General features: G+C 75.1%; 53 protein-coding genes, 3 tRNA genes and 1 pseudogene (1 of these 57 running past the window's edge). 18 read left to right on the forward strand and 39 right to left on the reverse strand.

What is annotated here, in order from left to right; all coding sequences use genetic code 11:
• Positions 1–1,798, reverse strand: a 1,798-nt coding sequence (locus GD880_RS16435) for a DUF222 domain-containing protein (protein WP_193314571.1), incomplete at its 3' end; no start/stop codon positions are given.
• A gap of 334 nt (positions 1,799–2,132) precedes the next feature.
• On the opposite strand from GD880_RS16435, the gene GD880_RS16440 reads away from it, so the two are divergent.
• Complete coding sequence (locus GD880_RS16440) at positions 2,133–3,221, forward strand: alpha/beta hydrolase (RefSeq protein ID WP_152232704.1); 1,089 nt, start codon at positions 2,133–2,135, stop codon at positions 3,219–3,221.
• Between the two features lie 178 nt (positions 3,222–3,399).
• Here GD880_RS16440 and GD880_RS16445 read toward each other — a convergent pair whose 3' ends face one another.
• The 3 genes from GD880_RS16445 to GD880_RS16455 all read right to left on the reverse strand — a co-directional run bounded on the left by GD880_RS16445 (position 3,400) and on the right by GD880_RS16455 (position 6,378).
• Positions 3,400–5,133 (reverse strand): MDR family MFS transporter, encoded by a 1,734-nt coding sequence (locus GD880_RS16445; protein ID WP_226909751.1) that lies wholly within the window; start codon positions 5,131–5,133, stop codon positions 3,400–3,402.
• A complete protein-coding gene (locus GD880_RS16450) occupies positions 5,130–5,705 on the reverse strand; it encodes a MarR family winged helix-turn-helix transcriptional regulator (protein ID WP_226909752.1) in 576 nt (191 codons plus the stop codon). Before GD880_RS16450 ends, GD880_RS16445 begins: the two co-directional genes overlap by 4 nt.
• A 154-nt stretch (positions 5,706–5,859) precedes the next feature.
• Positions 5,860–6,378: a DinB family protein gene (locus GD880_RS16455; protein ID WP_152232706.1), complete on the reverse strand. Its 519-nt coding sequence runs from the start codon at positions 6,376–6,378 to the stop codon at positions 5,860–5,862.
• Between the two features lie 201 nt (positions 6,379–6,579).
• Between GD880_RS16455 and GD880_RS16460 the strand changes: the two genes are divergently transcribed.
• From GD880_RS16460 to GD880_RS16485, 6 genes are all read left to right on the forward strand, one after another.
• Entirely contained in the window at positions 6,580–7,014 is a 435-nt protein-coding gene (locus tag GD880_RS16460; protein WP_152232707.1) for a nitroreductase family deazaflavin-dependent oxidoreductase, read from the forward strand.
• 111 nt (positions 7,015–7,125) lie between these two features.
• Positions 7,126–8,397: a molybdopterin-synthase adenylyltransferase MoeB gene (gene moeB / locus GD880_RS16465; RefSeq protein WP_152232708.1), complete on the forward strand. Its 1,272-nt coding sequence runs from the start codon at positions 7,126–7,128 to the stop codon at positions 8,395–8,397.
• A 44-nt stretch (positions 8,398–8,441) separates the two neighbouring features.
• Complete coding sequence (locus tag GD880_RS16470; protein ID WP_152232709.1) at positions 8,442–9,725, forward strand: molybdopterin molybdotransferase MoeA; 1,284 nt, start codon at positions 8,442–8,444, stop codon at positions 9,723–9,725.
• 20 nt (positions 9,726–9,745) lie between these two features.
• On the forward strand, positions 9,746–10,216 hold the full coding sequence (gene moaC / locus GD880_RS16475) for a cyclic pyranopterin monophosphate synthase MoaC (protein WP_152232767.1): 471 nt from the start codon (positions 9,746–9,748) through the stop codon (positions 10,214–10,216).
• Between the two features lie 13 nt (positions 10,217–10,229).
• On the forward strand, positions 10,230–10,814 hold the full coding sequence (mobA, locus tag GD880_RS16480) for a molybdenum cofactor guanylyltransferase (RefSeq protein WP_152232710.1): 585 nt from the start codon (positions 10,230–10,232) through the stop codon (positions 10,812–10,814).
• A 103-nt stretch (positions 10,815–10,917) separates the two neighbouring features.
• On the forward strand, positions 10,918–11,514 hold the full coding sequence (locus GD880_RS16485) for a class I SAM-dependent methyltransferase (protein WP_152232711.1): 597 nt from the start codon (positions 10,918–10,920) through the stop codon (positions 11,512–11,514).
• 20 nt (positions 11,515–11,534) lie between these two features.
• Here the strand turns inward: GD880_RS16485 and GD880_RS16490 are convergent, their stop codons facing one another.
• Together GD880_RS16490 and GD880_RS21185 are read right to left on the reverse strand one after the other, a co-directional pair.
• The gene (locus GD880_RS16490; protein ID WP_193314577.1) at positions 11,535–12,071 is read right to left on the reverse strand and encodes a MogA/MoaB family molybdenum cofactor biosynthesis protein; all 537 of its coding nucleotides are present in this window, start codon (positions 12,069–12,071) and stop codon (positions 11,535–11,537) included.
• Positions 12,072–12,332: 261 nt separating this feature from the next.
• Positions 12,333–12,461 (reverse strand): annotated as a pseudogene (locus GD880_RS21185) (DNA-binding response regulator); the annotation flags it as partial.
• A 135-nt stretch (positions 12,462–12,596) separates the two neighbouring features.
• Between GD880_RS21185 and GD880_RS20445 the strand changes: the two are divergent.
• The gene (locus tag GD880_RS20445) at positions 12,597–12,749 is read left to right on the forward strand and encodes a hypothetical protein (protein WP_193314572.1); all 153 of its coding nucleotides are present in this window, start codon (positions 12,597–12,599) and stop codon (positions 12,747–12,749) included.
• A 16-nt stretch (positions 12,750–12,765) separates the two neighbouring features.
• On the opposite strand, the gene GD880_RS16500 is transcribed toward GD880_RS20445, so the two are convergent.
• Together GD880_RS16500 and GD880_RS16505 are read right to left on the reverse strand one after the other, a co-directional pair.
• The gene (locus tag GD880_RS16500) at positions 12,766–14,088 is read right to left on the reverse strand and encodes an FtsX-like permease family protein (RefSeq protein ID WP_152232712.1); all 1,323 of its coding nucleotides are present in this window, start codon (positions 14,086–14,088) and stop codon (positions 12,766–12,768) included.
• Positions 14,085–14,927, reverse strand: coding sequence for an ABC transporter ATP-binding protein (locus tag GD880_RS16505; protein ID WP_152232713.1), 843 nt, complete (start codon positions 14,925–14,927; stop codon positions 14,085–14,087). The genes GD880_RS16500 and GD880_RS16505 overlap by 4 nt, the downstream gene beginning before the upstream one ends.
• A 191-nt stretch (positions 14,928–15,118) precedes the next feature.
• Between GD880_RS16505 and GD880_RS16510 the strand changes: the two genes are divergently transcribed.
• The 3 genes from GD880_RS16510 (at position 15,119) to GD880_RS21190 (ending at position 18,572) form a co-directional block, all read left to right on the forward strand.
• Positions 15,119–15,526, forward strand: coding sequence for a TOBE domain-containing protein (locus GD880_RS16510; RefSeq protein WP_152232714.1), 408 nt, complete (start codon positions 15,119–15,121; stop codon positions 15,524–15,526).
• Positions 15,526–16,314, forward strand: a complete 789-nt coding sequence (modA, locus tag GD880_RS16515; RefSeq protein ID WP_152232715.1) for a molybdate ABC transporter substrate-binding protein — start codon at positions 15,526–15,528, stop codon at positions 16,312–16,314. The genes GD880_RS16510 and modA overlap by 1 nt, the downstream gene beginning before the upstream one ends.
• Before the next feature lie 128 nt (positions 16,315–16,442).
• Positions 16,443–18,572 carry an ABC transporter permease gene (locus GD880_RS21190; RefSeq protein WP_152232716.1) on the forward strand — a complete coding sequence of 710 codons (2,130 nt, stop codon included), beginning with the start codon at positions 16,443–16,445 and terminating at the stop codon, positions 18,570–18,572.
• Between the two features lie 104 nt (positions 18,573–18,676).
• Here GD880_RS21190 and GD880_RS16525 read toward each other — a convergent pair whose 3' ends face one another.
• Complete coding sequence (locus GD880_RS16525) at positions 18,677–19,024, reverse strand: DUF488 domain-containing protein (RefSeq protein ID WP_152232717.1); 348 nt, start codon at positions 19,022–19,024, stop codon at positions 18,677–18,679.
• A 143-nt stretch (positions 19,025–19,167) separates the two neighbouring features.
• Positions 19,168–20,250: a helix-turn-helix transcriptional regulator gene (locus tag GD880_RS16530; RefSeq protein WP_152232718.1), complete on the reverse strand. Its 1,083-nt coding sequence runs from the start codon at positions 20,248–20,250 to the stop codon at positions 19,168–19,170.
• 117 nt (positions 20,251–20,367) lie between these two features.
• Between GD880_RS16530 and GD880_RS16535 the strand changes: the two genes are divergently transcribed.
• Entirely contained in the window at positions 20,368–21,270 is a 903-nt protein-coding gene (locus GD880_RS16535) for a ribonuclease Z (RefSeq protein ID WP_152232719.1), read from the forward strand.
• 139 nt (positions 21,271–21,409) lie between these two features.
• On the forward strand, positions 21,410–22,525 hold the full coding sequence (locus tag GD880_RS16540) for a maleylacetate reductase (protein ID WP_152232720.1): 1,116 nt from the start codon (positions 21,410–21,412) through the stop codon (positions 22,523–22,525).
• Positions 22,526–22,544: 19 nt separating this feature from the next.
• On the opposite strand, the gene GD880_RS16545 is transcribed toward GD880_RS16540, so the two are convergent.
• From GD880_RS16545 to GD880_RS16575, 7 genes are all read right to left on the reverse strand, one after another.
• Entirely contained in the window at positions 22,545–23,462 is a 918-nt protein-coding gene (locus GD880_RS16545) for a hypothetical protein (protein WP_152232721.1), read from the reverse strand.
• 82 nt (positions 23,463–23,544) lie between these two features.
• Complete coding sequence (locus tag GD880_RS16550) at positions 23,545–23,793, reverse strand: hypothetical protein (RefSeq protein ID WP_152232722.1); 249 nt, start codon at positions 23,791–23,793, stop codon at positions 23,545–23,547.
• A 65-nt stretch (positions 23,794–23,858) separates the two neighbouring features.
• Complete coding sequence (locus GD880_RS16555) at positions 23,859–24,416, reverse strand: DUF2231 domain-containing protein (protein WP_152232723.1); 558 nt, start codon at positions 24,414–24,416, stop codon at positions 23,859–23,861.
• A 239-nt stretch (positions 24,417–24,655) separates the two neighbouring features.
• Complete coding sequence (locus tag GD880_RS16560; protein ID WP_152232724.1) at positions 24,656–25,663, reverse strand: NAD(P)-dependent alcohol dehydrogenase; 1,008 nt, start codon at positions 25,661–25,663, stop codon at positions 24,656–24,658.
• The gene (locus GD880_RS16565) at positions 25,660–26,385 is read right to left on the reverse strand and encodes a DUF4386 domain-containing protein (RefSeq protein WP_226909753.1); all 726 of its coding nucleotides are present in this window, start codon (positions 26,383–26,385) and stop codon (positions 25,660–25,662) included. The genes GD880_RS16560 and GD880_RS16565 overlap by 4 nt, the downstream gene beginning before the upstream one ends.
• Positions 26,386–26,409: 24 nt before the next feature.
• Positions 26,410–26,676, reverse strand: a complete 267-nt coding sequence (locus GD880_RS16570) for a hypothetical protein (protein WP_152232725.1) — start codon at positions 26,674–26,676, stop codon at positions 26,410–26,412.
• A gap of 229 nt (positions 26,677–26,905) precedes the next feature.
• Positions 26,906–29,629: a LuxR C-terminal-related transcriptional regulator gene (locus GD880_RS16575; RefSeq protein WP_152232726.1), complete on the reverse strand. Its 2,724-nt coding sequence runs from the start codon at positions 29,627–29,629 to the stop codon at positions 26,906–26,908.
• A 222-nt stretch (positions 29,630–29,851) separates the two neighbouring features.
• Here GD880_RS16575 and uvrA point away from each other — a divergent pair, with 222 nt between their 5' ends.
• Positions 29,852–32,320, forward strand: coding sequence for an excinuclease ABC subunit UvrA (uvrA, locus tag GD880_RS16580; RefSeq protein ID WP_152232727.1), 2,469 nt, complete (start codon positions 29,852–29,854; stop codon positions 32,318–32,320).
• Positions 32,321–32,443: 123 nt separating this feature from the next.
• Here uvrA and GD880_RS16585 read toward each other — a convergent pair.
• The 11 genes from GD880_RS16585 to GD880_RS20450 all read right to left on the reverse strand — a co-directional run bounded on the left by GD880_RS16585 (position 32,444) and on the right by GD880_RS20450 (position 39,282).
• A tRNA-Arg gene (locus GD880_RS16585) sits at positions 32,444–32,516 on the reverse strand.
• 107 nt (positions 32,517–32,623) lie between these two features.
• Positions 32,624–33,412, reverse strand: coding sequence for a GvpL/GvpF family gas vesicle protein (locus GD880_RS16590; RefSeq protein WP_193314573.1), 789 nt, complete (start codon positions 33,410–33,412; stop codon positions 32,624–32,626).
• Complete coding sequence (gene gvpK, locus GD880_RS16595; RefSeq protein WP_152232729.1) at positions 33,409–33,732, reverse strand: gas vesicle protein GvpK; 324 nt, start codon at positions 33,730–33,732, stop codon at positions 33,409–33,411. The genes GD880_RS16590 and gvpK overlap by 4 nt, the downstream gene beginning before the upstream one ends.
• Positions 33,729–34,664 (reverse strand): gas vesicle protein, encoded by a 936-nt coding sequence (locus GD880_RS16600; protein WP_226909754.1) that lies wholly within the window; start codon positions 34,662–34,664, stop codon positions 33,729–33,731. The genes gvpK and GD880_RS16600 overlap by 4 nt, the downstream gene beginning before the upstream one ends.
• Entirely contained in the window at positions 34,657–35,265 is a 609-nt protein-coding gene (locus GD880_RS21140; protein WP_319593271.1) for a gas vesicle protein, read from the reverse strand. Before GD880_RS21140 ends, GD880_RS16600 begins: the two co-directional genes overlap by 8 nt.
• A 49-nt stretch (positions 35,266–35,314) precedes the next feature.
• Complete coding sequence (gene gvpO / locus GD880_RS16610; RefSeq protein ID WP_152232730.1) at positions 35,315–35,911, reverse strand: gas vesicle protein GvpO; 597 nt, start codon at positions 35,909–35,911, stop codon at positions 35,315–35,317.
• Complete coding sequence (locus tag GD880_RS16615) at positions 35,908–36,159, reverse strand: gas vesicle protein GvpG (RefSeq protein WP_152232731.1); 252 nt, start codon at positions 36,157–36,159, stop codon at positions 35,908–35,910. Before GD880_RS16615 ends, gvpO begins: the two co-directional genes overlap by 4 nt.
• Before the next feature lie 5 nt (positions 36,160–36,164).
• Positions 36,165–36,917 (reverse strand): GvpL/GvpF family gas vesicle protein, encoded by a 753-nt coding sequence (locus GD880_RS16620; protein WP_152232732.1) that lies wholly within the window; start codon positions 36,915–36,917, stop codon positions 36,165–36,167.
• On the reverse strand, positions 36,914–37,327 hold the full coding sequence (gene gvpJ, locus GD880_RS16625) for a gas vesicle protein GvpJ (protein WP_152232733.1): 414 nt from the start codon (positions 37,325–37,327) through the stop codon (positions 36,914–36,916). The genes GD880_RS16620 and gvpJ overlap by 4 nt, the downstream gene beginning before the upstream one ends.
• Positions 37,324–38,400: an SRPBCC family protein gene (locus GD880_RS16630; protein ID WP_152232734.1), complete on the reverse strand. Its 1,077-nt coding sequence runs from the start codon at positions 38,398–38,400 to the stop codon at positions 37,324–37,326. The genes gvpJ and GD880_RS16630 overlap by 4 nt, the downstream gene beginning before the upstream one ends.
• A 30-nt stretch (positions 38,401–38,430) precedes the next feature.
• A complete protein-coding gene (locus GD880_RS20450) occupies positions 38,431–39,282 on the reverse strand; it encodes a hypothetical protein (RefSeq protein ID WP_193314574.1) in 852 nt (283 codons plus the stop codon).
• 301 nt (positions 39,283–39,583) lie between these two features.
• Here GD880_RS20450 and GD880_RS16640 point away from each other — a divergent pair.
• Positions 39,584–39,672: transfer RNA gene (locus GD880_RS16640), tRNA-Ser, on the forward strand.
• 222 nt (positions 39,673–39,894) lie between these two features.
• Here GD880_RS16640 and GD880_RS16645 read toward each other — a convergent pair.
• Both GD880_RS16645 and GD880_RS16650 read right to left on the reverse strand, forming a co-directional pair.
• Positions 39,895–40,320, reverse strand: coding sequence for a DUF2784 domain-containing protein (locus tag GD880_RS16645; protein WP_152232735.1), 426 nt, complete (start codon positions 40,318–40,320; stop codon positions 39,895–39,897).
• Between the two features lie 95 nt (positions 40,321–40,415).
• A tRNA-Ser gene (locus GD880_RS16650) sits at positions 40,416–40,500 on the reverse strand.
• 172 nt (positions 40,501–40,672) lie between these two features.
• On the opposite strand from GD880_RS16650, the gene GD880_RS16655 reads away from it, so the two are divergent.
• Entirely contained in the window at positions 40,673–41,641 is a 969-nt protein-coding gene (locus tag GD880_RS16655) for an NAD(P)H-quinone oxidoreductase (RefSeq protein WP_152232736.1), read from the forward strand.
• An 89-nt stretch (positions 41,642–41,730) separates the two neighbouring features.
• Here GD880_RS16655 and GD880_RS16660 read toward each other — a convergent pair whose 3' ends face one another.
• From GD880_RS16660 to serS, 6 genes are all read right to left on the reverse strand, one after another.
• The gene (locus tag GD880_RS16660; protein ID WP_152232737.1) at positions 41,731–42,972 is read right to left on the reverse strand and encodes an AGE family epimerase/isomerase; all 1,242 of its coding nucleotides are present in this window, start codon (positions 42,970–42,972) and stop codon (positions 41,731–41,733) included.
• A gap of 104 nt (positions 42,973–43,076) precedes the next feature.
• Positions 43,077–44,042: a carbohydrate ABC transporter permease gene (locus GD880_RS16665; RefSeq protein ID WP_152232738.1), complete on the reverse strand. Its 966-nt coding sequence runs from the start codon at positions 44,040–44,042 to the stop codon at positions 43,077–43,079.
• Entirely contained in the window at positions 44,039–45,025 is a 987-nt protein-coding gene (locus tag GD880_RS16670; RefSeq protein ID WP_152232739.1) for a carbohydrate ABC transporter permease, read from the reverse strand. The genes GD880_RS16665 and GD880_RS16670 overlap by 4 nt, the downstream gene beginning before the upstream one ends.
• Before the next feature lie 181 nt (positions 45,026–45,206).
• Positions 45,207–46,577: an ABC transporter substrate-binding protein gene (locus GD880_RS16675; RefSeq protein WP_152232740.1), complete on the reverse strand. Its 1,371-nt coding sequence runs from the start codon at positions 46,575–46,577 to the stop codon at positions 45,207–45,209.
• A 265-nt stretch (positions 46,578–46,842) separates the two neighbouring features.
• The gene (locus GD880_RS16680) at positions 46,843–47,706 is read right to left on the reverse strand and encodes an HAD family hydrolase (protein ID WP_319593272.1); all 864 of its coding nucleotides are present in this window, start codon (positions 47,704–47,706) and stop codon (positions 46,843–46,845) included.
• 41 nt (positions 47,707–47,747) lie between these two features.
• The gene (gene serS / locus GD880_RS16685) at positions 47,748–49,034 is read right to left on the reverse strand and encodes a serine--tRNA ligase (RefSeq protein WP_152232741.1); all 1,287 of its coding nucleotides are present in this window, start codon (positions 49,032–49,034) and stop codon (positions 47,748–47,750) included.
• A 157-nt stretch (positions 49,035–49,191) separates the two neighbouring features.
• Here serS and GD880_RS16690 point away from each other — a divergent pair, with 157 nt between their 5' ends.
• The gene (locus GD880_RS16690; RefSeq protein WP_152232742.1) at positions 49,192–50,454 is read left to right on the forward strand and encodes a diacylglycerol/lipid kinase family protein; all 1,263 of its coding nucleotides are present in this window, start codon (positions 49,192–49,194) and stop codon (positions 50,452–50,454) included.
• Between the two features lie 55 nt (positions 50,455–50,509).
• On the opposite strand, the gene pheA is transcribed toward GD880_RS16690, so the two are convergent.
• Entirely contained in the window at positions 50,510–51,559 is a 1,050-nt protein-coding gene (gene pheA, locus GD880_RS16695) for a prephenate dehydratase (RefSeq protein WP_152232743.1), read from the reverse strand.
• A gap of 95 nt (positions 51,560–51,654) precedes the next feature.
• Between pheA and GD880_RS16700 the strand changes: the two genes are divergently transcribed.
• Positions 51,655–54,240: a hypothetical protein gene (locus tag GD880_RS16700; RefSeq protein ID WP_152232744.1), complete on the forward strand. Its 2,586-nt coding sequence runs from the start codon at positions 51,655–51,657 to the stop codon at positions 54,238–54,240.
• Here GD880_RS16700 and GD880_RS16705 read toward each other — a convergent pair.
• Positions 54,207–55,013, reverse strand: coding sequence for a glycosyltransferase (locus GD880_RS16705; protein WP_152232745.1), 807 nt, complete (start codon positions 55,011–55,013; stop codon positions 54,207–54,209). The two genes, GD880_RS16700 and GD880_RS16705, sit on opposite strands and share 34 nt — an antisense overlap.
• A gap of 228 nt (positions 55,014–55,241) precedes the next feature.
• Positions 55,242–55,394 carry the 3' end of a MarR family winged helix-turn-helix transcriptional regulator gene (locus GD880_RS16710; protein ID WP_152232746.1) on the reverse strand. The gene runs 327 nt beyond the window's last position, so the window shows 153 of its 480 coding nt (coding positions 328–480); the start codon falls outside the window, past its right edge; the stop codon is at positions 55,242–55,244.

Below are 55,394 nucleotides of genomic sequence, written 5' to 3' on the forward strand. Positions count from 1 at the left end.
CGGCGCCCGCCGCGCCGGTGTCGGCGCCGGTCCCGGCCGGCGCGCCCGCCGTCGCTGCCGCGGCCCCGGCGGGGCCGGTGGGCGCGGCGCCGGGCGCGGCGTCGGCGGGCGGCAGGAGCTGGTCGATGGGCACGCTCACGCGCACCTCGGTGCGGAAGATGCCCGGGTCACCCAGGCGCATCCCGCGCCGCTGGCGCATCAGCAGGTGGATCGGCGGGAGCACCGCCTCCCCCGCCGCTGGCGGTGAGCCACCACCGGGCAGCCGCGCGGCAGGCGCACCACCACCACCACCGGCACCGGCACCCGCGGTCGCGGCGGGCGGGCCCGCGCCCGGTGGATCGGCGTCTGGCGGATCGGCCTCCGGCGGATCGGCATCGGGTGGACGGCCATCGGCGCCGGCATGGCCACCGCCGGGCGGATCGGCCGCGGACGGATCGGCGTCGGCGCGGGAGCCGGCCGGTGTCGCGCCTGCCTCCGCGGCGCCGGCCGTGCCGGCGGCGCGATCCGGGCCGCTTCCGCCGCTGGCGACGCCCTCGGGGCCGCTCGTGGCGCCGGCGACATCCCCGCCCGCGTCGCTGCCGCTGGCCGCTGCGCCGTCACTCCCGGTTCTCGCGCCGGTGGTGTCGTCGGGCGGGCCGCCCTCGCGGTCCGCGCTCCCGTTGTCGCCGCGGTCGCCGTCGCCGTCGCCGTCGCTGTCGGCGTCGGCGCCGCCCGGGGTGAGGTGGTCGGTGGGGTCGTGACGCGGGCAGGTGCAGTGCCCGGCCGGCGGGCCCGCGGTGCCGGTGTGCAACGCCCCGGCGGCCAGCGCGAACAACGCCTCCGCGCGCAGCACGTCCACGCTGCGCGGATCCCCGTCCGCCCGCGCCGCCCGCGCGGCGTTGGTCAACAACAGATCGAACGGGACCGCGTCCTCCGCCCCCGCCACCACATACATCGACGCCATCCCGTCGACCAACGCCCGCGGATGCGTCACGTGCTGGCCCCGCACCGCCCGCGCGTGCCGCGCCGCCGCCTCCTCCGGGTCCACCTTGACCAGCTCGCGGGCCAGGTCCCGGGTGATCTGGTTGTGCGTGCGCCCCGCCGCCGTGACCAGCACGTCGTGCTGGACCGTCCAGGCCACGTCATCGGCCACCGGCCCCAACGCGTGCACGATCGTGGCCGCCTTGCGCCAGTCGAGCACCCCGGCCAACAACGCCTCGCCCGTCTCCGCGAAGCTCCCGCGCAGCCCCGCCCCCACCGCCACCAACCGCCGCGCCTCGGCCCGGGTGGTCGCCAACCGCATCGCCAGCTCCGCGCTCGTGCCGTTGACCTCCCCGCTGACCCCCGGGGCGATGATCCGCTGGGCGCTCATCGCCGGCATCCGCGCCAGCTCCGCCGCCGCCAGCGCCGCCCGCCCCGCCGCCCACGCCTCCACCCGCTTGAACGCTGCCACCACCTCCACGCCCGCGTAGGGGTCCAAGGCGGCCACGTCCACCCCCTCGAGCACCGCCGCCAGCTGGGCGTCCGGCGCCATCTCCGCCAGCACCGCCGCGGGCAGGTCCTGCGCCAGGCACCCGGCCCGCCCCGGCGGGGGCGGCACCGACGCCGCCGGCGCCGGCGGGGCCGGGGCGAAGGACTCCGGGCACTCCTCCCGCGCCGCCGCCGCCTCCCACTCCTCCTCGTCCCACCAGCCCAGCAGCGCCCGCGCGTGCCGGTCCCCCTCGATCGCCGCCGCCCGCGCCTCCAGCACCGGGCCCGCCGCCCACGCCGCCCGCTCCGCGGCCTCCTCCGCCTCGACCTCGGCCCGCGCGGCGGCCATGACCGCCTCCATGTGCCCACACACCCGCCGGTCCGCCGCCACCTCGCAACACGCCCCGGCATCCCCGCCCGGCACGGCACCCCCACCCCGCTCTTCTTCGAACATACGTCCAGCCTAGAACGACCCACCCACACCGACCACGACACCCACCACCCCTGTGGAAACACCGGCGACAGCGGCGCCGAGCGAGTGAGCGGTGGCTGGTGTGCGCCTGAAAGCAGCCGCTGGCAGGTCGCGGCCTAGGTACACCTGGTGGCAGATTCACCGCGAACCGCGCGAACACCACCTGACGGGTTCACCACGGACCGGCGAGCGCGGCTGACATGATCGACCCATGAGCGCCTCCGATGACGTCACGCGCGACGCTCCCGCTCCCGCTCCCACGACAGGCGACCTCCCCGCCCGCGACGCCCATCCGCCGCTCGCTCCCGACGCCCGCGAGGACGTCCTAGGGCCGCCATGGGTGGCGCGGACGATTCCGCTCGGCCGCCTCACCGACGGCGGCGAGGAGGCGTCGGTGCCCGACGTGGCGACCCTCGTGCACCACGACGACGCGGGACGTCGGGAGCGAGCGGTGCTCTATCTGTCCGGGTTCGTCGACTACTTCTTCCAAGCTCACCACGCCCAGTCGTGGATCGACGCCGGCTACGACTTCTACGCGCTCGACATGCGCCGGGCGGGCCGCTCGACCAACGGCCATCCACGCCCTGACGACGTCCGGGACCTGCGCGTACACGACGAGGAGATTCAGGCGGCGCTCGACCTCATCCGAGCGGCCGGGGCACGCCAGGTGGTCCTGCTCGGCCACTCCACCGGTGGCCTGCAGGCGGTGCTGTGGGCGTCGGACCACCCGGGGACGGTGGACGTCGTCGTCCTCAACTCTCCCTGGCTGGACCTCAACCGCAGCTGGCTCGAGCGCACGGTGGGCACCGCACTCCTCGACCGGCTGGGCGCGTGGCTGCCGAGCCTGCCGGTCGGCAAGCTCGGCGACGCCTACGGGCGGCACCTCCACGCCGACAGCGGCGGCGAGTGGACCTACGACCTCACGCTCAAGCCGCTCGCGGGCTTCCCGGTGCGCGCCGGGTTCATCCGCGCTGTCCGCCGCGCGCAGGCGGAGATCGCCCGCGGCCTCGACATCCAGGAGCCGGTGCTGCTCTGCTGCTCCACGCGCTCCGGCCACCCGCGCTACCCGGGTCCCGCGGAGGTGAGCACCACCGACGTCGTCCTCAGCGTCGAGCAGATGCTGCACCGTGCCCCGCTGCTCGGGCCCGACGTGACGATCATGCAGGTCCCCGGCGGCGTGCACGACCTGGCCCTCTCCGCGGGGGCGTCGCGGGAGTACTACACCCGCGGCGCGGTGGAGTGGGCGGGTCTGCGGCTCGACGAGCAGGCGGCGCGGCGCGCGGCGGGTCAGCCGGCGTAGCACCCGCGTAGCACCCGCGACGGCCGACGGCGTCACACCCACGCCGGCCGACCGCGTCAACCCACCAGGACCGACGGCGCAGCACCCCGCCGGCGCCGAAGCCGCCGAGGCGCCCCGCGCCCCAACGCCGCGAGGGCAGCGCACCGGCGGTGCGCTGCCCTCGTGGTCGCCGTCGTCGTCAGTCGCGCGGCCCCCGCGCGCCGACGTCGTCGAGATCGTCCGCGTCGCTTGCGGGCGACGCCGGCACGGTGGCGTCCACGGAAGCCATCGCGGCGGCGCTGGGGACGCCCGGCTTGTCCGGCTGCCCGGCCACCTCCTCGATGACCCGCTGGCTGCGGGCGGGGACCTCCCAGGTGTTGCGCAGCTCGGTGCCCTTCATGAAGAGCACGGCCACGAGGCCGATGACCGAGACGATGGCCGCGATGCCGAACACCAGGCCGATGCCGTCGCCGTAGGCGCTGTGGATGACGTTGGCGACCCCCGCCGGGAGCTGGCTGAGGTCCAGCGACGACGTCGAGCTGTCCATCCCGCTGACGTCCACGCCCTGGGCGGCGAGCCTGGTGCTGGTCAGCGAGGTGACCTGCTGGGCGTAGACGGCGCCGAGCAGCTGGATGCCGATGGCGCCGCCGAGGGACCGGAAGAACGTCACCGTCGAGGTCGCCGCGCCGACGTTGCCGAGCGAGACGCTGTTCTGCACGGCCAGGACGAGGTTCTGCATCGAGGCACCGAGCCCGAGGCCGGCGATGAAGAGGAAGACCCCGATCAGCACCACGCTGGTGTCCGCCCCGACCATCGCCATGAGCCCCATGCCCGCCGCCAGCAGGGCCACGCCGCCGACGACGTACGGCTTCCACCGGCCGCTCGCGGTGACCCACCGGCCGGCCACGGTCGAGGAGATCAGCAGCCCGAACATCAGCGGCAGGCCCAGCCAGCCGGCGATCGTCGGGGAGTACCCGCGGCCGATCTGGAAGTACTGGCCGAGGAAGACGTTCGCGCCGAACAGCGCCGTGCCCACCGCGAGGCTGGCGACGATGGCCAGCGCCGTCGTCCGGTCCGAGAGGATCCGCAGCGGGACCACCGGCTCGCTGACGCGCTGCTCGACGATCACGAACAGCACGGCGGCGACCGCCGCGGCGCCGAGCATGACGGCCGTCTGCCAGGAAACCCAGGCGAACTCGTGGTTCGCGAAGGAGACCCAGATGAGCAGCAGCGTCGCGGAGAGGGAGATGAGCAGCGCGCCGAGGTAGTCGACCTTGGCGCCCGGCCGCCCCTTGCCGGGCACGTGCAGGTTCCGCATGACGACGGCGATCGCCGCGAGCATGAACGGCACGGTCGCCCAGAAGCACCAGCGCCAGCCCAGCCAGGGGACGTCGACGATGAGACCGCCGGCCAGCGGCCCGGACACCGTGGCGACCGCGATGACGGCGCCCATGTAGCCGTTGTACCGACCGCGCTGCCGCGGCGGGATGATCGTCGCGATGATGATCTGGGTGAGGACCATGTTGGCCCCCATGCCGATGCCCTGGAGCACCCGGACGCCGATGAGCATCCCCGCCGAGGTGGAGAGGCCGGCGAGGATCGACCCGGCGATGAAGACCACCATCGAGGCCAGGAGCAGCTTCTTCTTGTCGAAGAGGTCGGCCAGCTTCCCGGCGATGGGCGTGATCGCGGTCGAGGCGAGGATCGTCGAGGTGATGATCCAGGTGTACTGCTGCTGCGTGCCGCCGATCTCGCCGACGATCACAGGCAGCGCGTTGCCGACGATCGTGCCGGAGAGGTTGCCGACGAACATCGCCAGCAGCAGGCCGGTGAGCACCTTGAGGATCTGGCGGTGCTCGTGGTGGGCCTTGGCCGCCTCCTCGACGGTCATCCCGGCATAGGCCCTCCGGGTCGTCAGGTCCTTATCGCTCAAGAGAGCTCCTTTTTCAGTTCGTTTGCCGGCTGGTCGCCGGAAAGGTTCGCCGCCGCGCGGGAGGCGCCGGGGTCGTCCACCGGTTCAGGGCCGCTCAGGGCCTGGTATGCGTGCTCGGCGTTGCCGATCAGCTCCTCCAGGTCGTGCGCCATGCGGTAGATCCGCTCGGCGGGCCAGCCCGCGACCGCCTGCGCCATCGCCCCCATGTGCAGCTCGCGGACCTGCTCGAGGCGGGCGAGCCCCGCGTCCGTCAGCGAGACGAGCGAGGCGCGACCGTCCTCCGGGTCGGGACGGCGGCCGAGCAGCCCCTCCCTCTCAAGACCGGCGATCTGCCGGCTCGCGACCGAGGGGTCGACGAGCTGCTGCTCCGCGAGAGCCGCGACACGGCATTCCGTCGCGCGGTAGAGGCTGAACAGCAGGTGGATCTGCGAGGGCTGCAGCCCGCACCGGTGGGCGACCGCCGTGCTGAAGCTGCGGGACCGCCGGCTCAGGCTGACGAGCTGGGCAAGCAGGTCATCGGCAGCCTCACGCGGAGACCCAACGGGGCGAGGAGATTCAGGCGCTTGTGGCACGCATTCCACAGTACGCCTACATGCACCATGCATCTATATGGCCGCATGTGCCGTTGGCCATAGCCCGCTCGACGACGCCGCATGCCGGACCAGTGTCCTGCCCGGCCCCCTCGCCGACGCCACGTCCGGAGGCACCCCTCCCCCCGGACCGTCCTCACCGGCGCACGTCGTGGAGGTGGTGCAGCACGTCGTGGATGAAGTACTGGCTCAGCGTCTCCACGGTGAACTCTGAGCCGTTGCTGCGCACCCCGCGCCGCTGCCACCGCTCGAGCGGCACGGCGGCGAACGCATCGGCGACGGCGGCACCGGCGGCGGCCAGCTCCTCCCCCACCCGCGCGGGAGCCTCGTGCTCGTAGTCCCCCTCCACCGCGGCGGCGTCCTGGTCCCAGTTGGGGAAGGTCGGGCCGTCCTGCTCGAGCATCAGCCGCAGGCGGCCGTCGAACACCCCGCACACGTCGCGGACGTGGGCGGCGTACTCGAGCGGTGACCACGTCGAGTCATCGGGCCGCACGGTGGCGTCCGGTCGCCGGAGCACCTCCTGCCAGCGCCCGACGGCGTCACGCAGCAGGGCGGGCACGCTCGCCGGGTCCTCGCGGCCGGCCTCCACGCCGCACTCCTCGCAGCGCCGGTGCAGCACCCAGGTCCAGTCCTTGGTGTCTCCCTCGATCGCCATGCGTGGCCCCTTCCCGTCGCTCGGTCGGCCGGCGGCGCCCGCCGCACCCGGCAGGCTACGGCGTTCTCGCGCCGGCCGGCCCGGTCGGCGCGGCGCTTCCCGGTGCGAGCATCTCGCCGCACGTCCCGGCGCGAGCGACTCACCGCGCCTCCCGGTGGGTGCCGCTCGCGCGACGCCCGGCGCTGCTGGTTGACTGCGGCCATGCCTCTCACCGGAACCTACGAACCCAGCCCTCGTCAGTGGGTGCGCGACCAGGTCGAGCTCTACGAGCGCTCCGGCGGCACCGAGGGCACCACGCTGCACGGCAGGCCGTGCGTGCTGGTCACCGTGCGCGGCGCGCGCTCGGGCAACCTGCGCAAGGTCCCGCTCATGCGCGTCGAGCACGATGGCGCGTACGCGATGGTCGCCTCCGTGGGCGGGGCGCCGAAGCACCCCACCTGGTACTGGAACGTGCGCGCCAACCCCGACGTCGAGCTGCAGGACGGGCCCCAGAAGTGGGACATGGTGGCTCGCGAGGTCACCGGCGCCGAGAAGGCGCTGTGGTGGGAGCGGGCCGTCGAGGCCTTCCCCGCCTACGCCGAGTACCAGGAGAAGACCGACCGGGAGATCCCGCTCTTCGTGCTCGAGCGCGCCTGACGAGCGAGTGGGCACACTGACGGCGACGGGGCCGGCACGGCACACCCCGGAGCCGCCCGCCCCGGCCGGAGGTCCGGCGTCGGTCGTCGTCCCGGCGCCTACAGTGTGGGCATGCCGCTAGCGCCCCTGGTCGAGCCGGGCCCGCCGCTGACGAACGCGCAGGTCCAGCGCTACTCCCGCCACCTCCTGCTCGGGCAGCTCGGGCCGGAGGGCCAGCGCCGCCTGCTCGCCGCCCGCGTGCTGGTCGTGGGCGCCGGCGGCCTCGGCGCTCCGGCCCTGCTCTACCTCGCGGCCGCGGGCGTCGGGCACATCGGCGTGGTCGACGACGACGTCGTCGACGCCTCCAACCTCCAGCGCCAGGTGATCCACACCCAGGCCGACGTCGGACGTCCCAAGGTCGACTCCGCCGCCGAGAAGGTCCACGCACTCAACCCCGAGGTCACCGTCGAGCGCCACCACCTGCGCCTGGATGCCGCCAACACCCGCGACGTCGTCGCCGGCTACGACCTCGTCCTGGACGGGACCGACAACTTCCCCACCCGGTACCTGGTCAACGACGTCTGCGCGGACCTCGGGATCCCGCTCGTGTGGGGCTCGATCCTGCGTTTCGACGCCCAGGTCTCGGTGTTCTGGTCCCGGCCGCGCCCGGCCGCGGGCGGCGACGCCCCCGCCGTCACGCTGCGCGACCTGTTCCCCTCCCCGCCCCCGCCCGGGACGACGCCCTCGTGCGGGCAGGCCGGCGTGCTCGGGGCGATGTGCGGGCAGGTCGGGTCGGTCATGGCGACCGAGGCGGTCAAGCTCATCACCGGCGCGGGCGAGCCGCTGCTCGGGCGCGTCCTCGTCCTCGACGCGCTCGGCGCGCGGTGGAACGAGATCCCCCTACGCCCCCGCCCGGGCGCCCGCCGCCCGCAGACGGTCGCCGAGCTCGGCTACGACCCGGCCGGCAGCCCGGCGGGCTCGACGGCCGCCGCGTGCGCCGTCGCCCCGGCCGCCCCGACTGCGGAAGCGGCCGGCGCCGAGCCCGCGCTCCCCGCGATCTCCGCCGCCGACCTCGCCCGCCGCCTGGCCCGGCGCGAGGGCGGGGACGACGACTTCGTCCTGCTCGACGTCCGCGAGCCCGCCGAGCGTGGCATCGTGGCGATCCCCGGGGCGCTGTCCGTCCCGCTCGGCGAGGTGCTGGCCGACCCGGACGCCACCGTCCACCGCCTCGGTCTGCACCACCCCGGCGGGGCCGGCCGCGAGCTCCTCGTGCACTGCCGCAGCGGGCAGCGCTCCGCCGAGGCCGTGCGCGCCCTGCGCGACGCGGGCGCCCGGGCCGTCAACGTCTCCGGCGGGGTGCTCGCCTGGGTCGAGGACGTCGACCCGACCCTGCCCACCTACTGACCGTCCCGTCCGACCGTCCCCCAAGCACCGCCCCGAGGAGTCGCATGATCACCGTCGAGCAGCACCTGGAGCGCGTCCTCGCCGCCGTGCGGCCGCTCGCTCCGCAACGCCTGCCGCTCGACCAGGCCCACGGGTGCGTGCTCGCCGAGGAGGTCACCGCCCTCCTCGCCGTCCCGCCGTTCGACAACTCCGCCATGGACGGCTTCGCGGTCCGGGCCGCCGACGTCGCCGCGGCGGACGACGGCGCGCCGGTGCGGCTGCGCGTGGTCGGGGACGTGCCGGCCGGCTCCGCCGCACGCCCGCCGGTCGAGCCCGGCACCGCAGTGCGGGTCATGACCGGCGCCCCCGTCCCGCCCGGCGCCGACGCCGTCGTGCCCGTCGAGCACACCGACCAGGCGGCCGGCCCGGGCCAGGAGCTGCCCGCCGTCGTCGAGGTCCGCCGGCCCGCCGCGCCGGGCGCCCACCTGCGCGGGGCCGGGGAGGACGTCTCCCCCGGCGCGGTCGTGCTGCGCGCGGGCACGCCCCTGCGCGCCCGCGACCTGTCCACCGCCGCGTCCGTGGGGCACGGCACGCTGCTCGTCCACCCCCCGGTGCGCGTGGGGGTGCTGTCCACCGGCTCCGAGCTGGTCCCGCCCGGGCAGACGCCCGGCGCCGGGCAGATCCCGGACTCCAACCACGTCCTCGTCGCCGGCATGGTCCGGGAGGCCGGCGCCGTGCCGGTGCTGCTCGGCGCGGTGGCCGACGACGCCGCCGCCCTGCGCGCCCGGCTCGCCGAGAACCTGGGCCGGGTGGAGGCCGTGGTGACCACCGGCGGGGTCAGCGCCGGGGCGTACGACGTCGTCAAGGAGGTCCTCGCCCCGCTGGGCGAGGTGACCTTCGACCAGGTGGCCATGCAGCCGGGCAAGCCGCAGGGCTTCGGCGTGCTGCGCGAGGGCGCGGAGGCCGGGCCCGGCGCGCCGAGCGACCCGGGGCTGGGCGTGCCGATCTTCTGCCTGCCGGGCAACCCGGTGAGCGTCTTCGTGAGCTTCCAGGTGTTCGTCGCGCCCGCGCTGAGCCGCCTGCGCGCCCTGGTGGCCGACGCCGGCGCGCCCGCCGCGGCCGTCGCCGCCACCGGCTGGCGCTGCCCGCCGGGGCGCCGCCAGTACATGCCCGTGGTCGTCGACGGCACGGACGACACCGGCGCCCTGCGGGTGCGCCCGGCCACCGCGGGCGGCTCCGGCTCGCACCTCGTGGCGTCCCTGGCCCAGGCCGACGCCCTCGCCGTCGTCGACGCCGAGGTGGACGCAGTGCGAGAGGGGGACGCCGTGCGCGTCATGATGGTGCCGTGACCAGCACCGACGGGCGCGAGCTGCGCCTGACCCACCTCGACGCGGCCGGCCATGCCCGGATGGTCGACGTCACGGGCAAGCAGCCCACCGTCCGCGAGGCCGTCGCCACCGGCGAGGTCCGCTGCAGCCGCACGGTCATGACGGCGCTGCGCGAGGGCACCGTGCCCAAGGGCGACGTGCTCGCCGTCGCACGCATCGCCGGCATCGCCGCCGCCAAGAAGACCCCCGAGCTGCTGCCGCTCGCGCACACCATCGGCGTGCACGGCGCCGCCGTCGACCTCGAGCTCGCCGAGGACCGGGTGGTCATCACCGCGACCGTGCGCACCGCCGACCGCACCGGGGTGGAGATGGAGGCCCTCACCGCGGTCTCGGTGGCCGCCCTCGCCGTCGTCGACATGGTCAAGGGCGTGGACCGCTCCGCGGAGATCACCGGGGTGAAGGTGGTCGCCAAGTCCGGCGGCCGCTCCGGCGACTGGCGCCGCCCGAGCTGACGTGAGCGCCCCGATGCCCTCATTCGACGCGATCGTCCTCGCCGGCGGCACCGCGAGCCGGCTCGACGGCGTGTCCAAGCCCGACGTCGAGCTCGGCGGGCGCCGGCTGCTCGACCACACCCTCGCCGCCACCGCCGGGGCGGGCCGGGTCGTCGTCGTCGCGCCGGAGTCGGTGGCGGTGCCCGACGGCGTCGTCCGCACCCTCGAGGACCCCCCGCACGGCGGCCCGGTCGCCGGGCTGGCCGCCGGGCTGGCGGCGCTGGACGGGCACCCGGCCGGCGGGAGCGGCACGGCGCCGCTGCTGCTCGTGCTCTCCTGCGACGTGCCCTTCGCCGGCGGCGCGGTTCCCCGCCTGCTCGCCGCCGTCGGTGAGGGGGCCGACGGCGCGTGCCTGCGCGACGCCTCGGGGTACCTGCAGTGGCTGGTCGCGGTCTACCGCACGGACGCGCTGCGCGGCCGGCTCGACGCCCTGGCGTCCGGGCGGCGGGGGTCCTCGGTGCGGGCCCTGGTGGCCCCGCTGCGCCTGGTGGCGGTGCCCGCCCGCGGCCAGGAGGCGGCGGACGTGGACACCTGGGCGGACCTGGACTCGCTCGGCTGACGGCGGGTCGCGCCGGGCAAAGCGCGCCCGGTGGCCCGCGGGTCGCTGTACGGTCCGCTCATCGACGTCCGCGCCCCGTCGGCGGCCAAGGGAGGTCGGCCCGATGAAGGGATACTCCCTCGCCTACCGGTTGGGGTTCACCCCGTGGGAGCACCACGGGAGGGTGACCCGGGCCCATGTCGACCCCCTGCTGGCGCGGGAGGAGACCGGACGGTCCCGCCCGCTCGGTCGAGCCCTCGACCTCGGCTGCGGCCGCGGCCAGCACAGCGCCCGGCTCGCGCGGCGAGGGTGGGAGGTCGTGGGGGTCGACGTCGTCCCGCGGGCGGTCGATGACGCCAGGCGCCGGCGCATCTCCGGTGCCACCTTCGTGGTCGGCGACGTGACGGACCTGGCGCCGAGCGAGCTAGGGACGTTCGACCTCTTCCTCGACGTCGGCTGCTTCCAGGGCCTGAACCCCGAGCAGCGCCTCGCCGAGGGCCGGGGCGTCTCGGCGCTCGCCAACCCGGGGGCCACGCTGCTGATGCTCGCCTTCGGGGCCACGCCGATCCGGTCCGTCATCGGCGGCGTCAGCCGGGCGGAGATCGAGGGCGCCCTCGACGGCTGGGAGATGCTCTCGGTCGACGCCGCGGACACCACGGGGCTGGGATGGCCGCTGACGCGGACCTCACCGCGGTGGTACCGGCTCCGCCTGGCGGCGTAGGCGTCAGCGCGCCGCCGCCGTCACGACGGCTCGTGCGCGCCGCCACCGAGCTGGTCGAGGATGTGGTGGACCAGCGGGGCGAGGACGGCGACGGAGTCGCGCACCCCGCCCGGCGACCCCGGCGCGTTGACCACCAGCGCCTCGCCGCCCGCCCCGGGCGTGATGCCGGCCAGCCCGCGCGAGAGCACCGCGGCGGGCACCGTCGCGGCGCCGCGGGCCCGGATCGCGTCGGCCAGGCCGGGCAGCTCGCGGACGAGCAGCGGGCCGGTGCCCTCGGGGGTGAGGTCTCGCGGCCCGATGCCGGTCCCGCCGGTGGTGAGCACCACCCGCGCGCCGGCCGCGAGCGCCCGGCGGATCGCCCGGCGGACGCTGTCGACGCCGTCGGGCACGACGACGACCTCCGCGCTCACCCCGGCCTCGGCCAGCAACGCCGCGGCGAGCGGGCCGGAGCGGTCCTCCGCCTCGCCGCGGGCGCACCGGTCGGACACGGTGATCACCGCGCCGGCCACGCGGCCGTGGTCCCCGCGGGTGCTTCCGCCGTCGTCATCGCTGGTCACGGGTCCACGGTATCGGGGCGCCCGGCCCAGCCAGCGACATGGCCGGTCACGCCGTGCCGGTGGGCCAGGAGCACCGCCTGCACGGGGGCTGAGCGACTGCAGGTTTGCTGGCTCGGGCGCGGGCGCCCGCTCCAGGTACCGGTGGATTATCCGCGTCAGCACCGGCGGCGCCAGCGGCGCCTCGCCGTCCGCCGCCCGCCCGACCGCACCCACCAGCTGCTGCGCCGAGGCCTCCTTGAGGAGAAACCCCGACGCACCGGCCGTGAGCGCGTCGTAGACGTGCCGGTCGAGATCGAACGTGTTCAGCATGATCACGCGGCAGGGCCGGCCCCGCTCCACGATCCGCCGGGTGGCCTCGATACCGTCGGTCCCGGGCATGCGCACGTCCATCAGCGACGTCCGGCTCCAGCTCGACGGCGAGGGCGACGGCCTCCGCGCCGTCGGCCGCCTCCCCGACCACCTCGACCCCGCCCAGCTCGAGGATCAGCCGCAGCCCGCTGCGGACCATGTCCTGGTCGTCGGCGGATGGCCCTCGGGTTCCTGGCGTTGCCGATCATGTGCGTGGTGACGGTGGCGAAGGTGACCGCCTACGACGAGCCCGAGAGCGTCCTCTTCCTGATCGTCGACGTCGTGATCTTCGTGCTGCTGGTGCTCGCCTGGCGGGCCGACCGGCGTTGACCAGGCGCGGCCGGCCTCAGGCGCCAGTCCCGCCGGCGGCCAGCACCGCCCCCACCACGGGCCGGGTGCCCACGAGCGCCAGGCGCACCAGGCCCACCCCGGCCGCCATGCAGGCGAGCAGCACCGCGACCGACAGCGGCGCCATCACCAGTGCCAGGCCGACCAACGGCAGCATGAGCGCGGCCGCGACCCCGGCGGAGCCGAGCGCCACGGTCAGCAGCGGGACCATGACGGCGCGGGTGCGGGCCGCATCGAGGGTCTTCCGGGGCATGCCGAGCTTGTCCAGGCTGACGTAGAGGTCGGCCCGGTCGAGCACCTGCGCGGTCTGGTTCACCCCCACCGAGCACGCCACCGTGAGGAACGAGGCGACGAGCGTGATGAGGATGCCGGTGCGAATGTCCTGCGCGAGGTACATCTCCGGTCCCGACGTCGGCTCCTGGCCGGCCATCATCGCCACCCCGGTGCCGGCGAAGACGGCGACGAAGCTCGTCATCGCCACGCCGCCGACCTGCCGCCAGACGGCCTTCGGCGCTTCCAGGACCTGCCGCGCGGCGATGAGCTTCTCGACCGTCATGGCCCGGCGCAGCTGGACCCGGGCGACAACGCCCACCGCCCAGGGACCGACGAGGTTGAGCACGCCGAGCCCGGCGGCGAACGCGCCGAGGATGACCGCCACGGCCACGGCGACGTCGCGGAAGCTCGACTGGAGCGCGACGACGGCGACCGCCACCACGACCACGGCGACGACGGCCCGGGCGCCGCGCACCCGGTCGGTGCTCTGGCGGGTGCGCACCCCCAGGGGCGAGATCACCACCCGGCGCAGGCCCACCGCGGCGCTGACGGCGCCGAGGACCGTCACCGCGGCCACGGCGGCCAGCACGGCCAGGGGCGGGAGCCAGTAGGCGGCGCCGATCGGCTCGCCGCGAAAGGGGACCTGCTGCACCGCCGGGCCGAGCAGGAAGTAGCCCAGCACGCCGGCCACCGCCCCGCCGAGCGCCAGGGCCGCCGACTCCGCGACCGTCATCGCGGCGACCGTCGCCGGCGTCGCCCCGAGCAGGCGGAGGGTGGCGAGGCGGTCGTCGCGCCGCCGCGCGGACAGGCGGGCCGCGGACCCGCCCAGGGTGAGCAGCGGCAGCACGAGGAGGATCACCGCCAGGGCTGCCAACGACTGGTAGAAGGTCGCCATCTCGTCCTGCCAGCGCAGGAAGGACACCGCGCCGGCGAGCACCGTCAGCAGCAGCGTGGTCGTGGCCGCGAAGGCCACCACCGGCAGCGCCATCGTGCCGCGGGCGGCGGAGCCGCGCCGGGCCAGGAGCCACAGCAGGCGCAGGGTGGTCACCGGGCACCCCCGGCGTGCTCGGCGACGACGCGCCCGTCGCGCAGCCGCACCACGCGGGTGCACCGGGCCGCCACGCCCTCATCGTGGGTGACGACGACCAGCGTGCGGCCGGTGCCGGTGGTGGCCCCCAGGAGCAGGTCCATGACCTCGGCCGAGGTGGCGGAGTCCAGCGCCCCGGTGGGCTCGTCGGCGAAGGTCACCGGCGCCCCGGTGACCTGGGCGCGAGCGATGGCGACGCGCTGGGCCTGGCCGCCGGAGAGCTGGCCGATGCGTCGGTGCTCCATGCCCGCCAGCCCCAGGGCGTGCAGCCAGCCCGCGGCGGCGTGCTCCGCCGCCGGGCGGGCGGCGCCGCCGAGCATGAGGGCGACGGCGACGTTCTCCAGCGCCGTGAGCTCGGGCAGCAGCAGCCCCTCCTGGAAGACGAAGCCGAACTGCTCGCGGCGCAGCCGGGAGCGGCCGGCCTCGTTGAGGGCGCTGACCACGACGTCGCCGGCCGCCGTGGCGAGGCGGACGTCGCCGCCGTCCGGCCGGACGATGCCGGCGAGGCAGTGCAGCAGGGTGGTCTTGCCGGAGCCGGAGGCGCCCATGATCGCCACCGACTCCCCGCGCCGGACGGTGAGGTCCACCCCGGCGAGCGCGGTCGTGGTCCCGTAGGTCTTGGTCAGGCCGCGGGCGGCGAGGACGGCGGCGCCGGCGTGTGCGGGATCGGCGGCGTGTGCGGGAGCGGCGGCGGCCGCCGGGACGGGGCCCGGAGCGGCCGAGGACGGCGGAACCGCCGGGGCGGGGGCGCCGGCCCCTCTCACGGTGCCGGCGAACGGAACGGGCGGGTGCTGGCTCATGCCCCGATCCTCCGCGGGGCGCGCGGCCCGCGGCATCGGGCACCGGGATGATCCCGTCCGCCCGCCGTCCGTCCCCGGGCGGACCGGCGGGTCGCCCTCGCGTCGCACGCGGGCACAACGAACACCCCTCACCCGCAGGAGCGGGACAATGACCTAGATCCGGCCGCGAGCGCGGCACTAGAGTCGTCGCCATGCCGCAGTATCGGATCAGCGAGGCCGCCGCACTGCTGGGCGTCAGCGACGACACCGTCCGCCGCTGGGCCGACGACGGCCGGCTCGAGGCGTCGGTCGACGCCGCCGGCCGCAAGGTGGTCGACGGCGCCGACCTCGCCCGCCACGCCCAGGAGCTGCACGCCGCCCCGCCCGCGGGTCCGGACGACCGGGTCGGGCGCTCGGCCCGCAACCGGTTCACCGGGCTCGTCACGCGCGTGGTCGCCGACGGGGTGATGGCGCAGGTCGAGCTGCAGTGCGGGCCGTACCGGGTCGTCTCGCTCATCAGCCGGGAGGCGGCGGAGGAGCTGGGCCTCGAGCCCGGTTCGCTGGCCACCGCCGTCGTGAAGGCCACCACGGTGATCATCGAGACCCCGAAGGCGGTCTGATGCGCCGGGCCCGGGCGCTCGTGCTGCTCCCCGCCGTCGCCGCGCTCGCGCTCACCGCCTGCGGCAGCCCGGGCCGCGAGGCCGCCAGCGCTGACGGCACCACCTCCCAGAGCCCGCGCGGGGAGCTCACGGTCTTCGCCGCGGCGTCGCTGCACGGGGTGTTCGAAGAGCTCGGTCACCAGATCGAGGCCGAGCATCCCGGTGTCACCGTCAGCTTCTCGTTCGCGGGCTCCTCGGACCTCGCCACGCAGGTCCTCGCCGGCGCCCCGGCCGACGTCCTCGCCACGGCCAACGAGTCGACCATGAAGCAGGCCGTCGACGGCGGCGCCGTCGCCGGTGACCCCGTCGTGTTCGCCGAGAACGTGCTCACGCTGGTGGTCCCGCCCGGCAACCCCGCCGGGGTGACCGGCCTGGACGCCAGCCTCGATCGCGCCAAGCTCGTCGTGTGCGCCCCGCAGGTGCCGTGCGGGGCGGCGACGGCGGAGCTGGCCACGCTCGAGGGCGTCCGGCTGCACCCGGTCAGCGAGGAGTCCTCGGTCACCGACGTGCTCGGCAAGGTCAGCTCGGGCCAGGCCGACGCGGGCCTCGTCTACACCACCGACGCGACCGGGGCGGGCGACGCCGTGCAGGTCGTGAACGTGCCCGGCGCCGATCGCGTCGTCAACCGCTACCCGGTGGCGGCCCTTGCCGAGAGCCGCAACCCCGAGCTGGCCCGCCTGTGGGTCGACACCCTGACGGGCGAGGCCGGCCGCACGGTCCTCGCGGACGCCGGGTTCCGGCTGCCGTGAGCCGACCCGCAGCTCCCAGCGGACGCCGGACGCCGGCTGCCGTGAGCCGACCCGCAGCTCCCAGCGGACGCCGGACGCCGGCTGCCGTGAGCCGACCCGCAGCTCCCCGCGGACGCGGCGTCCCGCCCGTGGGGCGGCCGCGCGCCGCGGTCCCGGCCGGCCTGCCCCGGTGGGTGGCGGCGCCGGCCGCGATCGCCGTCCTCCTCCTCGCCCTGCCGGTGCTCGGGATGCTGCTGCGGGTGCCGTGGGCGCGGTTCCCCGCGCTGCTCGCGACCGAGGCCTCGGTGGACGCGCTGCTCCTCAGCCTGCGCACGTCGCTGGCGGCGACGGCGCTGTGCGTGCTGCTGGGGGTGCCGCTGGCGCTCGTGCTGGCGCGCACGCGTTGGCCCGGGCAGCGGGTGGTGCGCACGCTCGTCCTGCTACCGCTCGTGCTGCCGCCGGTGGTCTCCGGTCTGGCGCTGCTGACCACGCTCGGCCGCCGCGGGCTGCTCGGGGCGCGCCTGGAGGCGCTCGGCATCGACGTCGCCTTCACGACGGCGGCGGTGGTCCTCGCGCAGACCTTCGTCTCCCTGCCCTTCCTCGTGCTCTCGCTCGAGGGCGCGGTGCGCACCGCCGGGCACCGCTACGAGGACGTCGCCGCCACCCTGGGCGCCCGGCCCACGACGGTGCTGCGCCGGGTGACCCTGCCGCTGCTGCTGCCCGCCCTCGGCGCCGGCACCGCGCTGGCGTTCGCGCGCTCGCTCGGGGAGTTCGGCGCGACGCTGACCTTCGCCGGCTCGCTCCAGGGGGTCACGCGCACCCTGCCGCTGGAGATCTACCTCCAGCGCGAGACCGACCCGGACGCGGCGCTCGCCCTGTCGGTGGTGCTCATCGCCGTGGCCGCGGTGATCGTGCTCGCGACGCAGCGCGGGCGGCGCCGCGGCCCGGGAACCGACGACGCGGGCGCCCCGGAAGAGCCGGACGACACCACCTCTCCCCTCGCCGCACCCGATCCCACCGGTCTTGGTACTCGTCCGGCCGCAGCGGTGGACATTCGGCAGGCATTGCCTGACGAAAGCTCACCACAACGCGCTCCGGCCGCGGCGGCGAGGCGAGGCGCCGCCCGCCAGGCCGCCGCCCGGGGACCGGCACCCGCCGGCTCGATCGCCGTGCACGCCAGCGTGCCGGAGCGCGGCGCGCACCTGGACGTCGAGCTCCCCGGCGGGCAGGTCGTCGCCGTGCTCGGCCCCAACGGCGCCGGGAAGTCCACGCTGCTCGGCCTGCTGTCCGGGCTCGTGCGCCCGGGGGGCGGCGAGGTGCGCATCGGCGCGCGCACCGTGGCCGACGCTGCCAGCTGGGTGCCACCGCACGCCCGGCGCGTGGCGCTGCTGGCCCAGGAGCCGCTGCTGCTGCCCCACCTCGACGCCCTGGGCAACGTCGCGTTCGGCCCTCGCGCCGGGGGCGTCGCCCGGGCCAGCGCCGAGCGCCTCGCCCGCGAGCGCCTCGCGCAGGTCGGCGCCGAGGCGCTGGCCGGGCGCCGCCCGCACCAGCTCTCCGGCGGCCAGGCGCAGCGGGTGGCCCTGGCGCGTGCCCTCGCCCCCGAGCCGGACGTGCTCCTGCTCGACGAGCCGCTCTCCGCCCTCGACGTCTCGGCCGCGGTCGCGATGCGTCAGGTGCTGCGCACCCTGCTGCGCGGGTCGGGTCGCACGGCGGTGCTCGTCACGCACGACCTGCTCGACGTCCTCGCCCTGGCCGACGCCGTCGTCGTGCTCGACGGCGGCCGGGTCGTCGAGCAGGGCTCCGCGCTGGAGGTGCTCGCCCGCCCCCGCTCGGCCTTCGCCGCCCGGCTCGCCGGCGTCAACCTCGTCCTCGGCGGGCTGACGCCGGAGCGCGACGCGATGACCGCCGGCCGCGCGGCCGTGGGCGGCCCGCCGCCGGACCGCGCCCCGGCCGGCCACGCCGGGGTCGGCCCCCTCGTGCTGCACGGCCTCGTCGACCCGGCCTGCCAGCCCGGCGAGCAGGTGGCAGCCACGTTCAGCCCGCGCGCCGTCAGCGTGCACCGGGCTCCGCCGGGCGGCAGCCCGCGCAACGTCGTCGGCGTCACCGTCACCGGGCTGGAGCACCTGGGCGAGCTCGTCCGGGTGCGCGCGACGACGGCGGACGGCCACGCCGTGGCGGCCGACATCACGCCCGCCTCCGTCGCGGAGCTCGGCCTGGAGCACGGCGCGGCCGTGCTGTTCAGCGTCAAGGCCGCCGAGGTGACGATCTTCCCGGCGTGATGGGCCCAGGCTTCCCGGTGTGACGGGCCCCGGCGCGGATCGCGGCCGCCCACGTTGCACCGGCCAGCACCGCCGAGCGCGCCCGCCTGGCCCCTCGACCCCGCTCAGCCGCCAGTGAGGTAGTCGCGCAGCACGACGGCCTGGTTGTGCTCGGTGTCCTTGGCCCCGTACAGCAGGGTCACCGTGCCGTGCTCGCGCTCGAGCTCGCGAAGCTGGTCCACCGCGGGGTTGGCGTCCAGCTCGGCCCGGTACCGGCGGGTGAACTCCGGGAAGAGGTCGGGGTCGTGGTGGAACACCTTGCGCAGGTCGGTCGACGGCGCGACCTCCTTGAGCCACAGGTCCACGTGCGCGTCGGCCTTGGCCAGGCCGCGGGGCCAGAGCCGGTCGACGAGCACGCGGGCGCCGCCGTCGTCGGCCGGCGGGTCGTAGACGCGAGCGACGGTGAAGGTCATGGGGCCATGGTGGCCCGTGCCGGTGTGTCCCGAAAGGGTGTCAGGCGGGCCGCGGGGCGTGGCAGCGCCGCACGCACAGCGCGGCCGCGCCGGAGACGTGGCAGCGCCGCACACACAAGGCGGCCGCGCCGGAGACGCGGGCCTCAGCCCAGCCGTGGGGCGTACTGGTCGAAGAACACCTTCGCGACCAGCTCGCGGCGGCTGGAGACGCCGGCCTTCTCGAACACCGACTTGAGGTGGTCCTGCACGGTGTAGCCGGACAGGTGCAGCGCGGCCGCGATCTCGCTGGTGCTGGCCCCGCGCAGGACCGCGGCCACCACGTCCCGCTCGCGGGGGCTCAGCCCGAGCGCGGCGACGACGAGCGGCACCACCTCCGTGGGGCCGGCCTCCTCGATGGTGACCACGACCTGCGGCGCCCCACCGCCGTGGTGCCGCAGCGGCGCCGCGTGCACGGCGAGCCAGCGGCCGGTGCCGGCGCGCACCCGCGCCCGGGGCTCCACCGCGCACCGACCGGCCGCGAAGCCCCGGGCGGCGGCGATGATGGCGCCCAGCACCACGGGGAGCGCGCCGCCCAGCGTGCCCCCGAGGTCGGCGACCAGCCGCTCCGCGGCCGCGGTGGACTGCACGACCCGGCCCGCGTCGTCGACCACGAGCACGCCCGGTCCTCCAGCCTCGGGACGCGCGAGCTCGGCCCGGGCCCGGGCGGTCACCGCGGCGGTGCGAGCGCCGACGGCGAGCAGGGGCGCGACCGCGGCCACGACGTCGGCCTCCGCCCGGGTGAACGCGGCCGGCCCGCTCTCCCGGTACAGCGCCAGCGTCGCCCAGGCGACGCCGGCGACGACGAGCGCCGCGCGCAGCTCGTGCTCGACGCCATAGACCTCGAACAGCTCGCGGTAGCGCGAGCTGCGCCGGGGGTCCCCGCCCGTCTCCTCGCCGAGCACCCCCACCGGCCGGGGGCGCCGGGCGAGGTCGGCGAAGAGGTTGACGTCGTCGAGGACGTACTCGTGCAGCAGGAAGTCCTCGTCGTAGGCGCTGGTGAGGTGGCGCTTGACGGATCCGGTCAGCAGCCCGGTGGCGGGGTCGAGGGTGCCGTGGCAGGCGGACTCGAACGGCACCGTCCGGGCCAGCACGTCGAGCGCCGCCTCGACGTAGGCCGCCGGCCCCAGCCCCGCGCGGACCACCGACTCGAGCCGGCGGCGCACCGGCTCGACACGGATGCTCACCATGGGCACATCGTGGCCGGGATCCGGGCTTTCGGGGGCCGTTTGCGCCCGGAGGTCCCGGCACGCCGCGGCGGGCCGCGCCCGGGTGACATCCCCGGGACCGGCTGAGAGGGTCGGCGGGTGCGTGAGCTGATCGTGCTGGGCACCGCCTCCCAGGTGCCCACCCGGACCCGGAACCACAACGGCTACCTGCTGCGCTGGGACGGCGAGGGCCTGCTCTTCGACCCCGGCGAGGGCACCCAGCGGCAGATGATCCACGCCGGCGTGGCGGCGTCGTCGATCACCCGCATCTGCCTCACGCACGTCCACGGCGACCACTGCTTCGGCCTGCCCGGGGTGCTGGCCCGCATGGCGGTCGACGGCGTGGCCCACCCCGTACACCTGCACTTCCCCGCCTCGGGCGAGGAGGTGGTCCGCGCGCTGGTGGGGCTCGCCGGGCCCGGGATCGACCTGCGCCTCGTCCCGCACGGCGCGCCCGGGGAGGTCGCCGACGGGCTGGCGGTGGTGCCGCTGCACCACCGGGTGGAGACCTACGGATACCGGCTCACCGAGCCCGACGGCCGCACGCTGGTGCCCGAGCGCCTCGCGGCCGCCGGCCTCTCCGGGCCGGCCGTGGGCCGGCTGCAGCGCGAGGGCCGGGTGGGGGCGGTGCGGCTGGAGGACGTCAGCGTGCCGCGGCCCGGGCAGCGCTTCGCCCTCGTCATGGACACCGCGCCGTGCCCCGGCGCCGAGGAGCTCGCCGAGGGCACGGACCTGCTCGTCACCGAGTGCACCTTCGCCGACGAGGACGCCGACCTGGCCGCGGCGTACCGGCACCTCACCGCCGGGCAGGCCGGGGCCCTCGCCGGCCGCGGGGCGGCGCGCACCCTCGTGCTCACCCACTTCTCCGCGCGCTACCCCGACACCACCGGGCTGGCGGCGCAGGCACGGGCGCGGGCGGGCCGGGCCACGGTGCTGGCCGCCGCCGACCTCGACCGCGTCGCCCTGCCCCGCCGCCGCGCCGTCGGCGCGGGACGTGGGTGATCCGCGCCGACGGGTTCGGGCGCCCCGGACGCCATGCGCGCCCCATCCGCGCGCAGGAGCGCGATGATGTGAGCAGCGCGCGGGACGGTCCGCCGCGGGCCGCCGCCGCACCCCCACCCTCAGGGAGACGGAGGTTGCGATGCAGTTCACCTTCGAGACCTCGCCGGCGCGGGTGGTCTTCGGCCGCGGCGGGCTGCGCGCCGCGCTGCCGGCCGAGGTGGAGCGCCTGGGGGCCCAGCGGCTCATCGTCGTCGCCGACCCCTCCCACGAGATGCTCGCCCGGGAGGCCACCGCCCCGTTCGCCGAGGCGACGGTCGCCTGGTTCACCGGGGTCGAGCAGCACGTGCCCATCACCGTCGCCGAGCGCGCCGTCGCGCTCGCCCGGCAGCGCCGGGCCGACGCGGTGCTGAGCATCGGCGGCGGGTCGACCACCGGCACGGCCAAGATCATCGCCCGCGAGACCGGCCTGCCGATCCTCGCCGTGCCCACGACCTACGCGGGCACCGAGATGACGCCGGTGTGGGGCCTGACCCGCGGCGGGCGCCGGGAGACGGGCACCGACCCCGCCGTCCTGCCCCGCACGGTCGTCCTCGACCCGGACCTGACCGACCGGATGCCGCGGCGCCTGGCCGTCGCCTCGGCCCTGCACGCGATGGCGCACGTCATCGAGGCGCACTGGGCGCCGGGGGCCAACCCGGTCAGCTCGGCCCTGGCCGACGAGGCCATCCGGGCCCTGGCGACCGGGCTGCGCTCGCTCACCCGCGAGAGCCTGCGCGAGGCCGGCTCCCCCGAGGCGGCCCTGCGCGACCCGGTGGCGGCATGGGTGGGCACGCCCATCGCCGCCGGGGAGCAGCTGCTCTACGGCGCGTTCCTCGCCGGCGGCACCTACGCCATCACCGGCACCGGGCTGCACCACACGATCTGCCACGTCCTCGGCGGCACCTTCCGCCTGCCCGACGCGGCGACCCACGCCGTCGTCCTGCCCAACGTGCTCGCGCTCAACGTCCCGGCGGTCCCCCTGGCCGCCGACCGCATCGCGCACGCCCTCGGCGCCGACGACGCCGTCGCCGGCATCCGGGCGCTGCTCGCCGAGGTCGGGGCCCCGCGCACCCTGGTCCAGCTGGGGCTGCGGGCCGACCAGCTCGAGGAGGCCATCGACCGGGTCAACGCCGTCCTGCCGATCGCGAACCCCCGGCCGGTGGGGCACGCCGAGGTGCGGGCGGTGCTCACGGCATCGTTCGGCGAGGCGGCGTGAGCCCAGCCGACGCCGAGAGTCAGCGCCGCTGGAGCCGGGCGAGCTTCTTGCGCGCGGCCGCGAGCGCGGCCGCCGCCTCGTCCCGGCCTGCCTCGGCGGCGTCGCGCTGGTCGTCGGCCTCGGCGAGGTCGTCCTCGACGCCGTGCAGGCGGGTCTCGCGCTCGTCGATCTGACGGCGCAGCTCCTCGATCTCCGCGCGCAGCTGCAGCCCGCGGGCCTCGACCTTCTGCACCTTCTCCGCCGCCCGGCGCAGCGCCCGCTCGGCGCTCTCCGCGACGAACTCGGCGGCGTCGACCGCCTCCTGGGCCTCCTCGACGGCGCGGGTGGTGTCCGGGACGACGTGCAGGTGGCCGCCGTCCTCTGGCTCCTCGGCCGCCTCCTCCCGCGGCGTGAGCTCGACCGCGCCGGGGACCGCGACCGCGCCGTCGAGGTCGACCCCGCCCAGCCCGCCGGGCTCGAGGGCGCGGACGAGCAGGCCGGTGCGCAGGGCGGCGGCGGCGCCGGCGTCCGTCATCGCCGCGTGGAGGGTGTTCTCGGCCTGCTCGGCGACGGCGGCGCTGACCGTGGTGCCGAGCTCGGCGGCCCGCGTGCGTGCCTGGCGCACCAGCGCGGAGGTCAGGCGCCGTCGCTGGCCGGTCAGCGCGCGCAGCCGGGCGGCGTCGAGGTCCTGCTGGGCCTGGCGCAGCGCCGCGCCGACCTCGAGCGCCTGGCCGATCTCGGTGCCCATGCGCCGGAGCATCATGTTGACCAGCCACGCGGCCGTGGAGGGCTTGGGCAGGGCCCTGACCGCCTCCGCCAGGTCGGGGTCGCCGTCGGCCCTGGCCTGCTTGGCCCGGTCGTTGCGGGCCCGGGTGAACTGCCCCGGCTCGAGGCCGTACAGCTCCTCGGCCGCGGCGGCCAGCTCGGCCGGGGCCTCGGCGGTCTCGTGGGCGGTCATGTCGCACATCGCACCACCGGCCGCCCACGGGCGCGACCGGCCCGCATGGGCGGCCGACCGGCGCCCGGCCCCCTTGGGGACGTCAGCGGCGGGTGACGGCGTTGGCCCACAGCCAGGCGTAGCCCTCGCGGCCGTGGGTGTCGGTGTAGCGCACCCGCACCGCGCACGGCGTCCAGGCCACCGCCACGCCGTCGACCGTCTCGTGGCCGCGGCGGGTGTGGATCCAGGCACTGACCGGGAGGGGCTCGTCCGGCCGGGTCACCGGTCCGCCGTGCTGCGCGGGCCCCAGGCTGTGCGCCTGCTCGCTGAGCGGGACGGGTTCGACAGCCATGGCAGTCATCGTACGCCCTGTTCGAACGGGAGTTCGATTCGTGAGCGGCGCCGGCGCCAGCGGGGTCAGTCGGCCTCGTGCTCGGCGTGCTGCGGCGTCAGCTGGGCGACACCACCCCAGGCCGCCCGGGCACCGGACTCCCCCACCCGGAAGCACTGCACGCCGGCCACGAGCGCGACGACGACGGCGAGCGCGGCGACGACCGTCGTCAGCGCGCTCCCGCTGCGACGGGCCTGCGCGCCCGGGCCGGCGCCGACCGGCGTGCCCGGCCGCGCCGTGACCCGGTCCCCCGGGAGCAGCGCGACCCGCCCGTGGCGCCGCTCGACCAGCACGAGCACCCACAGGATCACCGCGAGCACGAGACCGATGTACAGCAGCTGCTCGCCCAGCCTGGCGTGCACCCCGGGGCTGCCGACCCGTCGCTCGAACGCCTCGCCGGACTGCGTCGCCAGGGGGAGGAAGAACGCCGCGACGGTCCCGACCACCGCGACCGCGGGAGCGTAGCGCCGCCAGCGCGGCACGAGGACGACGGCGAGCGTGCCCAGCACCGTGAGCGGCACGAGCACCACGACCGCGTGCACGACGAGGGGATGCATGGGGAGCCCGTTGATGAGGTCGAACATGGCGCGTCCTTACGGCTCGAGGGCAGGGGCATGGCGACACTCCCCGCAGCCGCGCCCGACGGTTCCGACGTCACGGGGTCACCACGTCATACGGTGCTCACTCTTCCTGAGATCTCGCCGGGACCGCGCCGAAGATCTCATGAATGTATGCCGGGCACCTCGGCTTCTCGTGAGGCGAGCCCGGCCGTGACGGGCGGGGGCCGGCGGGGCGGCGGCCGCCTGACGAACGGCGCCGCCCATCATCTCGCTCTCTCTGAACCAGCACCGGAACGACCGGCGAGGCCGGTCAGGACGACGGCGCCTCTCTTGCGCCCCGTGTCGACGTAGCCGTGCGCCTCGACGACCTCGGTGAGGTCGAAGGTGCGGTCGATCACCGCCTGGAGGTGCCCCGACTCGGCCAGCCGCACCAGGTGGGCCAGGTCCTCGGCCCGGTACGCGCCCACGCTCGCGGTGACGAGCTTGCCGCTTCGCCGGCTGCGCCACGGCGCGAGCAGCACCCCGCGGAGGTCGGCGACCACCAGCAGCAGCGCCCCGCCAGGGTTGAGCGAAGCCTCGACCCGCTCGAAGGGGGCGTTGCCGACGCAGTCCACGATGACGTCGTACGTCCTGCCGTCGGCGGCGAAGTCGCCCTCGGTGTAGTCGATCACCCGGTCGGCGCCCAGCGAGGTCACCAGTTCCGCGTTCGCGGCGCTGCACACGGCGGTGACGTGGGCGCCCGCCTGCTTCGCCAGCTGCACGGCGGCCGTCCCCACCGCGCCGGACGCCCCGTTGACGAGGACCGTGGTGCCCGGCCCGAGAACGACGTGGTCGAGGAAGCCCCGGGCGGTGATCCCGCCGAAGACGAGGGTCACGGCCTCCTCGAAGGTCATGGTGCGGGGCTTGGCGGTGATGGCGCCGTCCTGCGGCACGCGGGCGTACTCGGCGTGCCCGCCGAACCGGCCGCCGAGCATCGCGACGACCTCGTCCCCGGGCCGGAACCGGGTGACGTCCGCGCCGACCGCCGCCACGACGCCGGCGACGTCCATGCCCAGGACTCGGCGGCGGGGACGGAACGCGCCGATGCCGAGGGCGGCCAGCAGCCACAGCCCGCGGGGGACGATGCGGCTGCGGGCGCGGTGGTCGGCGGCACTGACCGTGCTCGCGTGGACCCGGACGAGGACGTCGCCGCGGCCCAGGGAGGGCGTGGGCACCTCCTCGACCTGCACGACCTGGGGTGGGCCGAACCGTCGGTACACCGCGGCCCTCATCGGGAGCTGCCCGTAGAGAAGGTGGCCGTGATGGGTGCGGGCTTGAAGCCCCTGACGATCAGGTACACGCCGAGCGAGAACTCCCAGGTCGCGATGGGTATCACCGCGATGCCCGCGAAGGCGGACATCGGCCCCCACAGACCCAGCACCGTGCCCACGGTGGACGCGACCAGCAGGGGTGCTCCGATGAGCCCGAGCAGGGGCAGGATGCGCGGCACCAGGCCGGACCGGTACAGCAGGGTGCCTAGCAACAGGGCGTTCACGGCGGGCATGGTGCTCTGTCCGAGCCGGAACAGCCAGTCGTACTGGGCGACCAGCGCCTGCGCGGTGACAGACGCCTCCGCCCCGGCGCCCGCCTGCCGCAGCGTCACGATCGTCAAGAGGCTCGCGACGCCCGCAACGATGGTCCCGGCTTCGAGGACGCGAGCACCGACAAAGGCCAGTGCGACCCCTTCGTTCTGCCTCTTGACGACCGGGTACAGCGCGACGGCGGTGCCGATGCAGGCCAGGGCGACGATCAGCTCCAGGGCGCCGCCGAGGAACGCGGGGGTGTCCGGGCCCGGGCCGGTGATGTAGTCCGGGTCCTTGACCGGCCCATAGAGGACGAAGGAGGGGATCGAGACGAAGGTCAGCAGGTAGAGCGCGCCAGCGACGAGCGCGGTCCTCCTCAGGGAACTCATCGGGACGCGTTCGCGTGCGGAGATGCGGGCGGTGGTGGTCATGTCGGTCTCCTTGGTGGATGCGGGCTATCGGGGTTCGGCGGCAGGGACGTCTGGGGCCGGTTCGACCTGGGTCAGGGAGAGCAGCGGCAGGCCTACGTCCCGCACCCGCTGCAGCACGCCGTACAGGGCCGCCTGGTCCATCAGCCGGCCACGGATGCTCGTGGTGCCGCCGCTGTCGCAGGTGAGACTCAGCCCGTCGAACCAGGCGGCCCACCGGGGGTCGAGGTGCCCCTGGACGCGGATCTCGTACCACCGGGGCTCGTCGTGGTGCCGAGCCGATGTTGGTGTCATGACGCAGCTCCTGCCTTCCCGGGTCGATCGCGGCCGACGGTGTTCGGCTTGACGGGAAGGTAGGAGCGGATGTGGTGAGCAGGGATCACCACATGTGGTGATCCCTGTGGTGAACGGCTTGTGGCAGGTCGTCAGCGCCACGCCCACGAACGTCGCGCCTGGTCCTCGGTGAGGAGGACTGGAAGCCCCCGGCCCCGGGTCCGGACGGGGCCCGTTGGCCTGAGATGCCTCAGTGGTCCCGATCGGCGGCGCGGACGGCGCTCCGCGGCAGCAGGCCCAGCTCCTCGGCCCTGCGGACCGCGGCACGGCGGCTGGTCACCCCGAGCTTGGCGTAGACGTTCTTCGTGTGGGTGCGCACGGTGTTGAGGGACACCACGAGCTCCCGAGCGATCTCGGGGCCGCTCAGGTCGGTGCGGAGCAGCCGGAGCACGTCCAGCTCGCGGTCGCTCAGCGGCGCGATGAGCTGCGGCGCCGCGCCACCCGCGCTCGGGACCGCGGCGGCGAGGAGCCGGCGGACATAGGCCCGGGAGGCGCCCTGCTTCTCGACGGCGCGCAGCACGGTGACCAATGGGCGCCCCTCGTCCGCGAAGACGCGGACATACCCCTCCGGCTCGGCCAGCGTGATCGCCCGGCGCAGTGCCGCCTGGGCCGCCGCGCCGTCGCCGCGCGCCTGGAGGACCCGTGCCCGCAGCACGAGGACCTCGAGGACGCTGCCGGTCCGCCGCCCCTCCTCCGCCGCCCGCAGGAGCCGCTCCAGGAGGACGGTCGCCTCCCCGAGGGAGCGCTCGTCACCGTCGGTCGTGTAGCGGGCCAGGAGCACCCTGGCCAGGGTGAGGTGCTCGAACTCGCGCAGGTAGGAGAGGTCGTCGTCGACGGACAGAGCCCGCGCACGCACCCAGGCCAGCGCTTCCCCGAGCTCCCCGCGTGCGAGCCGCAGCCGCGCCCTGAGCGCCGGGATCGGCCGCACGTCGGGGAACATGTCGGCCGTGTAGACGCGCTCGGCGTCGTCGAGCAGCTCGAGCGCGGCATCCAGGTCGCCCTCGGCTGCCCGGATCCGCGCCATCGCCACCCGCCAGCGGTGCCGGTTCTGGGGCAGGCCCGCCTGGTCGCCCAGCTCCTCGCCGGCGCGCAGGTGCCGGCGGGCGGCGTCGAGCTCGTTGCGTTCGATCAACACGCCGCTCATGCCCACATGCATGTCCGCCGCGCCACGGAGCAGGGACGGGCCCTGCGTCGTCGCCACCCGCAGGCCCCGCTCGTAGCTGGCCAGTGCCTCGTGAAGACGGCCCTGGGCGTTACTGATGTCGGCCAGGGCGATGGTGCACCCGAGCGTGTCGGCGTGGTGCCCGGCCCGCTCCAGGTTCGCCACGGCCTCGGCCCACGACCGGTGGGCGGGTTCGAGGTCGCCGGTCGCCCAGTGTGCGAGCCCCAGCAGCCCGGCCGCCGCTCCCCGCTCCAGCGGGGCGTCGTCGCCGAGCAGGTCGAGCACGCGCTGGGCATGACTCATGGCGCCGGCCACGTCCCCGCGCATCCGGGCTTGCGCGGCGCGATAGACCGCGATCTGCCCCCGGACATTGCGGATGCGGGGGGCATCGGCGGCGGATGCCTCGCCCGCGGCCGCGGCGCCGTCCACCCAGCGCTCGGCGTCGCGCAGCCGGCCCTCCACCCCGTCGAGCTCCCCGAGCATGAGCAAGGTGCCCGCGTGGGTCAGGCTCAGCTCCGGCCTCGCCCGGACCTCCGCGTCGGGGAGGGCCTCGAGCCAGCGACGCAGCGTGGCCTCCTGGCGCAGCCGGCGCAGCCCCGGCAGGGCAAGCTCGACGAGGTCCGCCGCCCGCGCGCCGTCGTCGCCGGCCAGCGCGTGCCGGATCGCCTCGGCCGGATCGCCGTTGCGCTCGTACCACTCGCTCGCCCGCCGGTGCAGGCCGGGGACCTCACCGGGCCGCTCGCCGAGCAGGCGGGCGTGCAGCACGTCCGCGAAGAGGTGGTGGTAGCGGTACCACCGGCGGCGATCGTCCAGCGGGACCAGGAACAGGTTCGCCCGCTCCAGAGCCTCCAGCGTCGCCGCGCCGCCGGCACGACCGGTGACGGCGTCGCACAGCGGGCCGCTCAGCCGGCTCAAGACCGACGTCCGCAGCAGGAAGTCGCGGACGTCGTCGGGCTGGCGCTGCAGGACCTCCTCGGCCAGGTAGTCGACGACGTACCGGTCGTCCCCGCCGAAGCCGGCGATGAAGCCGGCGACGTCGTCCCGGTCCCGCAGCGACAGGGCCGCCAGCTGCAGCGCGGCGATCCAGCCCTCGGTGCGCTCGTCGAGGGCGGCGACGTCGCGCGCCGTCAGCGTCAGGCCCATGGCCTGGCCGAGGTAGGCCGCCGCCTCGTCCGGGGTGAAGCGCAGGTCCCGGGCACGGATCTCGACGAGCTCGCCCCGCCCGCGCAGCCGGGCCAGCGGCAGGGCCGGGTCGGCGCGTCCGGCGATCACCAGGTGCACGTGCGGCGGGAGGTGCTCGACGAGGAACGCCATCCCGTCGTGGACCTCGCGTGCGTCGAGGACGTGGTAGTCGTCGAGCACCAGCACGACGTCGCGCCGGAGTTCGTCGAGGTCGTTGAGCAGCATCGCGAGGACCGTCTCGGTGGTCCCTTGCGCCGACCGGAGCAGCGACAGCGCCTCGGAGCCGATCCCGTCCACTGCCGTCTGGAGGGCGGCCACGACGTAGGTCCAGAACACCGCCGGGTCGTTGTCGCGGACGTCGAGCGAGAGCCATGCGACGGGCCGGCCGGCGGGAGCGGCGGCCAGCCACTGCGCCAGCACGGTCGTCTTGCCGAACCCGGCCGGGGCCGCCACGAGGGTCAGCGCCGAGGCCCCCGCCTTCCCGAGCCGCTCGATCAGCCGGGGACGCGGCACCAGCTCGCGCCGCCCGCGGGGGACGTGGAGCTTGCTCTGGAGCAGCGGCCCTGCCATGACTCCCCTCCGCGGGTGGCGCCCGTCGCGAACGCGCGCCGGCGGGACACACCGTAGTGGTCCTGCGATCGGCCCGTGTGCGCACCCACCGGGGACGGCCGTGTGCGCCGTCGCCCCGGGCGGCCTCCTCGCCGACCAGGGCGGTGGGCGCGTCGACCGGCCCGGGCGGCACCGCGCCCGGCCCACGCGGCACCTCGACGGGCCCGTGCATAGGGTGCGGAGGTGACTGCCGACGACACCGACCACTTCGTGCGTGTCCGGGGCGCCGGCGAGCACAACCTGCGCAACGTCGACGTCGACCTCCCCCGGGACGCGATGGTCGCCTTCACCGGGGTCTCCGGTTCCGGGAAGTCCTCGCTCGCGTTCGGAACCCTCTATGCCGAGGCGCAGCGCCGGTACTTCGAGTCGGTCGCGCCCTACGCCCGCCGCCTCCTGCAGCAGGTGGGCGCGCCGCACGTGCGGGAGATCACCGGGTTGCCGCCGGCGGTGGCCCTGCAGCAGCGGCGCGGGGCGCCGAGCTCGCGGTCGACGGTGGGCACCCTCACCACGCTGTCCAACCTGCTGCGGATGCTCTACTCGCGCGCCGGCACCTACCCGCGCGGAGCCCGGCGGCTGGACGCCGAGGCGTTCTCGCCCAACACCGTGGCGGGCGCCTGCCCCCGGTGCCAGGGGCTGGGCCAGGTGCACGACGTCACCGAGGACCTGCTGGTGCCGGATCCGTCGCTGAGCATCCGCGACGGCGCGATCGCGGCGTGGCCGGGCGCCTGGCAGGGCGCCAACCTGCGCAGCATCGTGACCGGCCTGGGGATCGACGTCGACAAGCCGTGGCGCGAGCTGAGCAAGAAGGACCGCGACTGGCTGCTCTACACCGACGAGCAGCCATCCGTCCTCATCGCGCCCGAACCGGGCCGCATCGACCACGGGTACCACGGGAAGTTCTGGAGCGCCCGCAAGCACGTCATGCACGTGCTCGCCGACTCCAAGAGCCAGCGGATGCGTGACCGGGCGCTGCGGTTCGTCCGCAGCATCCCATGCCCCGTGTGCCACGGCAGCCGGATCCGGCCGGAGGCCCTCGCGGTGACCTTCGCCGGCCGATCGATCGCGGAGGTCAACGCCATGCCGCTGGCCGAGCTCGCGGCGCTGCTGCGTCCCGTGGCGGACCTGCCCGAGGCGGGGGCCGCCACGCCGAGCGCCCAGTCCGGGGAGGCGACCGAGGTCGCGGTGCGGATCTGCGCCGACCTGGTCGCGCGGGTCGACGTGCTGGTCGACCTCGGCCTGGGCTACCTCAGTCTCGGGCGGCGCTCGACGACCCTGTCGCCGGGCGAGGCCCAGCGCCTGCGGATCGCCACCCAGCTGCGCTCGGGGCTGTTCGGGGTCGTCTACGTGCTCGACGAGCCCTCCGCGGGCCTGCACCCGGCGGACGCGGAGCCGCTGCTCGACGTCCTCGACCGGCTCAAGGCGTCGGGCAACTCCCTCTTCGTCGTCGAGCACGACCTGGACGTCGTGCGCCGTGCCGACTGGGTGGTCGACATCGGCCCCGGCGCGGGCGATCGCGGCGGGCGGGTGCTCTACAGCGGCCCGGTCGCCGGTCTCGAGGACGTGGAGGAGTCGGCCACCAGCCGGTACCTCTTCGGCCGGGTCCAACCGCTCGAGCACAACGCCCGTGCCCCGCAGGGCTGGCTGCACCTGCGTGGCGTCTCCCGCCACAACCTGCGGGACGTGTCCGTCGACGTGCCGCTGGGCGTCCTGACGGCGGTGACCGGGGTCTCCGGGTCCGGCAAGTCGACCCTCGTCACGCAGGTGCTCGCCGAGGTCGTGGGCCGCCACCTCGGCCAGGCCCCTGAGGACCAGGACGACGCGGACGTCGAGGTCGACCTGCGCGACGCGTCCGGGCTCGAGGCGTTCGACCGGCTCGTCCTGGTCGACCAGCGGCCGATCGGCCGCACCCCCCGGTCCAACCTGGCGACCTACACCGGCATGTTCGACGCGGTGCGCAAGCTGTACGCGTCGACGGACGAGGCGCAGGCGCGCGGCTACACCGCCAGCCGCTTCTCCTTCAACGTCCCGGAAGGCCGGTGCGAGACCTGCCAGGGGGAAGGGTTCGTCGCGGTCGAGCTGCTGTTCCTGCCCGGCACCTACGCGCCCTGCCCGACCTGCCACGGCGCGCGCTACAACGCCGAGACGCTCGAGGTGACCTACCGCGGCACGAACATCGCGGAGGTGCTGGCGATGTCGGTCGACGACGCCGCAGTGTTCCTCACCGACGTCCCGGCCGCCTCGCGAAGCCTGGAGACGCTGCGCGAGGTCGGGCTAGGGTACCTGCGGCTGGGCCAGCCGGCGACCGAGCTCAGCGGCGGTGAAGCCCAGCGCATCAAGCTCGCCACCGAGCTGCAACGAGCCCGCCGCGGCCACGCCCTCTACCTGCTCGACGAGCCGACGGCGGGGCTGCACCCGGCCGACATCACGCTGCTGCTGCGACAGCTGCACCGGCTCGTCGACGCCGGCAACACGGTCGTCCTGGTCGAGCACGACCTCGACACGATCGTCTCCGCCGACTGGGTCATCGACCTGGGCCCCGGCGGCGGCGACGCCGGCGGGCGCGTGGTCGCCACCGGCACCCCGGCCGAGGTCGCCAACGCCCCGGGCAGCGCCACCGCGCCCTACCTCGCCCGGCGGCTCGCACGCTCCTGACGGGTTCCCCGGACGGGAGCCGTCCCCGGCTCGCCGGCCGTGCGAGGCTCCCCGGCCAGTCCTCGGCCGGGCACGGCAAAGGCCCTGACCCGCATGACTGCGGGTCAGGGCCTCGTCGTTCTGTGCGCCCGGAGGGACTCGAACCCCCAACCTTCTGATCCGTAGTCAGATGCTCTATCCATTGAGCTACGGGCGCCTGGCCGCTTGGGCCGTGTTCGACTTTAGCGTGCCGAGGCGGCGCGATCCAATCCGGGGCGCGTGAGGGTGGTCACTGGGCCCTCCGGACGGCGGCCACGACGGCGCTCACGCCCCCTGCTGCCCTGGGGCGAGCGCCGGGACGTCGGCGAAGGAGTACGGCGGCCACGGACCCAGGTACCGGATCCGCGCCGCCGGCTGCTCGCGCTGGATGTCGGCGAGCTCCTCGCCCACGCGGGCCATGCCGTCGCGGGCCACGAGCACCGCGACCGTGAGGACGGCGACCGTGCCCGGCTCGGTGCGCGCACTGCGGTTCTCGGTGATCTCCTCCGCGAGCGCCGCGAGCCGGCGGCGGTACTCCGGGTACAGCTCGTCGGCCAGGGCGTCGGTGACCTCCCGCTCCAGCTGCTCAAGCCGCTTGCGCAGCAGGCGCTGGACCCCCGCGGGGCGGGTCTCGAGCTCGGCGAGCAGCGCCCGGGCGTCCGGGTGCCCGGCCGCGACGTCGTGGGGATCCAGGGCGATCTCCACCCGCAGCTCGACCCGGTCGCGGAGCCGCCCGAGCCGCCCGACCAGCTGGGTCGAGCTTCGCCCCAGCCAGTCCCGGAGCCGGTCCCGCGCCGGGGCGCCCTCGGCCGCCGCGACGATGACGTTGAAGCTGACCGGCAGCACCGTGCCGGTGGTGTCGAAGACCCGCTCGACCACGTCGCCATGCTCGAGCACCCACCGCCGCACGTCCTCGTCGGCGCCGTCGTAGGGGTTGCCGGCGTGCTCGTGGACGACGGCGGCCGCCCCGCCGGGCCCGGCCACCAGCTCCAGCGGGGCACGGTCGATGCCGGTGCCGAGCGGGGTCGGCGGCGTGTCCGCCGGCACGATGGCGTAGACGTACAGGCCCGTCACCCGTTCTGCCCTCCTGCCTCCTCGGCCCACCGGGCCGGGTTGACGAGCTTGTCGACCACCTCGTCGACGACGTCGTCGAGGCCCCGGCGCAGGTCGGCGACCGAGGTCTGCAGCCCGTGGTCGGCCTTGATCTGGTCGATCGCCTCGTCCAGCTCGAGCAGCGCCTGGCCGAGCCGCTCCTGCTCCTCCTCGGTCAGCTCGCCGCCCTCGAGGCGCCGGATGGCCTGGCTCTCCAGGGCCTCCTCGATGACCTCGACGAGCGTGATGACCAGCGTCAGGACGCCGTTCTTCAGGCTCTTCTCGTCGATCTTGAGCGTCATGCCGTGCCCTCCCTCTCACTCGCCGCGGCCAACCGGCGCAGCTCGCGCACCCACGGCTCGGGGTCGCCGGCGGCGAGCCGGACCTCCCCGGCGGGCGAGCCGACGACGATCACCGCCTCCCCGGCCGGCACCCGGGCACGCTCGACGGCGACCGAGGTGACGGCGCCCGGCCGCAGCCGCACGGCGGGCCGGGCGTCGAGCGCGCCCTTCCAGGTCAGCCCGGCGACCGGGTCGAGCGTCGCGGTCCCCCCGCGCCACAGTGGCCCGCCGGCCCGGCGCTCGAGGAACCACATCTGGCCCTCGAGGGCCGGGGCGGGACGCCCGGGCAGCCCCGGACGCGGCCCGGCCGCACCCACGCCGAGCTGACGGAGCAGCTCGAGCAGGCGCTGCGGCTCGGCCGCGGAGAGCAGCGCCTCGCCGTCGGGCGCGATGACGAGCAGGCGGGCGCGGTCCTCCCCGCCGATCGCCCGCTCGGCGTGCAGGTCGACGGCGGTGATGCCGGCGAGCGGGGCCTGCCAGAGGGTCTCGGCGGGCTCGCGCCGGTGGACGACGAGCCGGTGGGTGGTGAGGTAGACGGTGCCCGGGCGCCACGTCTCGTAGGGCACCTCCTGGCGGTGCCCGCCGGCCATGCGCGCGACGATCTCCTCGCCGTCGGCCAGGGGCAGGTGCCGGGAGACGGACCGGCGCACCCAGGCGCGCGTCTGCTCGTCCCAGCTGCGCATCATCCCGTACTCGAGCATGGTCTCGATGCCCGCGATGGTGGCGCGCAGATTGATGCCGATCAGCGGGATGTCGGCGATCGTGATGATGAGGTCCAGGTCGAGATAGACGCCCTTGTTGAGGAGCACCTCGAGCAGGTCCGGCAGGGTCGCGCGCGGGTCCCGCGTGGGCTGCAGGGCCTGCGGTGCGGCGACGGCGGAGCTGTCACCCATCGCCGTCCCCTTCGTCGGGCACGCGCGCCGCGCGGCGAGGCTCACCGCCGCTGCCGTCGCCCTTCCCGTCGCCGGGCGGAGCGTCCTCGTCGGGCACGCGCGCCGCGCGTCGCCGCTCCTGGCCGTCGCCCGACTCCGTCCCACCAGGCGCGATGGCCGCCGCCTCGGGCGCGTCGGGGCCGCCGACGTCGGACGTCGGCTCGTCCTCCGGCTGGCCGCCGACCTGGCGGCGCTCGTCCTCGCGGATCGCCCGGGCGCTGCGCCACCCGCACCACGGGCAGAACTCGTTGAGCAGCTGCGCGGTGGGCGCGGACTTGCCGCAGCGCGGGCACGTCTCCTTGGGCTCGATCGCGTTGCGCCACGCGATGGTCTCGGTGTTGGTCCCCGAGGGGAACTCCAGCCCGTAACGGGCCGCCGTCTCGAAGGACGCCAGCGCGGCGCGGATGCGGATGCCGAGCAGCTCCACGCCCGCGACCGAGACCATGATGTCGGCGTTGAGCACCAGCCCCTTGTCGAGGAGGGTCTCAATGACGTGCACGAGGGAGCCTTCGCGGTCGCGCCGCGGCTCCATACCGCCGCCGCGCCCGGCCACGACGCTCATGCCTGTGTCACTCCTCTGTCCCTCATCGACCTCCCCGGGCCCGCCGCGGTCACGTCTGCCCGCGCACGTAGCGCGAGCGCCGGTGGTAGGCGACGAGCTCGCCGTCGCCGTCGAGCTCGACCTCGTACTCGGCCATGATGTCGGCGGTGCTCGGCACGTGCCGGTCCTCGACGGCCTCGATCGTCACCTTCCACCCGTCGTGGTCCCGTTCGACCCCGACGATGCCCTCGGCCGCACGCCCGGTGAGCTCGACGAGCTGCTCAAGGGCGAAGATCGCGGCGCGGCGGGCAGTCACGCGGGGACGACGCTCATCGGGCTCGGGCTCCTCCGGCGCTTCGTCGTCGGGCTCGTCCGGTCCTTCGTCCTCGGGCTCGTCCGGTCCTTCGTCCTCGGGCTCGTCCGCCGCCTGGTCCTCCGGCTCCTTCCCGGCTTCCCGCGCCGCGTCCTCCGGCTCCGGCTGGTCGTCCTCGGCCGCCCCGCCCGCGGTGTCGCGGTCCTCGGCGGCGTCCTCCTCAGCTGCCGCCTCGGGCTCGCGCTCCTCGGTCCCGTCGTCCCGCTCGTCCGGTTCCTCCGTGCGGTGCACCGGGATCTCCTCCGGCGGGCGCCGGCGGGCGGCGCGGCGCGGGGCCTTCGTCGACTCGGTCATCGTCCCTCCTCCCGGCTGCGTCGGTTGGCCTCGATGAGGCGGGCAACGAGCTGCTCCTCCAGGGCGTCGGCCTCGTCGTCGCCGAGCTCGCCGGACTCCCGGGCGGCGGCCACCTCCTCGAGCTGCCGGCGGATAGCGCCGGCGTCGTAGTACTGGCGCTCGGCCTCCTCGAGCACCTGCTCACCGACCCACACCGTGCCCCGCACGGGGGCGAGCGGCAGGGACAGCAGATTCCAGAGCAGGCCCACGGCGATCAGACCTCCGCCACGAAGTCGTACGGGGCCTGCGGTCCGACGAGCCGGAACGTCATCCGGCCCACGCGCTGGGAGGCCAGGGCCTCCACGGTGTCGTCGAACCGCCGCTGCTCCCCGCGGCGCACGAGGACGGCGGCCTCCAGGACGTCCTCGACCTGCCCGGTCTCGCGGGCACGCAGGTCGAGGACGACGGGCCCCAGGGCGTCGGTGAGCGCCGCGGTGTCGCCGACGCGCTTCTGCTCGAAGCCGTGCACCACGAGCTCGCCCAGCCGGATTCGCTCGTAGTAGGCCGCGCCGGGCGCGACGCCCGCCGTCGCCTCGCGCAGCCGGCGGATCTCCGGCTGTTCCTCGACGAGCTCGGCGATGACCGCCTCCTGGCGGTAGCGGACCGTAAGGGTGTACTGCACGGCGTCGGCGAGGCGGTCGAGGTCCTCCTGCAGGTGGGCCACCCCGTCCGGCGCGAGCGCCTCGCGCAGGGCGTCGACGTCGGGCACCACGGTGCCGAACCGCATGGGCAGCACCGGCCCGGCCTGGGCGACGGCGTCGAGCACCGCCGCGTGCGCGCGGACCTCGGCGGGCAGCCCGATGACCTCGGGGTCGGGAACGCCGGAGACCAGCGCCGCGACGTCGCCCAGCGTGCGGAGCCGGACGCGCCCGCCCCCGACGCCCGCGACGTCGGGGACAGGGGTGTCCGACGGCACGATGCCGTAGACGTACTGACTCAGCTTGTCTGCCTCGACGGCTGCCGTCACGAGTCCGCCTTGCTCGAGCTGCGCCGCTCAGTCTTCTCCTCGCGGCGTCCCTCGTCGTCGTCCTTGTCCCGGTTGCCAAGAAGGGCCTCCTTGGCGCCGGAGAGCATTCCGCCGGTCTTCCCGTGCGCGCCGGCCTGGGTCATGCCCTCGACCAGCTCGGGCAGGTCCTTGCCGCCCTGGGCCTGCAGGTCCAGGCGGTTGGTCGCCTCGGCGAAGCGCAGGAACGTGTCGACGCTGGCGATGACGATGCGCGCATCGATCGTCAGGATCTCGATGCCGACCAGCGACACCCGCACGAAGGCGTCGATCACCAGGCCCTTGTCGAGGATCAGGGCGACGACGTCGGCCAGCGAGGCCGACGACGGTCGGTCGACGTAGCTGCCGTGGGACCTCGTCGCTACGGTGCTCATCGTGTCCTCCCCTGCTGTTCAGCGGGCTCGGGCTCTTCCTCTTCCTCCCCTTCCTCTTCCTCTGGCTCCGTCTCTGTGCCGGCTTCGGGCTGCTCCTCGCCTTCAGCCTGCTGTTCCTCCTCGCCGCCTTCTTCGGGCTGCTCGCCCTCGGACTCCTCCTCGGCCTGCCGCTCCTCCTCCATCACGTCCTCGTGGCTGCGCACGATCTCCTTGTCGTGGATCTCCGCGCGGTAGCCCTCGAAGTCCTCGGGGTGCAGGATCGCGTCGCGCATGACCTGGCGGATGAAGAACTTGATCTCCAGGCGCATCCGGCGGTTGGCCGCCCGCCACATGTTGGCCGTCTTCTCGAAGAATCCCTGGGGGTAGTACTCCAGGACGACGACGATCCGTGTGAGGTCCTCCTCCAGCGAGTGGAAGGTCACCGCCCCGCTGATGTGCCCCTTCGGGCCGGCGGAGTCCCAGACGATCCGCTTGTTCGGGATCTGCTCCTTGATCGTGGTCTCCCACTCGCGATGGGACCAGAACACCTGCCCCTTGAACTTGACCTTGCCCTGGTCCGCGTCGAGCTCGGCGCGCTCGGTCTTCTTCATGAAGTTGGGCCACTGGTCGTAGGTGGTCCACTGGTTGTACGCGAGCCCGACGGGGACGCCGATGTCGAAGCTGTCGACGAAGTTGTTGAACTTCATCTTGCGGCCGCCGCCCTTGCCGCCCTTGCCCCGTCCGAACAGGCCCTTGATCTTCTCCTTGAGGCCGGTGCCGGCGGCGGAGAGCCCGGCCCTGATGGGTGATTGGCCGGAGGCGAGCTTCTCGGCCGCCGTGCCGGCGGCGGCGGCCTTGGCGCTGCCCTGCTCGCCGCCGTCGTCGCGCTCGTCGTCGTCCTCGTCCGCCCCGCCCTGGCTCTCGCCGGTGGCGAAGGCGTTGAGCCGGTCGGACAGGCCGCCGACGCGGTCGGTGATCTTGTCGACGGCGCGGCCGCCCAGCGCGCGGGCGAAGCCGCCCCCGGCCCGCTTGAGCGCGTCGAGCGGGTCGGTGGACGCCTGACCCCCGGCCTCTTGGGAGGATGTCTCAGTCATCAAGCTGCTCCTTTCGCGTCGACGCCGTGGTCACGGCTTCGGCGTGGTCGGGGGCATGGCCTTGGACTTGCCAGCCTTCGCCGCGTTCTTGGAGGCGTTGTTCTTCGAGGAGTTGCCCCCGCCCTTCGAGGCGTTGCCGGCCGCCTTCTTCGTGGAGACCGTCGCGGCGCGGGCGCGCGGGGCGGGCCGGCCCTCAGGAAGCGCGTGCGGCGCCGGCTCCTTCTGCTCGGCCTCGCCGCCCTCCTCGGACTCTTCCTCTTCGGGCTCCTCGGCCTCCGCCTCGGGCTCGCTGCCCTCTTCGGCCTCCGCCTCGGGCTCACCGCCCTCCTCGGAGGACTCCTCGGCCGTCTCCTCCTCGGCCTGCCCCTGGGGCGCCTCTTCCTCCTCCGCCTGCGGCTCCGTGCCCTCGGGCTCGCCGCCCTCCTCGGGCGCCTCCTCGGCGTGCTTCTTCTTCCCGAAGTGGACGCGGTCCTTGAGCGAGGTCGTGGTCTTCCCCGCCGCCCCGGTGGCGGTCCCGGCCGCCGCGCCGGCCGTGGACGTCGCCTTGCCCGCCGCAGCCTTGGTGCCTTCGCTCACCGGGGAGGCGAGCTTCTCGGCACGGTGCTCGAGGTTCGCCGTCATGGACTCCACGCCCTTGGTGACCGCTGCCAGCGCCGCGGCGCGGCCGGCCTCGGTCAGGCGGACGGTGAGCTCCTCGGTCAGTCGCTTGATCTCCGGCGAGGACATCACCGAGGTCAGCTGTCCGGTGAGCTTCTGGGGGTTCTCGCGCAGCTGGCGCGCTCCCAGGCCGGTGGCGAGCAGGAGCGCGAGCCGCATCTTCTTCGTGCGCCCGAGCAGATACCCACCGAGCAGCATCCCGGCGAACTTGAGCTTGTCGTCCATGGCGTATCAGTCCTGTCCTCGACGGATGTGATGATCGACACATGCTGCGCGCGCAATTGCAGGATGTCACAGGCCATCGCGGCCTGCCTGACGAGAGGCGGCAGGCCGACCGCAACCCCCCGCCAGGCTCACGGAGGGCCCGAACGCCCGCAACCGGAGGCGCCGCCCGGGGAGGGCGCGGCCCCCTCACCGGGCACCGCCCGGACGGCCCCGCGCAGCCGCCAGAGACCTTCGGACGTTCGTGACGTTCGTCGAACGTTTTGGTCAGGCGGACGGCGCCCGGTAACCTGGGGACGTCCTTGGAGACGTCGCATAGTCAGGTCTAGTGCGCGGCCCTGCTAAGGCCGTGACGGGGCAACCCGTCCGTGGGTTCAAATCCCACCGTCTCCGCTCTTGTGAGGGGCCGGGAACCGCTGCATCGCCAGCATGGTTCCCGGCCCTTTTCCCTGCCCGCACCCGTCGGCCGTCGCACGGCACCGCCGCCGCATACCGCACGGCCCGGGCGCACCGCCCGCCGCGACGTCGTCCGAGCGGGCGCCGGCCGGGGCCGTGAGGCAAGACGATGTTTCGCAGGCCGCAGGCCTTCTCCGGCCCGTCCGCCGTGCACGACGGTCACCGAGTCAGGTGATCCGCGACGGTCTTGCCGTCGGCGGCGTGAGCTCGGCCCGGCTGCGGAGCGCGCCGACGGCGTGAGCGCACCAGGAGGACAAAGCCCACCCAGGACAATGCGACGACAAGCGCCACGCCAAACCGGACCAGCCCGAGACGCTCCTCGGGGTAGAGGTGCCCGGTGAGGTATGTCCTGATGAACCCTCCAGGGCTGAGGCCCGGCTCGCCCGCGCGGCGGCGGAGGTCGTTCTCGAGGATGGTCAGCGGGCAGTCCCAACCGAAGAGGACGGCGAACCCAGCCCACGCGATGGCCATGACGTGCGCGACCATGCTTCTCGGCCAGCGCCAGGCGACGAAGCCACCGATCACCACGTAGAGCAGGTAGCCGAAATGCGCCGCCATGACCAGATCGGCGAGCACGCCGTCCATGTCTCAACCCTCCCCCATGGACGGCGAACGGCAACCCTCACGCCCCGGGAGTGACGTCACGCCCGCCCGTTTTGGCGTGGGGCGGCGGAACTCGGCGGAGGGCAAGGGATTCGAACCCTTGGTGGGTTGCCCCACAACGGTTTTCAAGACCGTCACATTCGGCCGCTCTGTCAGCCCTCCCTGCCCCGCCCGGCACGCCGGCGCGGGGCGCCGACCAGTCTACGGGCGGCGCCGGTCCGGCTCGGCACCGGCGCGAGCGCAGGCCGGCCGGGCGCCGTCGTCGTCGGGCCGCCGCCGGCGCACCGGCCCCGCCACCCGGCGGTTTCCGACCATCGCTACCAAGATGAGGACCATGCGTGCCATCACCGTGACCAGCAACAACTCCCTCGAGCTGACCGAGGTCCCCGACGCCCAGGCGGGACCGGGCGAGGTCCTCGTCGAGGTCGCCGCGGCGGGGGTGAACCGCGCCGACATCCTCCAGCGCGCCGGGCACTACCCGCCCCCGCCCGGGGCGAGCGACATCATGGGGCTGGAGGTCTCCGGCACGGTCGTGGCCCTCGGCGAGGGCGTGGACGGCTCGCAGGTGGGCGACGAGGTCGCGGCGCTGCTGGCCGGCGGCGGGTACGCCGAGCTGGTCGCCGTCCCGGCCGGCCAGCTGCTGCCGGTGCCGCAGTCCGTCTCCCTGGTCGACGCCGGCGGGCTGCCCGAGGCGGTGTGCACCGCCTGGGACAACCTCATGCGCGCCGGGCGCCTGACGTCCGGGGAGACCGTGCTCGTCCACGGCGGCTCCGGCGGCGTCGGCTCCGCGGCGATCCAGCTCGCCACCGCCGTCGGCGCCCGGGTCCTCACCACGGCCGGCGGCCCGGAGCGGGCCGCCCGGTGCCGCGAGCTGGGCGCCGACGTCGCGATCGACTACAAGGGCCAGGACGTCGTCGCCGCCGTGAAGGAAGCCACCGGCGGGCGGGGCGTGGACGTCATCCTCGACGTCCTGGGCGCCGGCGGCCTCGGCGACAACGTCCGCATGCTCGCCACCGCCGGGCGGCTGGTGGTCATCGGCACCCAGAAGGGCCGCAAGGGCGAGCTGGACCTGGGCATGCTGCTGACCAAGCGGGCGAGCATCCACGCGGCGACGCTGCGGGCCCGCCCGCTGGTGCAGAAGGCCGCCGTCGTCGAGGACGTGCGCGAGCGCGCCTGGCCGATGCTCGACGGCGGCCTGCTGCGGCCCGTCATCGCCGAGCGGCTGCCGCTGGCCGAGGCGGCCCGGGCCCACGAGCTGCTCGATTCCGGGACGGTGTTCGGCAAGATCGTCCTCCTGCCCTGACCGGCGCTGGGCGGGCCGCCGGCGTGCGGCCCGCCCAGCTCCGGCGCCGCCGGGCCCGGCCGAGCGCCAGGCCCCGCCAAGCGCCGGCCCTACCCCTCCAGCAACCCGGCCGCGAGCGCCGGTGCCAGGGCGGGCGCGAGGGGCAGGCGCGGCAGCAGCGTCGCCTGATAGGCGTGGTAGACGTCGGGCCGCCCGGACCAGGTCCCGGCGGCGGGCGTGTTGTCCGGCGCGAGCTCGTGGTGCCAGCGGCCCGGGGCCTCGATGAGGTGGCGCCGGGCGTAGTCCCACCACGTGCGGTACCAGTCGGCGTAGGCCTCCTCGCCGGTCGCGGCGTGCAACGCCGCGGCGGCCCCGATCGCCTCGCACACCACCCAGTGCATGCGCTGGCGCACCACCGGGGCGCCGGCGAAGTCCACGGTGTAGACGAAGCCGTCCGCGCCGTCGACCGCCCAGCCCTCGCGCGCGGCGCCCTCGACCAGCGCCCGCGGCGCCTCGAGCGTCCACGGCTCCGGGTCGCGGCCCCGGGCCGCCAGCGCGGCACGCAGCTCCAGGGTGAGCCGGGCCCACTCCAGCCAGTGCCCCACGGTGGCACCAAAGGGACGGAAGGGGTGCGCGGGCTGGTCGCGGTTGTACTCCAGCAGCGGCCGCCAGCCGGGGGTGAAGTGCTCGGGCAGGCGCCAGCCGTGGGCCCGGGCCTCGCCGTCGACGACCCGGCGGGTGATGCGCAGGGCCCGGTCGAGCCAGAGGTCCTCGCCGGTCACGTCGGCGACGGCGAGGTAGGCCTCGACCGTGTGCATGTTCGCGTTGACGCCGCGGTAGTCCTCTGGCTCGGTGAATGTGCGGTCGAAGCTCTCGCGCACCATGCCGGCCTCGTCGTCCCAGAACCGTGTGGTGCTGACGGCGCGGGCCCGCGCGAGGAGGTCGGCGGCGCCGGGCCGGGCGGCCGCCGTCGCCGAGGCGGCGGCGAGGAGCACGAAGGCGTGCGGGTAGGCCCCCTTGCGGCCGCCCGCCTCCCCGGCGGGGCGGGGGCCGTCCGGGCCCTGCTCGACGGCGGTGAACCAGCCGCCGTGCTCGGCGTCGGCGAAGGTGGTGGTCAGCGCCGCGACGCCGTGGTCGGCCAGCTCGGCGGCGCCGGGCCGGCCGCGCAGGGCGGCCAGGGCGAAGACGTGCGTCATGCGGCAGGTGATCCACAGCTCGGCGCGCGCGGGGTCGGGCACGGTGCCCGCGTCGTCGAGCGTGCCGAAGCCGAGGTCGGTGGCGGCGCCGCGGGCGAACGCCAGCAGGGCGTCGCCCTCGGCGTCGAGCCAGGCGGCGGGGGGCGGGGTGATCATGGCGGCCCTTCCGGTCGGTGCTACCGGGAACCTACCGGCGCCGGCCCGCGGCCCGGCCGGGCCACCCCGCGCGCGCAGACGGTGATGCGTCGCGGCCGGTGGGGTCAGCCCTTGACCGACCCGGCGAGGAGGCCGCGCACGAAGTACTTCTGCAGCGCGAAGAAGACGATGAGCGGGACGATCATCGACACGAACGCGCCGGAGGTGAGCAGGTGCCAGTCCTGCCCGCGCGAGCCGGCCATCTCCGACAGCCGCGCCGTCAGCGGCTGGATGGCGTTGTTGCCGCCGGAGAAGGTCAGCCCCACGAGCAGGTCGTTCCACACCCACAGGAACTGGAAGATCGCGAAGCTGGCGATCGCCGGGACCATGAGCGGCAGCATGATGCGGAAGAACAAGGTCACGTGCCCCGCCCCGTCCACCCGGGCGGCCTCGACGAGCTCGCGAGGGATCTCGGCCATGAAGTTGTGCAGCAGGAAGATCGCCAGCGGCAGCCCGAACGCCGAGTGCGCCACCCAGATCGCCAGGAACGGGAACGCCTCGGCCGCCGCGGTGCCCGAGAAGATCCGCAGCAGCGGGATGAGCGCCATCTGCAGCGGCACGATCTGCAGGGCGAAGACGACGACGAACACCGCGTCGCGCCCACGCCACTGCAGCACCGAGAAGCTGTAGGCCGCCATCGTGGCGATGACGAGGGGGATGATCGTCGCCGGCACGGTGATGGTCAGGGAGTTCATGAAGAAGTTCGCCAGCTGGCCGTTGGAGGCGCGGCCGAACAGCACCGTCTGGTAGTTCTCCGTGGTGAAGGCGGGGTCGGTGATGAACGTCCACCACCCGCTGGTGCGGATCTGCCCCTCCGGCCGCACGGAGCTGACGAGCAGCCCGAGCGTGGGCACCGTCCAGACCACGGCCAGCACGATCGCGACGGCCGAGCCCATCCGGCTGGTGAGCATGGACTTGGTGCGCCCGGCCGCGGAGACGCGCGGCGCCGTCGGCCGCATGGGGTCCGGCAGGCTGGCGAGCGGCGGCTCCGCCGTCGCGACGGCGGGGTTGGCGGGCGTCGTGCCGCTCATGCTCCACGCACCTCCCGGTTCCGCAGCATCTGGCGGACGTTGTAGACGATGATCGGGACGACCAGCACGAAGATGACGACGGCGAGCGCCGAGCCGACGCCGTTGTTGCCGAAGGTGAAGGACTGGTCGTACATCTGGTTGGCCAGCACCTGGGTGCCGAACCGGGCGCCGGTGACGGTGCGGGTGATGTCGAAGATCTTCAGCGTGGCGATGGAGATGGTCGTCAGGACCACCACGAGGGTCGGGCGGATCGACGGCACGGTGATGGAGCGGAACATCTGCCAGGAGTTCACCCCGTCGAGCCGGGCCGCCTCGACGATGTCGGCCGGGATCCCCTTGATCGCGGCCGAGAGCAGCACCATCGCGAACCCGGCCTGGATCCAGATCATGATGAAGATCAGGAAGAAGGTGTTCCAGGGCCCGTCCTGGAGGTACCGCACCGGCTCGACGCCGAGGCCGGTGAGGATCGCGTTGAGGAGGCCGATCTGGGTCTGCTCCGCGCCGCGGTACTCGTAGACGAACTTCCAGATGATGCCGGCGCCGACGAAGGAGATCGCCATGGGCATGAACAGCAGGGACTTGGCGACCTTCTCGAAGCGCTTGCCGTCGACCAGGATCGCGTAGATCAGCCCGATCGCCGTCGAGACGAGCGGGACGAGCGTGACCCACCAGAAGGTGTTGACGAAGGACTGGATCGACTCGGGGTTGGTGAAGACCCACTCGTAGTTGGCCAGGCCGACCCAGTTCTGCGACCGGCCGTCCATGAAGGACATCACCATGGTGCGCACGGCCGGGTAGATCAGCCCGACGCCGAGCAGGAACAGCGCCGGGCCGGCGAACACGAGCAGCGTCCAGGCGGTGCGGGTGTGGCCGGCGAACCGGTCGGCCAGGCGCGCGACCACCATGAGGGCGGCGACGACGAGGGCGAAGGCGATGACGGCCAGCAGCATCTGGCCGGTCTTCGAGTAGAGGAAGAAGTCCATGCGTGCTCCCCTGCGAGCGGCTGGGCGGCGCCCCGAGCGGGATGTCCGCCTCGGGGCGGGAACCCCGAGGGGGTGAGTCTCGGATGCGGAAACCCCGGAGGCGGGTGCGCCCGCGCGGGGGTGCGGCCGGTGGCCACTCCCCCGCGCGGGCTGGTCAGCGGGTCAGCTGGTGGTCAGAAGGTCAGCTGGCCGGCCAGGAGGCCTCGATCTGGTCGAGGACCGTCTTGGTGTCGGCGCCGTCGATCCACTGGGTCATCCCGGTCCAGAAGGAGCCGGCGCCCACCTCGGAGGGCATGAGGTCCGAGCCGTCGAAGCGGGCGACGGCGTCCTTGTCCTGGAGCAGCTCGATCGCCAGGCGCAGCACGTCCGAGGAGGCGTTGGCCGGGTCGACAGCCTTGTTCGCCGACGTCACGCCGCCGATCTTGACGCGGGTGTTGGCCCAGTCGCCGGAGGACATGTAGGCCTGCACCGCCTGGGTGGCCTCCTTGTCGTTGAACGCGCCGACGAACTCGCCACCCGTGAGCAGCGGCTTCTCGTCCGCGGTCTTGCCGGGCAGGTAGAACGCGAACGCCTGGCCCTCGGGGCTGACGTCGGTGCCCTCGGGCCACTGGGCCTCGTAGAAGGAGGCCTGGCGGTGCATGTAGCACTTGCCGTCGAGGATGGGCAGGCCGCCATCGTTGAAGGAGGTGGTCGCGATGGACCGGGAGTCGCCGATGCCGCCGTTGACGTAGGCGTCGTTCTTGAGGATCGAGCCGGCCATGTCGGCGGCCGCGACGATCTGCGGGTCGTTGAACGGCACCTCGTGGGTGACCCACTTGTCGTACAGGTCGCCGCCGCCCTGGCGCAGGACCATGTCCTCGATCCAGTCGGTGGCCGGCCAGCCGGTCGCCCCGCCGGACTCGATGCCGGCGCACCACGGCTTCTCGCCGGTGGCGGCGATCTTCTCGGTGAGGCTCATGAGTTCGTCCCAGGTGGTCGGGACCTCGTAGCCCTTGTCCGCGAAAAGCTTCGGCGAGTACCAGACGAAGGACTTCACCGAGGCCATGAGCGGGGCGGCGTAGAACTTCCCGTCCACGGTGCCGTAGGCCTTCCAGTCCTCCGACCAGCCCTCGTCGACGTTCTTCTCGACGGCGTCCGGGGCCTCGACGACGTAGCCGTCCTTGACCATGCGGGCCAGGAGGCCCGGCTGCGGGAAGATGGCGAGGTCGGGGGCGTTGCCGCCCTCGGCCTGGACGACGACCTGCTGCTCGAACTCGCCCGAGCCGTTGTGGACGACGTTGATGCCGGTGCACTCGCTGAAGTCGGTGAAGGTGTCCTGCAGCTGGTCGGCCTCTGCCTCACGGATGGAGGAGAAGAGGTTGACCGTCTCGCCCTTGAAGCTGCCGTACTGCTCGTAGGCCGCGCAGTCCGTGCCGGCGGCGCTGCTGCTGCCCCCGGTGCCGCCGCCGCCTCCGCCGCCCATGTTGTCGGCCCCGCAGGCGCTGAGCACCATGGCCATCGCGGCGGCGCTCGCCAGGGTGGCGAGCCCCCGCCGCCTGGTCGTCGTGTTCATGCGAACTCCTCGTCACGTCGTCGTGTCGAGCGCAGACGCGCTCCCTGCGGTTACCCAACCACTTGTCCGGGATCTGAGACCACCATTGTTCCGGATCCCGGCGTAACGATTCAGCAACGGCGCAACGGAGCCTCCCCGCTCCCGCCGACAGGTCATCTCCTCGGCGAGATGACGGTGCAGCGGCGGCCTGGCGACCGGCGGAGCGCGGCGGCCAGCGCCCCGCGAGGTGCGCGTCAGCGGGTCAGCGGGTCAGCGGGTCAGCGGGTCAGCGGGTCAGGAGAGCCCGCAGGACCACGGCTGCGCCGTCGTGGAAGACGTCGTCGGTGACCGCGTCCGCGGCGGCCTGCACCGGGTCGGCCGATCCCCCCATGGCCACCCCGTGCGCGGCCCACCCGAGCATCTCCAGGTCGTTGGACCCGTCGCCCATGGCCACCGTCGAGCCGGGGTCGATCTCCATGCGCCCGCGGAGCATCTCCAGCGCGCTGGCCTTGGTCACGCCGTCGGGGGAGATGTCGAGCCAGGCGGTCCAGCCGACGGCGTAGCTCACCCCGTGCAGCCCGACGCGCTGGACCAGGTCGTGGAAGTCCTGCGAGCTCAGCTCCGGGGCGCGCAGCGTCACGCGGGTGGCCGGGGCCGCGACGAGCTCCTCGAAGTCGACGACCTCGACCTGCCCGGTCAGCTCGCCCATCGGGAACGGGGCGGTCACCTTGAACCCCCGGCCGAGGTCCTCGACGGCGAACAGCCCGTCGGGCAGCTCCTCGCGCAGCAGCCGCAGCGTCGGGGCGGGGTCGAAGGTGACGACGTCGGCGATCTCGTGGCCGTCGTCGAGCTCGGGGTCCAGCCGGATGCACACCGCCCCGTTGGAGCACACCGCCCAGCCGCGCTCGAGGCCGAGCTCGGCGGCCACCGGCAGCACGCCCTGGACGGACCGGCCGGTGGAGAGGACCACGTGCGCCCCGGCGTCGCGCACCTCGGCGACCGCCTCGCGCACCGCGGGGCTGAGCCCGCCGTCGTGGGTGAGCAGCGTGCCGTCGATGTCGAGGGCGACCAGCAGCTCCGCCCCCGCCGGCGGCAGCGAGGCGGGCAGCAGGTCGCGCCACCTGGCCGCGCGCGCGGTCAGGGGCAGCACGCCGTTCGTCGTCGGGCCGTGACCGGCCGACCCGTCCGCCGTCACCGCGCCGCCGCTCCGGCGGGCTCGAGCACCTCGAGGCCGCCCAGGTAGGGCCGCAGGCCCTCGGGCACGCGCACCGAGCCGTCCGGCTGCTGGTGGTTCTCGAGGATCGCCACGATCCACCGGGTGGTGGCCAGCGTGCCGTTGAGCGTGGCCACGGTGCGGGTGTCGCCGTCGGCGGTGCGCTCCCGGATGCCCAGGCGCCGGGCCTGGAAGGTGGTGCAGTTGGAGGTGGAGGTCAGCTCGAGATAACGGCTCTGGGTGGGCAGCCACGCCTCGCAGTCGAACTTGCGGGCGGCGGAGGTGCCCAGGTCCCCGGCGGCGGTGTCGATGACCCGGTAGGGCAGCTCGACCTTGGCGAGCATCTCCTCCTCCCAGGCGAGCAGCCGCTGGTGCTCCTCGGCCGCCTCCTCCACGGGCACGTAGGAGAACATCTCCACCTTGTTGAACTGGTGGACGCGGATGATGCCGCGGGTGTCCTTGCCGTGCGAGCCCGCCTCGCGGCGGTAGCACGAGGACCAGCCGGCGTAGCGCAGCGGGCCGGTGGACAGGTCGAGGATCTCGTCGGCGTGGTAGCCGGCGAGCGCCACCTCCGAGGTCCCGACGAGGTAGAGGTCGTCGGCCTCGAGCCGGTAGATCTCGGCGTCGTGGGCGACGTCGAAGCCGGTGCCCTGCATGGTCTCGGGGCGCACCAGGGTCGGGGTGATCATCGGTGTGAAGCCGTACCCCACCGCCTGGTCCATCGCGGCGTTGAGCAGGGCGAGCTCGAGCCGGGCGCCGATGCCGGTGAGGAAGTAGAACCGGGCGCCGGAGACCTTCGCGCCGCGCCGGACGTCGATGGCCCGCAGCCCCTCGCCGAGGTCGAGGTGGTCCTTGGGCTCGAAGCCCTCGGCGGCGAAGTCGCGCGGGGTGCCGACGTGCTTGAGGACGACGTAGTCGTCCTCCCCGCCCACCGGCGCCGCGGGATCGACGACGTTGGGTATGGTGCGGGCGACGGCGTCGAGCGCGCCCTGGGCGTCGCCGGCGGCGGCCTCGGCGGCCTTGACCTGCTCGGCGAGGTCCTTGGCCCGGGCCAGGACGGCGGGGCGCTCCTCCGGGGAGGCCTTGCCCACGGACTTCGAGACCTGCTTCTGCTCGGCGCGCAGCTCCTCGAAGGAGGCGAGGGTGGCGCGGCGGCTGGCGTCCGCCTCCAGCAGCTGGTCGACGAGGTGGTCGTCCGCGCCGCGGGCGCGCTGGCTGGCGCGGACCGTCTCCGGGTCATCACGCAGTGCTCGAAGGTCGATCATGCGTCGAAGCCTAATGGGCGCCCCTGCAGCCGCCGCCCCGCGACCGTTACCCGGGCGGTGGCGCGGCCGCCCACCGCGCGCCCGGTGTGATCAGGCCCGCTCCGGGGCGCGCCCCCACGAGGGGCGGATGGAGCCGCGCGACCGTTACCTTGCCCCTATGACCTGGGAGGCGTGGGTGGCGGTGGCCGCCCTGACGCTCGCGCTCGTCGCGGTGGCGCTCGGGCTGGCCGCCTGGCGGGCGGTGCGGCGGCGCACGCCGTCGTTCGCCGAGCCCCGGCTGCCCGAGAAGGCCGCCGACGAGACCCGCAGCGGTCCGCCCGCCGTCGTCTTCAACCCCTCCAAGGGGGACGCCCGGGCGGTGCGCGCCCTCGTCACCCAGACCGCCACCGACGTCGGCATGCCCGAGCCCCTGTGGTTCGAGACCACCGTGGAGGACCCCGGCCTGGGCCAGACCCGCGAGGCGCTCGAGCGCGGCGCCTCGGTGGTCATCGCGGCGGGCGGGGACGGCACCGTCCGGGCCGTCGCGGAGGGCCTCGCCGGCACCGGGGTGCCCATGGGCCTGCTGCCCCTGGGCACGGGCAACCTCTTCGCCCGCAACCTCGACCTGCCGCTGAGCAGCCAGCGGGAGATGGTCGCCACCGCGCTGACCGGGCGCAACCGCGTCGTCGACCTCGGCTGGCTGCGCACCGAGCCGCTGACCGAGGAGGAGGCCGGGGCGGTGCGCGGCCGGGACGACGCCTCGACCGCCCGCTCCGCCGAGCGCACCGCGTCCGGGCAGGCCGCCAAGGGCCGCTACCTCGACCCCGCCCACCCCCAGGACCCCGGCCAGCTCGAGGAGGCCGGGGCGGTGCCGCCGGACATCGACGCCCCGCCGGACGACCCGGACAAGGAGCACGTCTTCCTCGTCATCGGCGGCCTGGGCTTCGACGCCGCGATGGTCGCCGGCGCGGACGAGGACCTCAAGGCCCGGCTCGGCTGGATCGCCTACTTCGTCGCCGGGGTCAGGCACCTGGCCGGCCGGAAGATCCGGGCGACGGTGGAGCTCGGCGACTCCGTGCAGTCCGGGCTGATCACCGCGCGCACGATCCTGTTCGCCAACGTCGGGCGCCTGCCCGGCGGCGTCGTCCTCCTCCCCGACGCCCAGATCGACGACGGCTACCTCGACGTCGCCGTCATCGACACCCGCGGCGGGCTCATCGGGTGGGCGGACCTGCTGCGCAAGGTCACGCTGCAGGGCCTGGGCATCCGCAAGGACCTGCTGCCCTACAGCACCGGGTCCATCCGGTTCCGCCGGGCCCAGGAGGTCGTGGTGCGCACCGAGGAGCCCGAGCACGTCCAGGTCGACGGCGACCTCGTCGGGTTCGCGACGACGATCTACGCCCGCACGGAGAAGGGCGGCCTGGTCGTCCGGACCGCGTGATCGGCGCCGCGCGCCGGCCGCCTCGACCGCGACGGCGCCGCCCCGAAGCCCCGGCTCAGACCGTCCCGCCGGCGAGGAGGTCACGCACCCACTCCCGCGCGGCGCGGAAGTCGGCGTCGTGGGTGCCGGGGCGCAGGTGCGGGCGCTGGCCGTCGGCGCGCGGGTAGGAGCCGAGGAACCGCACGGTCGGGCACACCCGGTGCAGGCCGATGAGCGTGGCCTGCACCCGCTCCTCGCTCACGTGCCCCTCGGCGTCGATGGAGAAGGAGTATCGGCCCAGGGAGTCGCCGATGGGCCGGGACTCGATGCGCGAGAGGTTCACCCCGCGGGTGGCGAACTGCTCGAGCATGCTCAGCAGCGCGCCGGCCTCGTTGTCGGGCAGGTGGACCATGAGGGTGGTCTTGTCCGCCCCGGTGGGCTCGGGCAGGTAGCCGGGCCGGGCGACGAGGATGAACCGGGTGACGGCGTGGGGGTTGTCGGCCACGCCGTCGGCCAGCACGGGCAGGCCGTACTTCCGCACCGACAGGGGCGAGGCGAGCGCGGCGTCGAAGCCGGGCGCGTCCTGGTCGCCGGCGAGCAGCGCGACGGCGGCCGCGGTGGACGTGGCCGGCACGTGCACGGCGCCGGGCAGGTGGGCGCCCACCCAGCCGCGGCACTGGGCCCAGGCGTGCGGGTGGGTGGAGATGCGCCGGACGTGCGCGAGGGTCATCCCCTCCCGGGCGGCCAGCACGAACGCGATCGGCACGAGCATCTCGCCGACGATGACCAGCGGGGAGCCGGTGGCGAGGCTGTCGAGGGTGACGTTGACGCTGCCCTCCACCGAGTTCTCGATGGGCACGACGGCGAAGTCGACCTCCCCGCGGCGCACCAGGTCCAACGCGGTCACCACGTCGAGGCACGGGACGAGCTCGGACTCCGTGGGATCGGTCACCTGCAGCAGCGCCGCCTCGGTGAAGGTGCCCTCCGGGCCGAGGTAGGCGTAGCGGGCCCGGGCGGTGCCGGTCGCGGTGGGCGCCGGCGTCGCCTGGGCCGCGCCGCCGCGCGCCTCGGGGAGCCCCGCGGGCACCGTGCCGACGCGCTCGACGTCGCCTGCGTCGTCGTGCATGAGGGTCCTCCTGGTCTCGGATCGCGCCCGAGCCTAGTGCGGTGCGCGCGGCCCCTCCCCGGCCGGTCCAGCACGTGGCACGTAGGCTTCCGGACGTGAGCAGCACCCGACGCCGGCAGCAGCAGCGGCGCAGGGCCGCGATCATCGCCCTGGTCGTCGCCCTGGCCCTCGTACTGCCCTTCCTCCTGCCGCTGGTCGGGGCGGCGGCCGCCACGCCGGCCGCCGCGGCGACGGCGCGGCCCGCGGTGGCGCCGGCCGGCGCGGCAACACCGGCGACCGCGCCCGCCGGCACCCCGCCGCGCACGCAGCCGGTCCTCGCCGGCCCGGACGCCCCGGTCGTCGTCATCGGCACCGCCGGGGTGCGCTGGGAGGACCTGTCCTCCCTGGCCACGCCGAACATGTGGGGCCTCGCCCAGCACGGGGCCAGCGCCAACCTGGTGGTGCGCTCGGTGCGCTCCTCCACCTGCCCGGCGGACGGCTGGCTCGCCCTCTCGGCCGGCCGCCGCGCCGCCGACGTGCCGATGGAGCAGTACGGCACCTGCCGCCACCTGGACGAGGCGGACCAGGACGGCGCCGTCCCCGGCTGGTCGGACTACCTCGAGGCCGCCGGCGCCGCCTCCTACGACGCCACCCCCGGGCTGCTCGGCGACACCCTGAGCCGGGCCGGCGTGCCCACGGTCGCCGTCGGCCCCGGCGCCGCGATCGCGCTGGCCACCTCGGCCGGCGCGGTGGCCGGCGACCACATCTACGCCTCCACCAGCTCCCCGCGCCTGCAGGACCAGGTGGCCCAGGCGCTGCCCGGCAAGGCGCTCGCCGTCGTCGACGTCGGCGCGGTGCGCGACCGCAACCGCCCGCTCGTGCCCGCGCCCAGCGACGCCCCGAGCGGCACCGGCCCGCTGACCGAGCCCGCGCCCGCGGAGACCCCGAGCCTGCCCGCGGAGGAGGCGTGGCTGCTCAAGTCCCCCGAGCGCGGCCTACAGGTCGCGGCGCTGGACGCGCGCGTGGGGGCGGTGCTCGCCGCCGTCCGCGAGACCGCCCCGGACGCGACCGTCCTGCTCGCCTCGGTGGCCGACTCCGGGTCGGTCGCCCTCATGCAGCTGCTCACCGGCGACGGCCCGGCGCTGCCGCCGATCTCCGCCGACGGCGCCGTGTTCGACACCCGCTCCACCCGCCAGCCCGGCATGGTCCAGTCCACCGACCTCACGCCCACCCTGCTGGCGATGCTCGGCCTGGACGTCCCGGCGGGCCTGGCCGGCGCGCCGCTGGGCGTCACCGCGGACGGGCGCTCCGGCCCGGCCCGCGTGGCGGCCCTGGACGACACCAACCGCCACGCGGTGGAGGTCAAGGCCCTGGTGGGCCCGTTCTACTCCGCGCTGGTCCTCGTCAACCTGCTGCTCTACGGCGTGGTCACGTTCGGGCTGAACCGCCGGATGCTCGACGGCGCGGCGGCGCGGCTGGAGGGGCACGGGCCCACCCGCGCCCGGATCGCCCGGGCGCTGCGCTCGCGCCGGCCGGCCCCGCTGCTGCGCACGCTGCGCTGGGCCGCGGTGATCATCGGCGCCGTGCCGGTGGCGTCCTACCTCACCAACCTCCTGCCGTGGTGGCGCGCCGACAGCCCCGCCAGCGCGGTGTACGCGTACACCCTGGCCCTCGCCGTCGTCATCGCCGCGGTGGCGCTGGCCGGGCCGTGGCGGCGCCGGCTGCTCGCGCCGGTCGGCGTCGTCGCCGGCCTGACCACCGTGGTGCTGGCCGTGGACGTCCTCACCGGCGCCCGGCTGCAGGTCTCCTCGCTCATGGGCATCCAGCCCCAGGTGGGCGGGCGGTTCTACGGGTTCAACAACTCCTCGTTCTCCCTCTTCGCCGCCGCCGCCATCCTCGTGGCCCTGTGCCTGAGCGACCCGCTGGTGCGGCACGGGCGACGGCGCTGGGCCGCGGCGGTCATCGCCGTCATCGGCCTCGTCGCCACGGTGCTCGACGGCGCCCCGTCGATCGGGGCGGACTTCGGCGGCCCGCCGGCGCTCATCCCCGGCTTCCTCGTGCTCGCGCTGCTCGCGATGGGCGTCCGGCTGACCTGGCGACGGGTGCTGCTCGTCCTCGGCGTCACCGCGGTGGCGGCGCTGAGCTTCTCGGTGATCGACTGGCTGCGCCCGCCGTCCGAGCGCTCCCACCTGGGCCGCTTCGTCGAGACGGTGCTCGACGGCGGCCTGTGGTCCGTCATCACCCGCAAGGCCTCGCAGAACCTCGCCAACCTGTTCGGCTCGACGCTGACCCTGCTGGTGATCGGCGGGATCATCGTCGTGGTCGTCCTGCTCACCCGGCCGCTGCGCCGCGAGCGCCAGGGCGAGTCCAGCTACGGGTGGCTCACCGGCGGGGACACCATCGGGCGCATCGACCGCGACGCCGTCATGCTGCGCCCGACGCTGGTGGCGCTGGGCACCTGCTTCGCGCTGGCCTTCGCGGTGAACGACTCCGGCATCGTGCTGCCGGCCATCGGCATCTCCATGGCGGTGCCGCTGCTGGTGGCGGTGGTGACCGGGTGGCTGCTCGTGCACGGCGTGGCCGAGGGCGGCGAGCGGCCGGAGGCCGGGCCGGGCGCGGACGGCCGGGGCGGGGGCACCGAGCCCGTGCCCGGGCCCGGCGAGGGCGCTCAGCCCTCGGGCGAGGTGGCCCAGGCGCGGTAGGGCCGGCCGGGCTTCTGGCGGGCCGCGTCGTCGCCGCGGCGCGAGGCCGGCACGCGCACCCCGCGCAGCCGCCGGGTGTTGACCGCCAGGGCGACGTCGCGGTACTGCGCGCCGCGGTGCAGCTGGCCGGCGAGGTCGTTGCGGGAGGGCCGGTGCCGCAGGTCGCAGGGCACCTCCATGACGGTCAGGCCGGCGACGAGCAGGTCGATGGTCATCCCGGTCTCCACGCCCCAGCCGCGCGAGAGCGGGCTCGCGGCCTCGAACGCGGCGCGGGTGAGGCAGCGCTGCCCGGACAGCGGCTGGGTGGGGTTCCAGCCGGTGGCCCGGGCGATGGACCGGCGCGCGAGGCCGGTGACGATGCCGCGGCCGCCGGCGCCGGGCTGGGGCGGCAGCACGGCGATGCTGCAGTCGGCCCGGCCCTCGAGCACCGGGGGGACCAGCGGCGCGGTCGCGACGGCGGTCTCGCCCAGGTCGGCGTCGAGGAAGAGGAGTAGTCGCGGGGGCCGGCCCTCGACGTCGCGCATGGCGACGACGGAGGCGCCGGTCTCCATGGCGGAGGCCTTGCCGCGGTTGACCGAGTGGCGCACGACGACGGCGCCGGCGGCGCGGGCGGCGTGCTGGGTGTCGTCCTCGGAGCCGTCGTCGACGACGAGCACGAGGTCGACGTGAGGGATGGCCCGGGCGGCGCGGACGGTGCCGGCGATCCGGTCCACCTCGTCCTTGGCGGGGATGACGACGGCGACCCGCTGGGACCTCGCTCCTGCCTGCCTCACGGGGCCACCCTATCCTCGGTCTCGACCCGAGGTGCACCGCGTCCGGATGAGGCCTTGACCACCGCATGACTCAGGGGAGGCGATCCGCGAGGCTGCGGCATGTCCGGCCCGGCGTGCGCGGAGCAGGCACGGCCGCTGCGTGATCGGGGGAGCCGCGGCCGCTGCGTGACCGGGCAGCCGCGCCCGCTGCGTGGTCGGGCAGCCGCGCCCGCTACCTGACCGGGAGGGTCACCGGCCGGGTTGGCGGTTGGCGTGGTAGAGGTCCGTCATGGCGTCCGCGACGAGCCCGGCCCGTTCGGGGCCGAGGACGTCGACGACCCGGGACCGGTTGACCTCCGCGACGAGACGGCTCAGCTCGTCCGCGACGTCGCTCCCGCCGCT

The organism is Georgenia ruanii (genome assembly GCF_009193175.1).
Taxonomy (GTDB): Bacteria; Actinomycetota; Actinomycetes; order Actinomycetales; family Actinomycetaceae; genus Georgenia; species Georgenia ruanii.

Bases quoted from the DNA above. Each gene is read 5' to 3' on its own strand.
- GD880_RS16440 (WP_152232704.1), top strand. From the start codon at position 2,133: ATGAGCGCCTCCGATGACGTCACGCGCGACGCTCCCGCTCCCGCTCCC.
- GD880_RS16455 (WP_152232706.1), bottom strand. From the start codon at position 6,378: ATGGCGATCGAGGGAGACACCAAGGACTGGACCTGGGTGCTGCACCGG.
- GD880_RS16460 (WP_152232707.1), top strand. From the start codon at position 6,580: ATGCCTCTCACCGGAACCTACGAACCCAGCCCTCGTCAGTGGGTGCGC.
- moeB (WP_152232708.1), top strand. From the start codon at position 7,126: ATGCCGCTAGCGCCCCTGGTCGAGCCGGGCCCGCCGCTGACGAACGCG.
- GD880_RS16470 (WP_152232709.1), top strand. From the start codon at position 8,442: ATGATCACCGTCGAGCAGCACCTGGAGCGCGTCCTCGCCGCCGTGCGG.
- mobA (WP_152232710.1), top strand. From the start codon at position 10,230: ATGCCCTCATTCGACGCGATCGTCCTCGCCGGCGGCACCGCGAGCCGG.
- GD880_RS16485 (WP_152232711.1), top strand. From the start codon at position 10,918: ATGAAGGGATACTCCCTCGCCTACCGGTTGGGGTTCACCCCGTGGGAG.
- GD880_RS20445 (WP_193314572.1), top strand. From the start codon at position 12,597: ATGGCCCTCGGGTTCCTGGCGTTGCCGATCATGTGCGTGGTGACGGTG.
- GD880_RS16505 (WP_152232713.1), bottom strand. From the start codon at position 14,927: ATGAGCCAGCACCCGCCCGTTCCGTTCGCCGGCACCGTGAGAGGGGCC.
- GD880_RS16510 (WP_152232714.1), top strand. From the start codon at position 15,119: ATGCCGCAGTATCGGATCAGCGAGGCCGCCGCACTGCTGGGCGTCAGC.
- modA (WP_152232715.1), top strand. From the start codon at position 15,526: ATGCGCCGGGCCCGGGCGCTCGTGCTGCTCCCCGCCGTCGCCGCGCTC.
- GD880_RS16525 (WP_152232717.1), bottom strand. From the start codon at position 19,024: ATGACCTTCACCGTCGCTCGCGTCTACGACCCGCCGGCCGACGACGGC.
- GD880_RS16530 (WP_152232718.1), bottom strand. From the start codon at position 20,250: ATGGTGAGCATCCGTGTCGAGCCGGTGCGCCGCCGGCTCGAGTCGGTG.
- GD880_RS16540 (WP_152232720.1), top strand. From the start codon at position 21,410: ATGCAGTTCACCTTCGAGACCTCGCCGGCGCGGGTGGTCTTCGGCCGC.
- GD880_RS16545 (WP_152232721.1), bottom strand. From the start codon at position 23,462: ATGACCGCCCACGAGACCGCCGAGGCCCCGGCCGAGCTGGCCGCCGCG.
- GD880_RS16550 (WP_152232722.1), bottom strand. From the start codon at position 23,793: ATGGCTGTCGAACCCGTCCCGCTCAGCGAGCAGGCGCACAGCCTGGGG.
- GD880_RS16555 (WP_152232723.1), bottom strand. From the start codon at position 24,416: ATGTTCGACCTCATCAACGGGCTCCCCATGCATCCCCTCGTCGTGCAC.
- GD880_RS16560 (WP_152232724.1), bottom strand. From the start codon at position 25,663: ATGAGGGCCGCGGTGTACCGACGGTTCGGCCCACCCCAGGTCGTGCAG.
- GD880_RS16565 (WP_226909753.1), bottom strand. From the start codon at position 26,385: ATGACCACCACCGCCCGCATCTCCGCACGCGAACGCGTCCCGATGAGT.
- GD880_RS16570 (WP_152232725.1), bottom strand. From the start codon at position 26,676: ATGACACCAACATCGGCTCGGCACCACGACGAGCCCCGGTGGTACGAG.
- GD880_RS16575 (WP_152232726.1), bottom strand. From the start codon at position 29,629: ATGGCAGGGCCGCTGCTCCAGAGCAAGCTCCACGTCCCCCGCGGGCGG.
- gvpK (WP_152232729.1), bottom strand. From the start codon at position 33,732: ATGACGCTCAAGATCGACGAGAAGAGCCTGAAGAACGGCGTCCTGACG.
- GD880_RS16600 (WP_226909754.1), bottom strand. From the start codon at position 34,664: ATGGGTGACAGCTCCGCCGTCGCCGCACCGCAGGCCCTGCAGCCCACG.
- GD880_RS21140 (WP_319593271.1), bottom strand. From the start codon at position 35,265: ATGAGCGTCGTGGCCGGGCGCGGCGGCGGTATGGAGCCGCGGCGCGAC.
- gvpO (WP_152232730.1), bottom strand. From the start codon at position 35,911: ATGACCGAGTCGACGAAGGCCCCGCGCCGCGCCGCCCGCCGGCGCCCG.
- gvpJ (WP_152232733.1), bottom strand. From the start codon at position 37,327: ATGAGCACCGTAGCGACGAGGTCCCACGGCAGCTACGTCGACCGACCG.
- GD880_RS16630 (WP_152232734.1), bottom strand. From the start codon at position 38,400: ATGACTGAGACATCCTCCCAAGAGGCCGGGGGTCAGGCGTCCACCGAC.
- GD880_RS20450 (WP_193314574.1), bottom strand. From the start codon at position 39,282: ATGGACGACAAGCTCAAGTTCGCCGGGATGCTGCTCGGTGGGTATCTG.
- GD880_RS16645 (WP_152232735.1), bottom strand. From the start codon at position 40,320: ATGGACGGCGTGCTCGCCGATCTGGTCATGGCGGCGCATTTCGGCTAC.
- GD880_RS16655 (WP_152232736.1), top strand. From the start codon at position 40,673: ATGCGTGCCATCACCGTGACCAGCAACAACTCCCTCGAGCTGACCGAG.
- GD880_RS16660 (WP_152232737.1), bottom strand. From the start codon at position 42,972: ATGATCACCCCGCCCCCCGCCGCCTGGCTCGACGCCGAGGGCGACGCC.
- GD880_RS16665 (WP_152232738.1), bottom strand. From the start codon at position 44,042: ATGAGCGGCACGACGCCCGCCAACCCCGCCGTCGCGACGGCGGAGCCG.
- GD880_RS16670 (WP_152232739.1), bottom strand. From the start codon at position 45,025: ATGGACTTCTTCCTCTACTCGAAGACCGGCCAGATGCTGCTGGCCGTC.
- GD880_RS16675 (WP_152232740.1), bottom strand. From the start codon at position 46,577: ATGAACACGACGACCAGGCGGCGGGGGCTCGCCACCCTGGCGAGCGCC.
- serS (WP_152232741.1), bottom strand. From the start codon at position 49,034: ATGATCGACCTTCGAGCACTGCGTGATGACCCGGAGACGGTCCGCGCC.
- GD880_RS16690 (WP_152232742.1), top strand. From the start codon at position 49,192: ATGACCTGGGAGGCGTGGGTGGCGGTGGCCGCCCTGACGCTCGCGCTC.
- pheA (WP_152232743.1), bottom strand. From the start codon at position 51,559: ATGCACGACGACGCAGGCGACGTCGAGCGCGTCGGCACGGTGCCCGCG.